The organism is Desulfomicrobium salsuginis (assembly GCF_054657795.1).
Window position 1 is genome coordinate 563314 of record NZ_BAAHYA010000002.1, and the last position, 55748, is coordinate 619061.

54 protein-coding genes and 1 riboswitch (2 of these 55 only partly in view) are annotated in these 55748 nt (G+C 65.2%); of the genes, 23 read left to right on the top strand and 31 right to left on the bottom strand.

Annotated features, from left to right (window positions below; translation table 11 throughout):
- The 3 genes from ACYQ3G_RS09740 to ACYQ3G_RS09750 all read left to right on the top strand — a co-directional run.
- On the top strand, positions 1-272 hold the 3' end of the coding sequence (locus tag ACYQ3G_RS09740; RefSeq protein ID WP_459825380.1) for a DctP family TRAP transporter solute-binding subunit. The gene continues 784 nt to the left of window position 1, outside the view; the window shows 272 of its 1056 coding nt (coding positions 785-1056); its start codon lies off the left edge, out of view; the stop codon is at positions 270-272.
- Positions 273-362: 90 nt separating this feature from the next.
- Entirely contained in the window at positions 363-860 is a 498-nt protein-coding gene (locus ACYQ3G_RS09745; protein ID WP_459825382.1) for a TRAP transporter small permease, read from the top strand.
- Positions 860-2134 carry a TRAP transporter large permease gene (locus ACYQ3G_RS09750; protein ID WP_459825384.1) on the top strand — a complete coding sequence of 425 codons (1275 nt, stop codon included), beginning with the start codon at positions 860-862 and terminating at the stop codon, positions 2132-2134. The genes ACYQ3G_RS09745 and ACYQ3G_RS09750 overlap by 1 nt, the downstream gene beginning before the upstream one ends.
- Positions 2135-2206: 72 nt before the next feature.
- On the opposite strand, the gene ACYQ3G_RS09755 is transcribed toward ACYQ3G_RS09750, so the two are convergent.
- Positions 2207-3658 carry a GGDEF domain-containing protein gene (locus ACYQ3G_RS09755; RefSeq protein WP_459825386.1) on the bottom strand — a complete coding sequence of 484 codons (1452 nt, stop codon included), beginning with the start codon at positions 3656-3658 and terminating at the stop codon, positions 2207-2209.
- A 213-nt stretch (positions 3659-3871) separates the two neighbouring features.
- Between ACYQ3G_RS09755 and ACYQ3G_RS09760 the strand changes: the two genes are divergently transcribed.
- Entirely contained in the window at positions 3872-5464 is a 1593-nt protein-coding gene (locus tag ACYQ3G_RS09760; protein ID WP_459825388.1) for a glycosyltransferase family 4 protein, read from the top strand.
- Between the two features lie 23 nt (positions 5465-5487).
- On the opposite strand, the gene cobJ is transcribed toward ACYQ3G_RS09760, so the two are convergent.
- The 10 genes from cobJ to ACYQ3G_RS09810 are packed head-to-tail and all read right to left on the bottom strand — an operon-like array spanning position 5488 to position 15990.
- Positions 5488-6240, bottom strand: coding sequence for a precorrin-3B C(17)-methyltransferase (cobJ, locus tag ACYQ3G_RS09765; RefSeq protein ID WP_459825390.1), 753 nt, complete (start codon positions 6238-6240; stop codon positions 5488-5490).
- A gap of 2 nt (positions 6241-6242) precedes the next feature.
- Positions 6243-8024: a precorrin-4 C(11)-methyltransferase gene (gene cobM / locus ACYQ3G_RS09770; RefSeq protein ID WP_459825392.1), complete on the bottom strand. Its 1782-nt coding sequence runs from the start codon at positions 8022-8024 to the stop codon at positions 6243-6245.
- Entirely contained in the window at positions 8021-9328 is a 1308-nt protein-coding gene (gene cbiE, locus ACYQ3G_RS09775; RefSeq protein ID WP_459825394.1) for a precorrin-6y C5,15-methyltransferase (decarboxylating) subunit CbiE, read from the bottom strand. Before cbiE ends, cobM begins: the two co-directional genes overlap by 4 nt.
- Positions 9325-10389, bottom strand: coding sequence for a cobalt-precorrin-5B (C(1))-methyltransferase CbiD (gene cbiD / locus ACYQ3G_RS09780; protein WP_459825396.1), 1065 nt, complete (start codon positions 10387-10389; stop codon positions 9325-9327). The genes cbiE and cbiD overlap by 4 nt, the downstream gene beginning before the upstream one ends.
- Positions 10386-11738 (bottom strand): cobyrinic acid a,c-diamide synthase CobB, encoded by a 1353-nt coding sequence (locus ACYQ3G_RS09785; protein WP_459825398.1) that lies wholly within the window; start codon positions 11736-11738, stop codon positions 10386-10388. Before ACYQ3G_RS09785 ends, cbiD begins: the two co-directional genes overlap by 4 nt.
- A 15-nt stretch (positions 11739-11753) precedes the next feature.
- Entirely contained in the window at positions 11754-12464 is a 711-nt protein-coding gene (gene cobI / locus ACYQ3G_RS09790; protein ID WP_459825400.1) for a precorrin-2 C(20)-methyltransferase, read from the bottom strand.
- On the bottom strand, positions 12461-13330 hold the full coding sequence (locus ACYQ3G_RS09795; protein WP_459825402.1) for an ABC transporter substrate-binding protein: 870 nt from the start codon (positions 13328-13330) through the stop codon (positions 12461-12463). Before ACYQ3G_RS09795 ends, cobI begins: the two co-directional genes overlap by 4 nt.
- Entirely contained in the window at positions 13314-14087 is a 774-nt protein-coding gene (locus ACYQ3G_RS09800) for an ABC transporter ATP-binding protein (protein ID WP_459825404.1), read from the bottom strand. Before ACYQ3G_RS09800 ends, ACYQ3G_RS09795 begins: the two co-directional genes overlap by 17 nt.
- 8 nt (positions 14088-14095) lie before the next feature.
- A complete protein-coding gene (locus tag ACYQ3G_RS09805) occupies positions 14096-15103 on the bottom strand; it encodes a FecCD family ABC transporter permease (RefSeq protein ID WP_459825406.1) in 1008 nt (335 codons plus the stop codon).
- Between the two features lie 2 nt (positions 15104-15105).
- Positions 15106-15990, bottom strand: a complete 885-nt coding sequence (locus tag ACYQ3G_RS09810; protein WP_459825408.1) for a sirohydrochlorin cobaltochelatase — start codon at positions 15988-15990, stop codon at positions 15106-15108.
- A gap of 88 nt (positions 15991-16078) precedes the next feature.
- Positions 16079-16257, bottom strand: a riboswitch (cobalamin riboswitch).
- Between the two features lie 168 nt (positions 16258-16425).
- Between ACYQ3G_RS09810 and ACYQ3G_RS09815 the strand changes: the two genes are divergently transcribed.
- The 4 genes from ACYQ3G_RS09815 (at position 16426) to ACYQ3G_RS09830 (ending at position 19973) form a co-directional block, all read left to right on the top strand.
- Positions 16426-17022 carry a TetR/AcrR family transcriptional regulator gene (locus tag ACYQ3G_RS09815; protein WP_459825410.1) on the top strand — a complete coding sequence of 199 codons (597 nt, stop codon included), beginning with the start codon at positions 16426-16428 and terminating at the stop codon, positions 17020-17022.
- Between the two features lie 53 nt (positions 17023-17075).
- Positions 17076-18086 carry a TRAP transporter substrate-binding protein gene (locus tag ACYQ3G_RS09820; protein WP_459825412.1) on the top strand — a complete coding sequence of 337 codons (1011 nt, stop codon included), beginning with the start codon at positions 17076-17078 and terminating at the stop codon, positions 18084-18086.
- 94 nt (positions 18087-18180) lie between these two features.
- A complete protein-coding gene (locus ACYQ3G_RS09825; protein ID WP_459825414.1) occupies positions 18181-18666 on the top strand; it encodes a TRAP transporter small permease in 486 nt (161 codons plus the stop codon).
- The gene (locus tag ACYQ3G_RS09830) at positions 18663-19973 is read left to right on the top strand and encodes a TRAP transporter large permease (protein ID WP_459825416.1); all 1311 of its coding nucleotides are present in this window, start codon (positions 18663-18665) and stop codon (positions 19971-19973) included. The genes ACYQ3G_RS09825 and ACYQ3G_RS09830 overlap by 4 nt, the downstream gene beginning before the upstream one ends.
- 238 nt (positions 19974-20211) lie before the next feature.
- On the opposite strand, the gene tnpC is transcribed toward ACYQ3G_RS09830, so the two are convergent.
- From tnpC to ACYQ3G_RS09905, 15 genes are all read right to left on the bottom strand, one after another.
- The gene (gene tnpC, locus ACYQ3G_RS09835; protein WP_459821398.1) at positions 20212-21765 is read right to left on the bottom strand and encodes an IS66 family transposase; all 1554 of its coding nucleotides are present in this window, start codon (positions 21763-21765) and stop codon (positions 20212-20214) included.
- 47 nt (positions 21766-21812) lie between these two features.
- Complete coding sequence (gene tnpB, locus ACYQ3G_RS09840) at positions 21813-22163, bottom strand: IS66 family insertion sequence element accessory protein TnpB (RefSeq protein WP_459821400.1); 351 nt, start codon at positions 22161-22163, stop codon at positions 21813-21815.
- Positions 22157-22483, bottom strand: a complete 327-nt coding sequence (gene tnpA, locus ACYQ3G_RS09845; RefSeq protein WP_459821402.1) for an IS66 family insertion sequence element accessory protein TnpA — start codon at positions 22481-22483, stop codon at positions 22157-22159. The genes tnpB and tnpA overlap by 7 nt, the downstream gene beginning before the upstream one ends.
- Positions 22484-22666: 183 nt before the next feature.
- On the bottom strand, positions 22667-22954 hold the full coding sequence (locus ACYQ3G_RS09850; RefSeq protein WP_459825418.1) for an amphi-Trp domain-containing protein: 288 nt from the start codon (positions 22952-22954) through the stop codon (positions 22667-22669).
- Between the two features lie 60 nt (positions 22955-23014).
- Positions 23015-23773 carry an MlaA family lipoprotein gene (locus ACYQ3G_RS09855; RefSeq protein WP_459825420.1) on the bottom strand — a complete coding sequence of 253 codons (759 nt, stop codon included), beginning with the start codon at positions 23771-23773 and terminating at the stop codon, positions 23015-23017.
- Positions 23766-24344 (bottom strand): MlaC/ttg2D family ABC transporter substrate-binding protein, encoded by a 579-nt coding sequence (locus tag ACYQ3G_RS09860; protein WP_459825422.1) that lies wholly within the window; start codon positions 24342-24344, stop codon positions 23766-23768. The genes ACYQ3G_RS09855 and ACYQ3G_RS09860 overlap by 8 nt, the downstream gene beginning before the upstream one ends.
- Positions 24341-24799 carry an outer membrane lipid asymmetry maintenance protein MlaD gene (mlaD, locus tag ACYQ3G_RS09865; RefSeq protein WP_028577262.1) on the bottom strand — a complete coding sequence of 153 codons (459 nt, stop codon included), beginning with the start codon at positions 24797-24799 and terminating at the stop codon, positions 24341-24343. The genes ACYQ3G_RS09860 and mlaD overlap by 4 nt, the downstream gene beginning before the upstream one ends.
- The gene (locus tag ACYQ3G_RS09870; protein ID WP_084435463.1) at positions 24796-25986 is read right to left on the bottom strand and encodes an ATP-binding cassette domain-containing protein; all 1191 of its coding nucleotides are present in this window, start codon (positions 25984-25986) and stop codon (positions 24796-24798) included. Before ACYQ3G_RS09870 ends, mlaD begins: the two co-directional genes overlap by 4 nt.
- A gap of 4 nt (positions 25987-25990) precedes the next feature.
- Positions 25991-26782, bottom strand: coding sequence for an MlaE family ABC transporter permease (locus ACYQ3G_RS09875; RefSeq protein ID WP_028577261.1), 792 nt, complete (start codon positions 26780-26782; stop codon positions 25991-25993).
- Complete coding sequence (locus tag ACYQ3G_RS09880) at positions 26779-27621, bottom strand: HAD hydrolase family protein (protein WP_459825426.1); 843 nt, start codon at positions 27619-27621, stop codon at positions 26779-26781. The genes ACYQ3G_RS09875 and ACYQ3G_RS09880 overlap by 4 nt, the downstream gene beginning before the upstream one ends.
- Positions 27618-28490 carry a pyridoxamine kinase gene (locus tag ACYQ3G_RS09885; protein ID WP_459825428.1) on the bottom strand — a complete coding sequence of 291 codons (873 nt, stop codon included), beginning with the start codon at positions 28488-28490 and terminating at the stop codon, positions 27618-27620. The genes ACYQ3G_RS09880 and ACYQ3G_RS09885 overlap by 4 nt, the downstream gene beginning before the upstream one ends.
- A 111-nt stretch (positions 28491-28601) precedes the next feature.
- Positions 28602-28877 carry an HU family DNA-binding protein gene (locus ACYQ3G_RS09890; protein WP_028577258.1) on the bottom strand — a complete coding sequence of 92 codons (276 nt, stop codon included), beginning with the start codon at positions 28875-28877 and terminating at the stop codon, positions 28602-28604.
- A gap of 385 nt (positions 28878-29262) precedes the next feature.
- Positions 29263-31119, bottom strand: a complete 1857-nt coding sequence (locus ACYQ3G_RS09895) for a YgiQ family radical SAM protein (protein ID WP_459825429.1) — start codon at positions 31117-31119, stop codon at positions 29263-29265.
- A gap of 111 nt (positions 31120-31230) precedes the next feature.
- Complete coding sequence (locus tag ACYQ3G_RS09900) at positions 31231-31794, bottom strand: periplasmic heavy metal sensor (RefSeq protein ID WP_459825431.1); 564 nt, start codon at positions 31792-31794, stop codon at positions 31231-31233.
- 185 nt (positions 31795-31979) lie between these two features.
- Positions 31980-32321 (bottom strand): nucleotide pyrophosphohydrolase, encoded by a 342-nt coding sequence (locus ACYQ3G_RS09905; protein ID WP_028577257.1) that lies wholly within the window; start codon positions 32319-32321, stop codon positions 31980-31982.
- A 172-nt stretch (positions 32322-32493) separates the two neighbouring features.
- On the opposite strand from ACYQ3G_RS09905, the gene zraS reads away from it, so the two are divergent.
- Both zraS and ACYQ3G_RS09915 read left to right on the top strand, forming a co-directional pair.
- The gene (zraS, locus tag ACYQ3G_RS09910) at positions 32494-33855 is read left to right on the top strand and encodes a two-component system sensor histidine kinase ZraS (protein ID WP_459825433.1); all 1362 of its coding nucleotides are present in this window, start codon (positions 32494-32496) and stop codon (positions 33853-33855) included.
- Positions 33852-35201 carry a sigma-54-dependent transcriptional regulator gene (locus tag ACYQ3G_RS09915; protein ID WP_459825435.1) on the top strand — a complete coding sequence of 450 codons (1350 nt, stop codon included), beginning with the start codon at positions 33852-33854 and terminating at the stop codon, positions 35199-35201. Before zraS ends, ACYQ3G_RS09915 begins: the two co-directional genes overlap by 4 nt.
- 6 nt (positions 35202-35207) lie before the next feature.
- Here ACYQ3G_RS09915 and ACYQ3G_RS09920 read toward each other — a convergent pair whose 3' ends face one another.
- A complete protein-coding gene (locus ACYQ3G_RS09920) occupies positions 35208-35993 on the bottom strand; it encodes a carbon-nitrogen hydrolase family protein (RefSeq protein ID WP_459825437.1) in 786 nt (261 codons plus the stop codon).
- An 82-nt stretch (positions 35994-36075) separates the two neighbouring features.
- Complete coding sequence (locus ACYQ3G_RS09925) at positions 36076-36456, bottom strand: response regulator (protein WP_459825440.1); 381 nt, start codon at positions 36454-36456, stop codon at positions 36076-36078.
- Between the two features lie 422 nt (positions 36457-36878).
- Here ACYQ3G_RS09925 and ACYQ3G_RS09930 point away from each other — a divergent pair, with 422 nt between their 5' ends.
- From ACYQ3G_RS09930 to ACYQ3G_RS09945, 4 genes are all read left to right on the top strand, one after another.
- Positions 36879-37190, top strand: coding sequence for a DUF485 domain-containing protein (locus ACYQ3G_RS09930; protein ID WP_459825442.1), 312 nt, complete (start codon positions 36879-36881; stop codon positions 37188-37190).
- Positions 37187-38734, top strand: a complete 1548-nt coding sequence (locus tag ACYQ3G_RS09935; protein WP_459825444.1) for a sodium:solute symporter family transporter — start codon at positions 37187-37189, stop codon at positions 38732-38734. The genes ACYQ3G_RS09930 and ACYQ3G_RS09935 overlap by 4 nt, the downstream gene beginning before the upstream one ends.
- 36 nt (positions 38735-38770) lie before the next feature.
- On the top strand, positions 38771-39820 hold the full coding sequence (locus ACYQ3G_RS09940) for a putative nucleotidyltransferase substrate binding domain-containing protein (protein WP_459825446.1): 1050 nt from the start codon (positions 38771-38773) through the stop codon (positions 39818-39820).
- Between the two features lie 141 nt (positions 39821-39961).
- Entirely contained in the window at positions 39962-41266 is a 1305-nt protein-coding gene (locus ACYQ3G_RS09945) for a (Fe-S)-binding protein (protein ID WP_459825448.1), read from the top strand.
- A 270-nt stretch (positions 41267-41536) separates the two neighbouring features.
- Here ACYQ3G_RS09945 and ACYQ3G_RS09950 read toward each other — a convergent pair whose 3' ends face one another.
- Both ACYQ3G_RS09950 and ACYQ3G_RS09955 read right to left on the bottom strand, forming a co-directional pair.
- On the bottom strand, positions 41537-42634 hold the full coding sequence (locus tag ACYQ3G_RS09950) for a HigA family addiction module antitoxin (RefSeq protein ID WP_459825450.1): 1098 nt from the start codon (positions 42632-42634) through the stop codon (positions 41537-41539).
- Positions 42627-42974 carry a type II toxin-antitoxin system RelE/ParE family toxin gene (locus ACYQ3G_RS09955; protein ID WP_459825452.1) on the bottom strand — a complete coding sequence of 116 codons (348 nt, stop codon included), beginning with the start codon at positions 42972-42974 and terminating at the stop codon, positions 42627-42629. Before ACYQ3G_RS09955 ends, ACYQ3G_RS09950 begins: the two co-directional genes overlap by 8 nt.
- Positions 42975-43304: 330 nt before the next feature.
- Between ACYQ3G_RS09955 and ACYQ3G_RS09960 the strand changes: the two genes are divergently transcribed.
- A complete protein-coding gene (locus ACYQ3G_RS09960) occupies positions 43305-45620 on the top strand; it encodes a cysteine synthase (protein ID WP_459825454.1) in 2316 nt (771 codons plus the stop codon).
- 101 nt (positions 45621-45721) lie between these two features.
- On the opposite strand, the gene ACYQ3G_RS09965 is transcribed toward ACYQ3G_RS09960, so the two are convergent.
- Positions 45722-47128 carry an aspartate kinase gene (locus ACYQ3G_RS09965; RefSeq protein WP_459825456.1) on the bottom strand — a complete coding sequence of 469 codons (1407 nt, stop codon included), beginning with the start codon at positions 47126-47128 and terminating at the stop codon, positions 45722-45724.
- Between the two features lie 219 nt (positions 47129-47347).
- Here ACYQ3G_RS09965 and ACYQ3G_RS09970 point away from each other — a divergent pair, with 219 nt between their 5' ends.
- The 8 genes from ACYQ3G_RS09970 to ACYQ3G_RS10005 all read left to right on the top strand — a co-directional run.
- Positions 47348-49159: an extracellular solute-binding protein gene (locus ACYQ3G_RS09970; RefSeq protein ID WP_459825458.1), complete on the top strand. Its 1812-nt coding sequence runs from the start codon at positions 47348-47350 to the stop codon at positions 49157-49159.
- A gap of 217 nt (positions 49160-49376) precedes the next feature.
- Positions 49377-50480, top strand: a complete 1104-nt coding sequence (locus ACYQ3G_RS09975) for a microcin C ABC transporter permease YejB (protein WP_459825460.1) — start codon at positions 49377-49379, stop codon at positions 50478-50480.
- Positions 50477-51493: an ABC transporter permease gene (locus tag ACYQ3G_RS09980; protein ID WP_459825462.1), complete on the top strand. Its 1017-nt coding sequence runs from the start codon at positions 50477-50479 to the stop codon at positions 51491-51493. The genes ACYQ3G_RS09975 and ACYQ3G_RS09980 overlap by 4 nt, the downstream gene beginning before the upstream one ends.
- Positions 51465-53102: an ABC transporter ATP-binding protein gene (locus ACYQ3G_RS09985; RefSeq protein WP_459825464.1), complete on the top strand. Its 1638-nt coding sequence runs from the start codon at positions 51465-51467 to the stop codon at positions 53100-53102. Before ACYQ3G_RS09980 ends, ACYQ3G_RS09985 begins: the two co-directional genes overlap by 29 nt.
- Positions 53103-53106: 4 nt before the next feature.
- The gene (locus tag ACYQ3G_RS09990) at positions 53107-54453 is read left to right on the top strand and encodes a TrkH family potassium uptake protein (RefSeq protein ID WP_459825466.1); all 1347 of its coding nucleotides are present in this window, start codon (positions 53107-53109) and stop codon (positions 54451-54453) included.
- 8 nt (positions 54454-54461) lie between these two features.
- Entirely contained in the window at positions 54462-55115 is a 654-nt protein-coding gene (locus ACYQ3G_RS09995) for a potassium channel family protein (protein WP_459825468.1), read from the top strand.
- Positions 55116-55183: 68 nt separating this feature from the next.
- The gene (locus ACYQ3G_RS10000) at positions 55184-55615 is read left to right on the top strand and encodes a thioesterase family protein (RefSeq protein WP_459825470.1); all 432 of its coding nucleotides are present in this window, start codon (positions 55184-55186) and stop codon (positions 55613-55615) included.
- Positions 55615-55748, top strand: partial view of a DEAD/DEAH box helicase gene (locus ACYQ3G_RS10005; RefSeq protein ID WP_459825472.1) — the start only. It continues 1237 nt past the right edge of the window; 134 of the gene's 1371 nt are visible here — the first part of the coding sequence; its start codon is at positions 55615-55617; its stop codon lies beyond the right edge, outside the window. Before ACYQ3G_RS10000 ends, ACYQ3G_RS10005 begins: the two co-directional genes overlap by 1 nt.

Consider the following 55748-nt stretch of genomic DNA (forward strand, 5'->3'; position numbering starts at 1 on the left):
TCGACGCGGCCAAGATCGCCGAGGACATCAACCGCTCCGAGAACACGAAGATGCGCGCGGAGCTCGAACAGCTGGCCAAGGACAAGTTCGGGGCGACCATCGCCGAACTGACGCCCGAAGAGCGCCAGGCCTTCCACGACGCGGTCCTGCCCGTGCACGAGAAGTTCGCCCAGCAGGCCGGCACCATCCCGAACGACCCCAAGTTCGGCAAGTGGGCGGGCAAGCGCTACTACGACATGATTGTGGCCAAGGTGAACGAGTACAGTAAATAGGCTTCTGCTGACGGCCCCGGACCCGGTGCCGGGGCCGCACGTGATGCCAACGATGCGGGGCCTGCGGGCCCTGCCTTTTTTGAGAGAGACATGAAGAAGTTTCTGAACATTCTCGGCAACCTGGAAGAGCTGGCCGTGGGCGGCCTGCTCCTGCTTCTGGCCGTGGGCACGACCATCCAGGTCCTGACCCGCTATTTCCTCGGCCTGACCTTCGACTGGTTCGACGAAGGAAGCCGCTACCTCGTAGTCTTCGCCACCTTCGCCGGGGCGGGCATGGCCGTGAAACACGGGGCGCATTTCTCCATGGAGGCCGTGACCCAGTATGCCCCCAAACGCGTTGGCGCGGGCCTGCGCGCCCTGGCCAACCTTCTGAGCGCCGCGGTCATGCTGGTCATCGCCTGGTTCGGCTGGGAGCAGACCGCGCTGCTGGCCCGTTACGGCATGACCATGGCAGCCCTCGGCCTGCCCATGTGGGTGGCCTATCTGCCCATTCCGCTCTTCGGCGTCGGCATCGCCGCTCGTTTCGGGTTCAAGGCCTGGGAGCAGCTGCGCATCGCCCTTGCCGGCGAAGCAGGGGAGGGCGTCTGATGGTCTGGTTCATCGTCTGCGTCTTCCTGGGCCTGCTCCTGCTGTCCACGCCCATCGCCATCGTTGTCCTGGCCACCACGGCCGGGGCCGTGACGCTGTTCATGAACGTGCCCCTGACGGCCCTGGTGCAGCAGCTCTTCCGCGGCCTGGACAACTTCCTGCTCCTGTCCATCCCGTTCTTCATCCTGGCCGGGAACATCATGGCCGAGGGGCGCATCGCGCACTACCTCGTCGAGTCCATGAACGCCTGCGTGGGGCGCTTCCGGGGCGGCCTGGCCCTGGCCGGCATCCTGACCTGCATGTTCTTCGCCGCCATCTCGGGGTCGAGCCCGGCCACGGTCATCGCCGTGGGCAGCATCATGATCCCGGCCCTGATCCGCGCGGGTTACGACGAGAAGTTCAGCATCGGCCTCATCACCAGCGCCGGCACCCTGGGCATCCTCATCCCGCCGTCCATCCCCATGGTCCTCTATTCCCTGGTGGGCAACACCTCGGTCAGCGACATGTTCATGGCCGGGGTCGTGCCCGGCGTGGTGCGTGTCGTCGTGCTGGGGGCCTTCGCCCTGTACATGGCCAGGAAGTACGGTTGGGGGGCGACGTCCTCGCACTCCTTCGGCGAGACCATGCGCATCCTCGGCCGCGCCTCGTGGGGGCTGGCCATGCCGGTCATCGTCCTGGGCGGGATCTACTCGGGCATGTTCACGCCCACCGAGGCGGCGGGGGTATCCGTGGTCTACGCCCTGCTGGTCGAGACCTTCGTCTACCGCTCCCTGACCTGGGCCAAGTTCCGGGCCATCCTGGTCAAGAGCGCGGTCCTGTCCTCGGCCCTGCTGTTCATCATCGCCTGCGCCATGCCTTTCATCTGGCTGCTGACGCGGGAGCAGCTGCCGGCCCAGGCCGCCCAGTTCATCAGCGCGCATATCGGCAACAAGTACGTCTTTCTTTTCCTGGTCAACGTGCTGCTGCTGCTCATCGGCTGCGTCATGGACATCGTGACCTCCATCCTGGTGCTCACGCCCATCTTCCTGCCCATGCTGGCCCATTTCGGCATCGACCCCGTGGCCTGGGGCATCATGATGATCGTCAACGTCGAGATCGGCTTCCTGACCTTCCCCTTCGGCCTGAACCTCTTCGTGGCCATGGGCATCACGGGCAAACCGCTGACGGAGATCGCCCGCTCGGTGCTGCCGTTTCTCGCCCTGCTCTTCCTCTGCCTGCTGATGGTGACCTACATTCCGGTCATCTCCACCTGGCTGCCGTCGATCCTCAAGTAGCACGGAAAAACGAATGGCCGCGGGCATGTCTCAGCCCGCGGCCATTCGCGTTCTTCGGGACAAATCCTCGTTTCAGTGCGCCACGGACGTCTCCTCGATGGCCGAGCAGCAGACCATGTTCCGTCCGCTGGCCTTGGCCAGGTAGAGGGCCTGGTCGGCCTTGAAGATAAGGGACTCGGGCTTGGCCAGGGCGCCGGGCTGCACGCCGGCGATGCCGATGGAGGCCGTGACCCTGAACCGCTTGCGCTGCACGCGGAACACGGTTTGCCCGATGACGGCGCGCAGTCGTTCGGCCAGGGTCCAGGCCTGGTCCTCCCTGGTCTGGGGCAGGATGACCACGAACTCCTCCCCGCCGTAACGGGCCGGGAAGTCGGATTCGCGCAGGGTCTTCTGCAGGATGCGGCCGACCTCTTTGAGCACCATGTCGCCGGCCTGATGGCCGTAGGTGTCGTTGACGGACTTGAAGTAGTCCAGGTCGATCATCATCAGGCTCAGTTCGTCCTGGTGGCGCTGGTGGCGCTTGAGTTCTTCGCGCAGCCGCATGTCAAAATGGTGACGATTGGAGATGCGCGTCAGGCCGTCATGGTCGGCCCGGGCCTTGGTCTTGCGGAACTCCAGGCTGTTGCGCATGGCCAGGGCAAGGTGGTTGGCGGCCGAGGTCAGGATGCGCAGACGGTCCTGGCCGAGGGCCGAAGCCTCCCGCGAGCAGATGACCAGGGTCCCGAAGGGCTCCGGCCCAACGCTCAAGGGGATGGTGACCAGCTGATCCAATTCCGGCGCATCGCCTTCGATGCCTTCCCGGGGTGTCAGGAAGGACACCTGGTAGCCGCGGATGGCATCCCTGCACAGCCGCCCGGCCACGCTCAGCAGGTGGTTGACCCAGTCTTCCTGCCTTGCCTGGGGGAGATTTTCAGGCAGAAACAGTTCGGCCTCGGTCTGGCCTTCGGCGGCATTCCAGAAGACTCCGAACACCGAGCGCACATCGAGCAGCAGGTCCAGATCCTCGGCGCTGTTGGAGAGGATCACCGCCGGGTCAAGGGTTTGACTGGCACGGGTCAGGACCTGGTTGAGGAAGGCCAGCTGCTCGTTCTTGCGGGCCAGGAGTTCGCGCTCGAGGCTTATTTCCCGCGCCATCATGAAGATATCCTGATACATGCTGGACACTTCTTCCGCCTGATGCAGGGCGCGGGCAATTTTTGCCCCATCCAGGGGGCAGGTCATCAGGGTCAGGAACGAACCCGTAGCCATGAATTCGAGGGCTTGCGGATCGGCCTGGTCGGCGATGAGCAGGAGCTGCCAGGATTCGTGGCCCGCGATTTTTTCTCTGCTTTCCGTGTCCAGCGTCTTCCAGGTGGAGACAGCCACAAAGGCGAGGCCGCCCTGCGCGGCCGCCGCCATGAAGGCCATCGCCTCGCCGACGGGAAGGTTGTCCAGCCGGTGCGAGTCGGGCAGGTGCGATGCCAATTCGGCAGCGAGTTTCGGGGCGAGGGCCACGCCCAGGGTCGGGCGTTTGCTGGTATTCATGCTTCCTCCAGACAACGGAAAAATGACATTTTTTTCGTAAGTAGCAAGTTTGTTGCCATTTCGTCGCTGTCTTCGGATTCGGGCGGGGGAGGTGCGTCCTTTCGTCAAATGACCGAGGGCACGTCGTTCGCCGTGCCTGGCGCTTCAGTGGGAACTGGCGCCTCTGTCTCGCTGCGTTGCGACGCGCAGGCCCGGATATTGCTTGATGCGGGCATGGCGCATGAACCAGGCCCCGTCTGGGGCACCCTCGACCCGTTCGTGGAGGACGGGCCCATTCTCGGCCGCAAGGTCGCGAACACTGGATTTCTGCGCGCTCTGCTGACCGCGGACCCGTTCGAGCAGTACCACTTCTTCCTGCCAGACCGGCACAGCGGGGCGGCGTTGGAGACCTTCGTGCGCTCCGCCTGCCCCGGCGCGGCGCCCAAGATCCGCATCCTGCCGCGCACGGCCCTGCCAAAGTATCTGGCGTCCACGGCGTACCACTGCTTCCACCTCTCGGACTGCCTGACCCACCAGGGCTTCCTGGCCGCCGTGCGTAACCGCCTGGCCCGCAACGTCTTTCCCATAACGGGAGTGACCCATTCCCTGTCCTACGCCCGCTACGGCCAGTCCTTCGCCCAGCACGTCTGGGCCGGGGCCACGGCCCGGGACTGCATCGTGGCCACGTCGCGGGCCGGGGCGGCGGTGGTGCGCGAGGAACTGGCCGCGCTTCGCGAGCACTGCAATGCTCCCGCGCCGCAGGTGGACGTGGTGCCCCTCGGCGTGTGGCGGGATGAGTTCGCGGATATTGGGGGGGAGAGCCTGCCGGACGTTGCGGCGGGAAAAACCGTGTTTCTGGTGCCGGGGCGCATCAGCCCCTATTCGAAGATGGACCTGCTTCCGCTGCTGCGCGCTTTTCAGCGCCTGCGTCAGGGCGGCGCGGACCTGAGCGGCGTCTGCCTGGTTCTGGCCGGGAGTCCCGACGAGGGCGCGTCCCTGCCCGGGACCCTGACCAACCTGGCGGCCAACATCGGCCTGCGCCTGGTGGTCGTGCGCTGCCCCGACGATGCGGCCAAGAAGGCGCTTCTGGGGCGGGCCGACGTGGTCGTGTCCCTGGCCGACAACCCCCAGGAGACTTTCGGCCTGACCCTCCTGGAGGCGGCCGCCGCGGGCAAGCCCGTCATCGCCTCGGACTACGACGGCTACCGCGACCTCGTGGCCCACGCGAAAACGGGGCTGCTGGTCCCCACGGCGGACAGCGGCGAGGTCGGCGAGGTCTCGCTCCTGGCCCCTCTCCTGTACGACACGGCCTACCACCTCTGGCTGGCCCAGGACGTGGCCGTGGACGTGGGGGAACTGGCCGCGAGCCTTGGTGTCATGCTGCGGCCGGAGGTCAGGGAGGAGATGGGCCGGGCGGCCCGGGAACATGCGGCGGCCTTCGACTGGCCGGCGGTCATCGGGCGCTACCTTGCGCTGTGGGAGCGGCTGTGGACGGAACCTGCGCCCGCGCCGGGAGAGGGAGAGAGCCTCCATCCCCTGGCGCTGGACCATGGCAGGATTTTCGGCGCTTACCCGACGCGGAGGCTGCAAGACAAAGATATGCTGGAAATAACGGACTTGGGGCGGGCCGTGTACCGCGGCAAGGATTTTCCGGTAGTCTATGCGGGCGTGGAGGGCCGGGTCGACCTGGAACTTATGCGCATGGTGCTGGTCTGGACCCGGCATCCCGTGGATTGGGCGTCCCTGAAGGCCCGCGCCGGGGGGCACCCGGCGGTCACGGCCACCGTCATGTGGATGCTCAAAGGCGATCTCCTGCGTTTCACCTGAGCGGTGAGCAACGCAGTCCGGAATCAATTTCCGGCGTTTTCCCGTCCGTATTTCTCGTAATATCCGCGGGGTGTCAGCATTTTTCCTTGTACGAGCCGCGTTGCGCTGTTGCCCACGATGACCGTGGTCAGCATGTCCGCCCATTCGGGGTCGCAGGAGGCCAGGGTGGCGGTGCGCACCTCCTGGTCCGGGCGGTAGGCGTTGCGCACGAAGCCCACGGGCGTATCCGGGCCGCGCTGCGCCGCGATCATCTCCAGGGCCTGGGCCAGGTAGGAGCCGCGCTTGCGGGATTTGGGGTTGTAGAGGGCGATGACGAAGTCGCCCTCGGCCGCGCAGCGCACGCGGCGCATGATGAGCGGCAGCGGGGTCAGCAGGTCCGAGAGAGAAATGGCGCAGAAATCGTGCATGAGTGGCGCGCCCAGGAGGGCGGCCGCCGCGCACAGGGCCGGGATGCCGGGCACGATGTCCAACTCCACAGCGTCCAGGAGCTCTTCCCGTTCCAGATACTCCAGCACCAATCCTGCCATGCCGTAGACGCCGCTGTCTCCGGAGCTGACCACCACCGTGTCCAGGCCCGACAGGGCGAAGTCCACGGCCTTGGCCGTGCGCTTCATCTCCTTCTTCATGGGGCTCGAATACAGGGCCTTGCCCGCCAGCAGTTCCGGGTCCACCAGATCCATGTACCGGTCGTAGCCGACCACGGCCCCGGCCCTCGCCAGGCTTTCCAGGGCCATGGGCGCCAGGAGGCTCGCGCTGCCGGGCCCCAGGCCCACCACGGTCAGCCGGCCAGGGCCACCGTCACGTTCCCGCGGACTGTCTTGGGCACGATCAGCCGCGCTTCCGGGTTTTTCATTCTCGCCGCCAGCACGCTCGCCGCTTCGCATACGCTTCCCGCTCCTATCCTGTCCCGAACCCGCTGTGAGGGGTTGGGGACCGGCGTTTCGTCCAGCACGGACGGTTCGAAGAAATAAGTGGGCAGGCCCAGATGCCCGGCCGCCTCCAGAAGTCCCGCCTCGTCGGCCTTGAGGTCTACGCTGGCCAGTCCGGCCAGTGCGGCCGGGGCCAGGCCGCCGGCGTCAAGGGCTTCGCGCAGGGCCTGCAGCACCTCGTCCCGCGAGACGCCGCGGCGGCAGCCCACGCCGGCGAAGAGGCGGCGGGGGTGCAGGACCAATCCCGCGGCGCACGACGCCTCCAGCGTGACCACGACCTGCGCCGTAGGCTGCTCTGAAAGTTCGAAGAAATCCCTCCATTCGGCATTCCCGCGCAGTCCCAGGTCGTTCTGCGGGTCGTGGACCGTGACCGTGCCTCCTTCGGCCAGAACGGCGTTGACCGCGGCGATGCGTGCCGGGTCGGCGATGGCGCAGCCGCGCTCCGCGGCCAGGGTGTCGATGGCCGGAGCCCCGGCCGTGTCCGTGGCCGTGGTGATGACGGCCCTGCCGCCGAGATGGGCGGCCAGACGGCGGGCCAGGTCGTTGGCCCCGCCGAGGTGCCCCGAGAGGAGGCTGATGACGTTGTCGCCGTTCTGGTCGCAGACGACCACGGCCGGGTCCGTGGCCTTGGATTGCAGCAGGGGTGCGATGGCGCGCACGACGATGCCTGTCGCGGCCACGAAGACGTGGGCGTGGTGGAGATGGAAATTGGCGTGGACCTGGTCGGCGATGCGCTCGAACCCGCACACCCCTTCCCCGGCCAGGCGCCTGGGGGCGAACAGGTCTGCCGGGGCCATGGCGGCGATGCGCCGCGCCAGATCGAGGCCCTGGCGCGTCAGGGCGTACACGGCCAGGCGCGTCCAGGACTCCGGCCGCGCGGCCGCGCGGAAGCCGTGCCCGAAGGCCGGGTCATAGAGCCGCGACGGGACGACGGGCGCCTCTTCGGCCGGCAGGACGAGAAAGACGGCCTGGCGCGTGACGCCCGCCATGTCGGCATCGAGCCCTGCCAGGGTGGTGCGGATGATCCGCTCCTGCGGGTGCCCGACCTTGTGCCCGACCACGATGACCGTGTTCTCGGGCAACCCTGCCAGACGCAGTTCCGCCGTCAGTTCCGAAACCTTGTCGGCCGAGAGGTACACGGCCACGGAGGAGCGGTGGCGGGCCAGCTCCCGCAGGCGTTCGGCCTGCGGCACCGGCGTGCGGCCGTGCAGGCGGGTGATGACCAGGCTCTGGGTGGCCTCGGGCACGGTGAAGGACACCCCGGCCCGGGCCGCGGCGGCGAAGGCCGCCGTCACGCCGGGGATGACGCTCCAGGGTACGCCGTCGCGGTCCAGCAGGGCAGTCTGCTCGCGCACGGACCCGAACAGGGACGGGTCGCCGGTGTGCACGCGGGCGACGGTGCCGCCGCGCCGCACGGTTTCGAGGATCAGGGCGTGGGTCTCGTCCAGGCTCAAACCGGCCGAGTCGGCCACCTGCGCTCCGGGCTTGGCGCAGGCCACGACCTCGGCCGGGACCAGGGACCCGGCGTAAAGCACCAGGTCCGCGCGGGACACCAGGTCGCGGCCGCGGACCGTGATCAGGTCCGGGTCGCCGGGGCCTGCGCCGATGAAGTACACGTGCGGAATATTCATGTGTCGCTTGAAGGTTTTTGCGTTTCCAGCAGGAAAACGGGGTTGGAGGGCACCAGGCGCAAGTCGGCCCCCAGGGGGGCGCTGGCGTGGTGCATGAGTTGGTGGACCGTGAGGGGCCAGCCCAGTTCATGGATGACGGCGCGGACGGTTTCGAGGGTGGACAGCAGCACGGCGGCCGCGACCATGCGTCCCCCGGGCCGCAGGAGGCGGGCGCAAGCGACCAAGATGTCGGGGGCGGCGCCGCCACCGAGGAAGATGTGGGTGGGAGGGGGGAAGTGGGGTGAATGGGTCTCATAGGACCCATGGGACCTATGGGAATTGTGCTCGGCGTGGGGATGGTCGTCAGCGGTGTTGTGCTTTTCTTCAAGGCGCGTTTCCAGGAATACGGCCAGTTGGTCCTGCACCACCTCCACCAGCCAAGCGCCGGTGCGTGTCACGTTGTCCCGGACCTGCTCCGCCCGTCCCGCCCGGCGCTCCACGGCCACCACGCTACCGCGGGTCAGCAGGCGTGCCGCCTCCAGGCTGACGGCGCCGCTGCCAGCGCCGAGGTCCCACAGGACCGATTCCGGGGCCAGACGCAGGAGCGACAGGGCCAGGGCGCGCACGGGCTGCTTGGTCATGAGGCCGTCCTCGCGGGCCAGGGCGACTTCGTCCAATCCCAGCACCAGGGCCAAGGGCGGCGTTTCGGTCCGCTCCAGCACGACGATGTTGAGCGGATGCCAGGGCCGCTCTGCGGCTTCGGCCAGGGTCGCGGTGGTCAGGCGCTCCTCGGGTGAGCAAAGGGCCTCGGCCACGTGCATGCGCCAGCCCGTGACGCCCCGCTCCAAAAGAAGGCGGGCCACGATGTCGGGGCTCATGCGCGCGTCCGTGTACAGGGCGGCCAAGCGGCCGTGGGTCAGGGCCGCGAAAAGGGGGGTGAGGTCCTCGCGGCCGTGCAGGGACAGGGCGGCGCAGTCGTGCCAGGGCAGGCCGAAGCGGGCGCAGGCGGCCTGCAGGGCGGAAACGTTGGGATGGAAGGTCAGTTCGCCGGGTTCGAAAAAGCGCAGCAGGCTCGCGCCGATGCCGTAGAGCAGGGGGTCGCCGTCGGCCAGGACGCAGATGTCGCCCGTGCTTTCCGTGGCGTGGCGGCGCAGGTCTGAGGCGAAGCGGGCCATGGTGGTCAGGACGAGCCTGCGCTCCTTCTCGATGCCCATCTCGTCGAGGGTCTTGCGGCCGCCAGCCACGAGGGCCGCCGAACGCACGAGCCGCATCAGCTCCGGGGAGCGGTGTTCCGGGCACAGGCCAAGGCCGACGATGTGGATCATGCCGCCTCCGAGGTGTCGTGCAGGACGCGTCCGTCGAAATCGAAGAGCAGGTAGTCCACGGCCATGCCGCAGCCGCTGAATTCCTTGGCGAATCGGGAAGCCCTGTCCGTCAGCAGGGCGTAGAGCGCAGGGGCCTGGGGCATGGGCGCAACGGTCTGCAGCGCCTGCATGGCCGTGTTGGCCCCGGCCACGTCGGCGCAGACATCGGCCGGAAACCCGCACTCGGCGCACCAACCGGCCAGGGCCGGGAGGTCCAGGTCCGCGCTGCGGGCGTGCGTGTAGCGGTGGCCTTGGGCCTGCTTGACCAGCTTGCCGAAGAACACGCCCCACTGCACGGCGGCGAAATCGCGCCGCCCGGCCTCGCGCATGGAATAGAAAAAGAAGTCGGCCACCTGCACGCAGGCCGTCTCGGGCGTGTCCGGCCTGGCCAGGCGCAGGAAGCGCTCGCTGCGGCCGCCCGTGGTCAGGCAGGGCCGCTCGACGCCGCAGGCCTGCATGACGTCCAGGCACTGGCGGATGGTGGCCTGGTAGGCGGCGTTGCTGAAAGGCTTGACCGTGCCCCTGGTTCCGAGGATGGAGATGCCGCCGACGATCCCCAGGCGCGGGTTGAAGGTTTTCTGCGCGATCTCCTCGCCCCGGTCCACGCGGATCTCCACGTCCGCGCCGTCGAGCCCCGCCTCGGCCACGGCCTGCCGGATCTGCTCGCGCGGGACGGGGTTGATGGCCGCCTCGCCCACGGCCACGGGGAGCCCCGGCCTGGTCACCAGACCGACACCCCGTCCGCCGTGCAGGACGATGCCGATGCCGTCCTTGGGCCGCACGAAGGCCCGGATCACGGCCTTATGTGTCGCGTCGGGGTCGTCGCCGCCGTCCTTGATCACGGCCGCCAGCACGCCGCCGTTCTCGGCCCGGCTCTCCAGGACAGTCACGGTCATGCGCCCGCCCATGGGCAGGGGCACGTCCACGGTGTCCGGCATCCTTCCTTCGAGCAGGTGCAGGGCCGCGGCCTTGGCTGCCGCGGCAGCGGCCGTGCCCGTGGTGAAGCCGTGGCGCAGGGTCATGCCCCGCAGGCCCCGACGAAGCGCTCGGCCATGGCCGGGTTGGAGCCGAAGTGCAGATGCACGTAGGAGCCCAGGCAGTTGCCTTTCAGGAAGCCGCCGGCCCCGTCGCTGCGGCCGCAGCGGTCGAAGACGCGGTAGACCTCGGCGGCCGCCGGATCCTCGCCGCGCAGCTGCGAATAGTGGAATTCGTGCCCGCGAACGCGTTCGCCCGCTCCGCCCAGCGCAGTCGCCGACTTGAGCTCCACCTCGCGGTAGCCCAGGGCCTGGTGCCGGCCCTGCATGGCGCAGGAGAAGTCGAAGACGCCGGCCATGGCGTGTTCCCGGCCGTCGCGGGTGCGCAGGCTCTTCATCAGGTACATGAAGCCGCCGCACTCGGCGTAGACGGGCTTGCCGCTCGCGCAGAAGTCGCGGATCTTGCCGAGCATGACCGTGTTGGCAGCCAGCTGCTCGGCGTGGAGCTCGGGGTACCCGCCGCCCAGGTACAGGCCCTTCAGGGCCGGCGGCAGGTTGTAGTCCTCCAGCGGAGAGAAGGGCACCAGTTCGGCCCCGGCCTGGCGCAGCATGCGCAGGTTTTCCTCGTAGTAGAAGCAGAAGGCCCGGTCGCGGGCGTAGCCGATGCGGACCTCGGGCATCTTCACGCCGCCGTCGTTCAGGGACGGCAGGGAGAACTCGGGCAGGGCCGCCAACAGGGCGTCCAGGTCCAGGGCGCTCTCAACCCAGTCGGCCAGGGCGTTCAGCCGCTCTTCGCGTCGGTCCAGGTCCTCGGCCGTGACCAGCCCCAGGTGCCGCGACGGCAGTTCCAGGCCGGGCATCCTCGGCAGGCTGCCCAGGACGCGCACGCCCTGGCCTTCCATGGCCTGGGACAGGATCTGCCCGTGGGTTTGGCTGCCGGTCATGTTGAAGAGCACGGCGTCGAGGGCCAGGGCCGGGTCGAATTCGGCGTAGCCCTTGACCAGGGCGGCGGCCGAGCGGGCCATGCCGCGGGCGTTGACCACCAGCAGCACGGGCACGCCCAGAATCTTGGCCAGCTGCGCGGCCGAGCCCTCCTCGCTGACGGCGCCGATGCCGTCGAAGAGCCCCATGGCCCCCTCGATGATGGAAATGTCGCAGCCCTCGTGGTTGCGGCGGAAGATGCGCCGGATTTCCTCGGTGGGGAGCATCCAGCCGTCGAGGTTGTGGCTCGGCAGGGCCGTGGCCATGCGGTGCAGGCCCGGGTCGATGAAATCCGGCCCGGACTTGAAGCCCTGGACCACGAGGCCCTTGCGGGCGAAGGCCTTCATCAGGCCCAGGGCGACCGATGTTTTTCCGCACCCGCTGGAGGTGCCGGCGATGAGGATGGCTTTGGGCATATGCGTATCCTTGGTTCAGCGTGGTTCGTTTGCGGTCAGGAGCATGAGCGACAGGTACGTCGGGTTGTCCGGAGCCTCGTCGAGGCTGCGCGTGATGAACTGCTCCTTCATGCCCATTTTCGAGGCGAAAACGCAATGGGGGCGCGACGGCAAAGTGCGGAGTTCCTCGCGGATGGCGGCGAAATTGGTGTAGGCCTTGAGGATGACGGCGTTGTCCGCGCCGTCGAGGTTGCGGCGCAATTCCCCGGCGTCGCGGATGCCCGGGAGCACCATGAGGTTTTGGGACCCTTCGGCCAGCACCGTCTCCGTGGCCGCGGCCACGGCCTGGAAGGACGTGATGCCGGGGACCACGGTCACGCCCCGTTCGGGGTCCAGGCGGCGCAGGGTGCGCAGCAGGTAGGCGAAGGTGGAGTAGAGCAGGGGGTCGCCCAGGGTCAGGAATGCGGCGTCATGCCCGGCGTCGAGCTCCGCCAGGACCAACCGGGCGTTCTCCTCCCAGGCGGCCTGGAGGGTGCTTTCGTCGCGGCTCATGGGGAAGCCCAGGCGCACGACGCGGGCGTCGGGCCGCAGGTGCGGGCGGGCGATGTCCAGGGCCATGGAGTCGTCGTTCTTGGTCGAGGACGCGGCCAGGATGACGTCGACGCTGCCGAGGATTTTCGCCGCCTTGATGGTCAAAAGTTCCGGGTCGCCCGGGCCGACGCCGATGCCGTATAAATGGCCGCTCATGGGCGGACCTCCGTTTTCCAGTTTGCGATGATGGTTGAAAGCTGCCGCACGGCCTCGATGCTGCGCGGTCCGGGCCGGGAAAAGAGGGCCTGGTCCACGGTGAAGACCTGGCCAGTGCCCAGGCAGGGCAGCGTGCGAAACAGGGGACGCTCGGCCAGGGGCACGGGGGAAGGGTTCATGGGGCCCTGTTGCACGAGGTAGATGTCCGGCGCCAGGCGCAAAACCTCTTCTTCGCCAAGCCGCACGAGCTTGTCCGGGGCCTCGACGCAGTTGCGCCCGCCGGCCGCGGCCATGATCTCCGCGACCATGGAGCCCTGGCCCGCGGCCAGGAGGTTGGGGTAGCGGGCCTCGAAGAAGATGCGTGGCTGCGGGCCCTTTCGGGAGGCCTCGAGGGCGGCCAGTTCGGCGCGCATGGTGCTCACGCGCTCTGCGGCCCGTTCGCCGCTGCCGGTCAGCACGCCCAGGCGCTCCATGACCGAGAAGAGCTGCTCGAAATTTTCCAGGTTGAAAACCGCCACCACAAGTCCCCGTTCCTCCAGGAAGCGCACGGGCTCCAGCGCCTCGGGGCGGCCGCCGAGCTGCACGACCAGGTCGGGCGAAAGGCCCAGGATCAGCTCCGCATTGGGCCGCAGGTGCGTGCCGATGGACGGCCTCGAAGCGATGGACGGCGGAAACTCGTCAGCGGCCGTGCGCGCGGCGACGGCCTCCTCCCGGCCCAGGTCGGCCAGGATCTCGCCGAAGGCGCCGTACAGGGGCACAATCCGGGCAGCCGGGGCGTCCAGGCGGATCTCCACTCCCCGGTCGTCCGTGACGCGCACTTCGGCCGCGGCCGCACTCGTCAGGCAGAAGCTAAGGGCGAGGCACAAGATGAGCCTGGGGAGCGCCCGTGAGAGGGTGCGGGGCCACGGCAAGGGGTGTTTCATAGATATCGCTCAGTGTTTGGGCCGTGAACACGTCACGGGTCGGTCCGTCAGCCACGACGGACCCGTTTTTCAGAAAGACGAGCCGACGGCAATAGAGGGCGGCCAGGTTCAGGTCATGGGCTACGGTCAGGATGGTCGTCCCGGCGGCGTTGCGGACTTTCAAGAGCTCGTAGAGGTCCACGGTCCGGGCCACGTCCAGGCTGGATGCCGCCTCGTCCAGAAGCAGCAGCTCCGTGTCCTGGGCCAGGGCCTTGGCCATAACCACGCGCTGCAGCTCGCCGCCCGAGAGGGTGTCCGCGGCCCGGTCCCGCAAGTGCAGGCTGCGCGTCTCGTCCATGGCCGCCCGGGCGCGCTCCACGTCGGCGGCGTCGTAGCCGCCCAAAAGGGACACGTAGGGGTAGCGGCCCATGAGCACCAGGGACAGGGCGCGCACGCCGGGCAGGGCCGGGGTTTTCTGGGCCACGGTTGCGCAGCGGCCGGCCCGGGCCTTGGGCGGAAGCGCCGCGATGTCGTCGCCGCCGATGCGGATGCTCCCCGACAGGGGCTGCAGGACCCCGGACACGGCGCGGACGAGGGTCGTCTTGCCGCTGCCGTTGGGTCCCAGAATGCCAGTGAACTCCCCGGACCCCACGCTCAGGGTGACGCCGCGCAGCACGGCCCGGCCGTCGTAGCCGGCCGCAAGGCCTGCGATCTCAATCATGGGCGCGCTCATGCCGTGCGCCTGCGGGCCATGATCAGGCAGAAGAAGGGCCCGCCGAAGAGGGCCGTGAGCACGCCCACGGGCAGTTCGGCACCGTGGGCCAGGATGGTTCGGGCCAGGACGTCGGACCACAGCAGCAGAATCCCTCCGCCCAGGGCCGAGAAGAGGAGCAGCCGGCGGGAGTCCGGCCCGACGAGCATGCGCACCAGATGCGGCACCACGAGGCCCACGAAGCCGATGATCCCGGAGACGCTGACGGCCGCGGCGGTCAGCATGCCGGCGCCGACCAGCAGGGCGACGCGTACCCGCTTCACGGACACCCCGACCTGGGCGGCCTGCTCGGTCCCCAGGGCCAGGATGTCCAGTTCGCGGGCCAGCAGAAAAACCGTTGCGCCGCCGACGGCCAGGTAGGGCAGCATGACACCCACGTGGTCGAACCCCCTGCCCTGAAAGCTGCCCATGATCCAGAAGACGATGGCCGAGAGCGACTCCTCGTTCAGGGACTTGATCAGGGCGATGAGCGCGCCCAGAAACGTCGAGACGACGATGCCGCCCAGGACCAGGCTTTCGCGCGAGAAATTTCCGGCCAGGCGGCTCAGGCCCAGGACCATCCCCATGGCCGCGAAGGCCCCGGCCAGGGCGGCCAGGGGCAGGGCGGTCGGTCCCGGCAGGGCCCAGCCAAAACCCAGGGCCAAGGCCGCCCCGCAGGCCGCGCCGCTGGAGATGCCCAGGGTGAAGGGGTCGGCCAGGGGGTTGCGCAGCAGGCCCTGGAAGACCCCGCCCGAGACGGCCAGGGCCGATCCGGTCAGAAACGAGAGGATGATGCGGCCCAGGCGGATGTCGCGTACGATGACCAGATCCTGGGTTTCGGGCCCGCCCCGCAGCCAGGCCGTCAGGGCCTCGTGGATAGCTGCAGCCGAAAGGGGGTAGGACCCGAAGAACAGGGCCGCGTAGACCGAGAGGGGCACGGCGGCCGCCAGAAGCAGCCAGGCCCGGGTGTGACGCGGCCCGGTCATGGTCAGTTCAACCGCTCCACGGCGGCCTGTAGGTGGTCAAGCCAAATGTCCACGAAGGCCGGGATCTCGGCCGTGCCGCGCAGCACCGCTTCGCAGGCCACGCCGTCGGCCGTGAGCACGGACTTCCAAGAGTCGTCCCCGCCGCCGGCCATGTCGTTGACGGCGTGGTCGCCGGACACGGCCATGAGAGGCTGGAGCCAGGCTTTCCTGACTTTTCGTTCTTTCAGAGTCGCGCGCACATCGTCCAGGGATGGCGTGCCCTCGACGGTGCCGACCAGGACCAGGGGGTCCAGGCGGCTCAGGGAGTACTGCAGGCCGGGATAGTAGATGTTGGCCGGGTGATGGGTGCCATGGCCCATCAGGATGACGGCTTCGTTCTTTTTCCGGTCAGGCGGCAGGCTGGCCATGACGGCCTTGGCGCAGGCCTCGACGTCGGCCGGTTCGGCCAGGAGCGGCAGGCCCAGGGTCACCTGTTCCATGCCCTTGGGCAGGCCCGAGAACGCCTCGACCGTGCGCTGCAAGGCGTGGAACTCCTCGCCGGGGATGGTCTGCAGGGACTGCACGGCCACATGGGTGAAGCCGTCGTCCATCATGCGCGCCAGGGCCATGGCCGGGGAATCGAAGTGCAGTCCCTCGTCGGCCAGTTTCTGGCGCACGATGCGCGAAGAATAGGCCCAGCGCACCTCCAGGTCGGGAAAGCGGGCCTTGGCCCTGGCGTCGATGGTGTCCAGGGCGGCGCGGGCCTCGGGAACCGTGGTACCGAAGGCGACCAGCAGGATGCCCTTTTTGGTCGGCCGATCCCCACCGTGGCCGGCGAAAGCCTGGGCGCCGAGGAACATAAGGGAAATGACGAGAACGAGTCCGCAACCATGCGAGGCTTTGAACATGAGACCTCCAGGTTTGGCGGGGGAAATGGATGAAGACGGACGCGGGTCCGGGGCGCGGCCCGCAAAACCCCCGTTGCGGACGGCACAGACTGTGGTTGGTCTTCGGACAGGTCTTCCGACTCGTTTCACCGTCCTCGTCCTTCCCAGGATGGTTCCCAGTGGACAGCGCGGAGGATGGCCTTGCTGAAACTCACGGCGGCGGGTCCGCTCCCGATTTGCACGGGATTCCCTTTTACACCCGAAGGTATCCGAAGTGGGTGGAAGGCTAGTCGGGGGCTCGGAGGCTGTCAAGGATAGTGGGGCGTTTCGGGTGTTCCGCAAGAGAGGTTGCGGAATCTTCTCGATGGCGCTTGACATTGCGGCCGGTGCGCGAATAAGTGGTCATAAAATGACTTCTGGTCATTTTGTGACCATTGTCCAATTTAAGGGGATGACGTGGCCAGGAAACAGCAGGAAAAATCGCTTCAGACCCAGCGCGAGCTGCTCGAATCCGCCGAAAGGCTCTTCGCGGCCAAGGGGTTCGTGGCCACGACCGTGGCCGAGATCACGGCCGACGCCGGCTATGCCAAGGGGAATTTCTACCGGCACTGGCAGAGCAAGGACGAGATCATGCTGGAGATCATCGCCATCAAGATGCAGTCCTACCGGGCCATGCGCGACGCGGCCCTGAAACATGCCCGCAGTCTTGAAGAAGTCATGGACCGCATCCTCGATTTTCTGGAGACCATGATCGACGATCGCAACTGGTCATCGGTCTTCCTGGAGTTCACCATTCACGCCTCCCGCAACGAGGAACTCCGCGCCCAGCTCAACCAGTCCCTCTACAGGCTGTCCAACGATATCTTCGAGGACATCGTCGCCCCGTACGTGAAGAGCGGCTACCCGGCGAGCAAGATCGGGGCCCTGAACACGGCCCTGTTCGAGGGTTTCCTGATCCATTCGCTGCTGGGCACGGGCACCATCGACCGCAAGGATTTCCGCCGGGCCGCCATGCGGCTGGCCCTGGCCAACGCCCTGGACACCCAGGCATGAAACGGGCCGGCGCATGGGGCGCGGCCGCACCTGTCACACGGAGGATTTTCGAGATGAGGCTGTCTTTTCGGGTCGCGGCGCTGGTCGCCGCCGTGCTTGTCCTGGGCTTCTCGGGTTCGGCCATGTCCGCCGGGCCGGTCAAACTCTCCTACAGCAACTTCTTCCCGCCGACCCACATCCAGTCGCAGCTGGCCGAACAGTGGTGCCGCGAGGTCGAGGCCCGCACGAACGGGCAGGTTGTCATCGACTACTACCCGGCCGGCACCCTGACCAAGCCCAAGGACTGCTATGACGGCGTGGTCCAGGGCATTTCCGACATCGGCCTCTCGGCCCTTGGCTACACCAAGGGGCGCTTTCCGGTCCTGTCCGGCGTTGACCTGCCCATGGGCTACACGTCCGGCATCCAGGCCACAAACCTGGCCAACGCCGTCTTCGAGAAGTTCAAGCCCAAGGAGTTCGACGACGTCCACGTCCTGTATTTCCACGCCCACGGACCGGGCAAGCTGCACACCGCCGGCAAGCCGGTCAAGACCATGGACGACCTCAAGGGCATGAAGATCCGCGCCACGGGCAACAGCGCGGCCGTCATTACGGCCCTGGGCGGCAATCCCGTGGCCATGTCCATGCCCGACTCCTACCAGTCCATCCAGAAAGGCGTCGTCAACGGCGGCATCTACCCCGTGGAAACCAACAAGGGCTGGAAGATGGCCGAGGTCGTCGACTACCTGACGGACACCACGGCCGTGGCCTACACCACGACTTTCTTCGTGGTCATCAACAAGGGCGTCTGGGCTGGCCTGTCCCCCGAGGTGCAGAAGGCCATGACCGACGTCAGCGTCGAGTGGGTCGGCAAGCACGGCCAGGCCTGGGACGACAGCGACAAGGAGGGGCTCGACTTCTTCCTGGCCCAGCCGGGCAATGCCGTGGTCACCCTGGACCCGGCCGAGGCCGAGCGCTGGACCAAGGCCATGGAGCCCATCTTCACCGAGTATGAGGCCGAGTGCGCCAAGGCCGGTGCCGACGGCAAGGCCGTGGTCAACTTCATGCGCGCCAATTTGAAGTAGACAGTTCGATTATCGATTGACAGGCGGCAACGGTCTGTGTTGTGGCCACCGCAACTCAGGGCGTCGCCGCCTTTTCGCGTAAGGGAGCGTATTTGTGGAAGGAATCGAAAAAATACTGGCCAGGGTCGAAAGCGTCATGCGCGTGGCCGCGTGTCTGAGCCTGATGGCCATGGTCCTGATCACGGTGGCGGACATCAGCGGGCGGCTGAAGCAGAGCCCGATCTTCGGATCCGAGGAGATGGTCAGCTTTTTGGCTGTTCTGGCCCTGGGGCTGACCCTGCCCTACGCCCACTCGCACCGCTCCCACATCGGGGTGGAGGTTTTCGTGCAGCTTCTGTCGATGCGGGTGCGCCGCCGGCTCAAGCTTTTTCGGGAGATCCTTTCGATCCTTTTCTTCGCCACGGCCACGGTCATGATAGGCTTCTACGCCCGTGACAAGCAGCTCTCGGGCGAGGTGTCGATGAACCTGGGACTGCCCGAGCATGTCCTGATCTACGTTCTCGCCGCCTGCTTCGCCGTGACCACCCTGGCCATGATCGTCGACTTCCTCCGTTTCCTCGACCAGTGGAGGCAGTCATGAACCCGGCCGTCATCGGTTTCATCGGCATCGCGGCCATGCTCGCCCTGTTCTGCACGCGCATGCCCGTGGCTTTCGTCATGGCCGTTGTCGGTTTCGTCGGGTTCTCTGTCCTGACTTCGGTTCAGGGCGGCCTGAACATGATCAGCCGCAGCATGTACGAAGTCTTCGTCTCCTATGACCTGACGACCATCCCGCTCTTCATCCTCATGGGGCAACTGGCTTTCAACGCCGGCATCAGCCGCCGCCTCTACTCCACGGCCTACCGCTTCTTCGGGCATATCCGCGGCGGCCTGGCCATGGCCACGGTTTCGGCCTGCACGGCCTTCGGCGCGGTCTGCGGATCGAGCCCGGCCACGGCCGCGACAATGGCCACCGTGGCCATCCCCGAGATGAAGCGGTTCGGCTACCGTGACCGCCTGAGCGCGGGCGCCGTGGCCGCAGGCGGGGGGCTCGGCATGGTCATGCCGCCGAGCGTGGTGCTCATCATCTACGGCGTGCTCACGGAGCAGTCCATCGGCAAGCTCTTCGTCTCGGGCATCCTGCCGGCCTTCATGCTGACGGGCCTCTTCCTGGCGGCCATCGCCATCACCTGCCGCCGCCATCCCGACTACGGACCGCCGGCCGAACACTTCTCCTGGCCCGAGCGCATCAGGTCCCTTTCGGGCCTGACGGATACCCTCATCGTCTTTGCCGTGGTCCTGACGGGTCTGTTCAAGGGCTGGTTCACGCCCACCGAGGCAGCCTCCGTCGGCGCCTTCAGCGTGCTCGTGCTCGGCCTGGTCCGGCGTCAGCTGAACCTGAAGCTGATCATGAAATCCCTGGAGGAGACTCTGCGGACCTCGGCCATGATCCTCTTTCTCGTGGCCGGGGCCGTGGTCTTCGGCAAGTTCCTGGCCGTGACCCGCATCCCCTTCACCACGGCAAGCTATATCGGCGGCCTGGACGTCCCGGCCCTGGCCGTCATGGGACTCATCGTCCTGATCTACTTCCTCGGCGGCTGCTTCATGGACTCCCTGGCCATGGTCATGCTGACCGTGCCCGTCTTCTATCCCGTGGTCATGGACCTCGGCTACGACCCCATCTGGTTCGGGGTCATCATCGTCCTGGTCACGGAGATGGGCGTCATCACGCCGCCCGTGGGCATCAACGTCTACGTGGTCTACGGTGTGACCACCGGCATGAAGCAGAACATCAGCCTGGAGTCCATCTTCCGCGGCATCTACCCGTTCCTGATGGCGACCATGCTCGGCATCGTCCTGCTTTTCCTCTTTCCCCAGATCGTGACTTTTCTGCCGTCGCTCATGTAGCCGAAACCACCGGCGGGCCCAGCCCCGCGCCTGTTCCTTCGAGCTCGCCTGTACCGGGGCCGGAAGAAATTCCGGCCCCATCGCGTTTCAAGCGTGCCAGTAAGGTTTCAACGACGTTTGGTGGGCGCTCCGACCGTCGGGTTCTGAGCCGTTCCGCAACAGTGAAGCGTAACCGCTCAATCGCCCCCATCTTCCATGGTGGCAAATGATCTGCGATAAGGCATGAAGGAAAAATACCCTATTTTTTGCGCGGTTTGGGCTTGGGGAGGCTTGGGAGAAGGGATCGGTCCACGTGCTGCGGCATGAGCGCCCGCATGTCTTCCGTGGTCTGCGTTGCGGGGAAGCGTTCGAAGAGGAATTTCAGGTAGGCCTGGGGCTCGATCTCGTTGGCCTTGGCGGTTTCCACCAGGGAAAAGAGCATGGCGCTGGCGTCAGCGCCCTTGGGGGCGCCGGCAAAGAGCCAGTTTTTCCGACCCAGGGCCACGGGGCGGATGGCGTTCTCGGCCGCGTTGTTGTCGGGCGTGAGCAGGCCGCAGTCCACGTAGCGCACGACCCGGCGCCACTGGTTTCGGGCGTAGGTCATGGCCTGCCCGAGCAGGCTTTTGGGCGGGACGTGATCGATGCGCTCATCGAGGATGGTCCGTATCGCGTCGAGGATGGGTACAGCCAGTTCCCTGCGTTTGGCGACCTTTTCCTCCGGCTCCAGTTCTTTGATGTTGTGCTCGACCTTGTAGAGCAGGCCGATGAGATCCAGGATCTCCTTGGCCGTCCCGTGCATGATCTTTTTCGAGGTCGCCTTCTGGACGTCCATGAACTTACGACGGATGTGGGCCATGCAGCCGACATGGATGATGCCATCCGATTCACCGAGAGTCTGGTACCCGGAGTAGCCGTCGGTCTGGATGTAGCCCTTGTACTCGCCCAGATACTCTCTGGGGACGGAACCCGATCTGGACGGATCGTAACGATAGACCACGGTCGGCCGCTCGGGGTTGCCGCCACGGAAGAGCCACAGGTACGACGTCGAGGTATCGGATCGTCCAGGCTCCTTGAGGACTTGCAGGGTGGTTTCGTCCATGTTGATGACCGGGCCGGATCGGATCTCCGCCTGGAACAGTTCATGGAGCGGTTCCAGCGCCTTGGCCACGGCCATGGCCCATCCGGACATGGAATGGCGCGGAATGTCCACGCCCAGGCGGGCGAACTGCTTGGTCTGGCGGTAGAACGGCATGGCATCGACGAACTTTGCGGTGATGACCTGCGCCAGCAGGCTCGGCGTGGCGATGCCCTTGGGGATGATCTGCGGCGGCATGGGCGCAATGCGCACCACCGGCATGCCCTCCTCGCCGTCACAGGCCGGGCAGGCGTACTTGGGCCGGATATGGCGCTCGACCTGCATGATGGCCGGGACGTAGTCGAGCTTTTCGGAGACTTCTTCGCCGATGCGCTTCAGGCAGGTCCCGCAGGCGCAGACTTTCTGGTCCTCGGGCAAATCGTGAGTGATTTCGATGCGCGGCAGATTGTCCGGCAGGGGCTTACGTCCCCGCTTTGCTCTGGTGTGGGCCGGGACCTCGACGACGGGTACTTCTACCGGTTTCGCCTCTGCGATCCTGACGATGGGAAGCGGCAGAATGCCCTGGTAGAGGTCTTTGGATTTCTCGGACTTGGGAGCGTACAGGGCGGCCTGCAACAGGGCCACGCGGTCCTGGAGATGGTTAATCTGCTGGTAGCAGTCGCAGACCAGATGCTTGAGTTGCCCGACGTCGTCGGGAAGGTTTTCAATGTCTCCCATGCAAATGCATTTAGCAATAATGCATTGAAATAGCAAGGATTTTATTGCTAGAGAACCGATTTGTAGTATAGTCTTTGATGGGCTCCTTGCGGCGTCAGCGTGAGTCCATCAAGGAGCCAGCCGAGCTGCTGCGGGGTGACGTTCATGACCTCGGACACCCGCTCGGGCCAGCAGAAACGATGCTTCTCCAGGCGCTTGTACCAGAGACAGAATCCGTTGTGGTCCCAATACAGCACCTTGATGGCGTCGCGCCTGCGGTTGCAGAAGACGAAGAGGTGCCCGGAGAAAGGATCCAGATCAAGGATTCCCTGGACCATCATGCTCAGCCTGTCGATACCGGCCCGCATGTCCGTGGTGCCGGGAGCGAGATAGACCTTGGCCGCGGGCATCCTCAGCATCGGGGCTCCAGCACGGATAACAGCCGGGTCAGCGTGACCTCGTCGAAGTCGGCCGGGATATCGAGGGCGTAACGGGTGCCGACCATCAATCCGATGGACGGAGCCTTCGGTGCCAGGGTGAATGGGAGAGGGACGATTGCGGGCGGCAAGGCGGACACGTCCACTGATGCCGAGCGCGATTTACGCAGCCAGTACCGGAATGAGCTGAAATTCAGGCCGTGCGCCGTGCAATACGCGGCCTTGCTCATGCCGCTGTGCCGCCAATGCTCAACATGAGCGAGCCATCGGGCAGCGCGGTTCTGGCGGATGTGAGATTTCATAAGGACCTCCTTGGATTGAAGGTCCTTTATCTCATAGCTTGAAATTATTGGAAGATGGGCTTCGCTGAGCGCTTACAGTGAAGCAGCGGTAAAGATACAGCAAACGAAAACCCCCGCCGCATGGAGCGACGAGGGTTTTCGTGCAGTGAGTCTCAGCAGGGCTTCGGGTAACGGGCAGATGCCTCAGCAGGTCTTCCAGCTGATTTCGATCTCCAGCTTGGTCTTGGCTTCGCCGTCCTTTTCCTTGCGTTCCACGCTGTATTCGATCTCTACGTCCTTGGGTACGGCGACCGTCACGGGGCCGTCTTCGGTGGCGAATTCGATCTGGCGGCGGGAGAGACCTTCCGCGACTTCCTTGAGCAGCACTCCGGCCATGTAGGCCAGGCGGGTTTCTTCGATTTCCACGAGCTTCTTCTTGTCGGACATGTCTTCCTCCGTATCGTTGGGGTGATCCTGTTCGAGGTCAGCCATCAAAAGATCGCCCGCATGGGAAAAAGTCAAGCGTGGCCGCGTGGCGTCACGTTCCTGTCGCTATTCCTTTTCGAGGCCGCGCCTGTACTGGAAGAAGACGTCCTTCATGCTCGTGTAGTGATCGAAGGATTCCTTCTTGATCTCCTTGTAGGCCGGCAAGGCCGCCGACGCCGCGTTCGTCTTGTCATGCCCGACGAGGGCGTACCTGGCGCTGTCGGGCGTGACCAGGGACAGGGGGTTCAGGAAGGAGTCCGCCACTGTGCCGAATACGTCGCGTACCGAGGACGGGCCCATGATGGGGAGTACGACGTACGTGCCTTCACCGAGTCCGTAGAAAGCCAGGGTCTGGGAGAAGTCCTCGGGGGAGGCCTGCAGGGCTGGCATGTTGCGGGTCACGTTGAACAGGCCGCCCACGCCAAAGACCGTGTTCAGGGCGAAGGAGGCCGTCTCTTTGGCCATCTTGTCGAACTTGAACTGCAGCAGGGCGTTCACAAGCCTCACGGGGTAGGCCAGGTTGCGGTAGAAGTTGCCGAAGCCGTTGCGGATGTCCTGGGGAAAGAAGCCGGTGTAGAACGTATCGAAGGGCGAGAAGACGTAGGTGATGAACCCGTCGTTGAAGGAGAACACGCCTCGGTTGAAGCCTTCGATGGAGTCGGGGTAGGGCTCGCCGTTCCCGTTGTCCTCGTATTCGTCTCCGTTTTGAACGGCCTGCGCCGAGGCGTCTGCGGCCATGGAGGGGGCGGTTTTCTTTCCGGCGCAGCCCTGAAGCATGAACACGGCCAGGGCGACGCACACGAGGATGAGGATGCGTTTACTCATTGGTTTTTTCCTTCAGGATGGCGATGAGTTGATCGGGCGAATTCTTCTGCAAAATGCTCTGGAACTGCGACCGGTAGTTCTTGACCAGGCTGACGTTCTCCACGGACACGTCGTAGACCTTCCAGGAGGCGTCCTTGCGCAGCATGTAGTAGATGACGGGGATATTCAGCTGCGGCGAGGTGATGGTCGTATGCACCTCGGCCAGGGTGTCTGATTTGACGATCTCCTGGTTGAAGGCGACCACCTCGCCGTTGTAGGCCACGGATTTCTTCAGGTAGACGCTCTTGATGAGTTCCAGGAACAGGACCTGGAACTCGTCGCGCTGCTGTGGGGTGAAGGTCCGCCAGTACTGTCCAAGGGAGCGCTTGGACAGTTCCTCGGAGTCGAAGAACCCGTCGACGATGCCTTCGATTTTCTGCATCTGCGCGTCACGGGTGGCCTCGTCCTTGTATTCGGGCGAGGACAGGATGGCGACCACGGCATCGACGTTGGAGCGGATGTAACTTGTCGGCGTGTCCAGGGCCAGGGCCACGGTGGGCAAAAGGAGCAGGAGAAGGAACAGTTTTTTCATTTTTCGACGCTTCCGAATACATATTTGGAGATCATTTCCTCGATGTCGAGGGCAGCCTGGGTGTCCTGGATCACGCCTCCGGTCTCGAGCATGGCGTCATCGGCGCCGGGCGTGATGCTGACGTACTTGTCGCCGATGAGGCCGCTGGTCTTGATGGCCGCCACGGAGTCCACGGGGATGCCAACGGCGTTCTGGACCTGCATGGTCACCACGGCCTGATACAGGGTCTGGTCCAGGGTAATGTCGGCGACCTTGCCCACGGCCACGCCGGATATTTCGACGTTGCTTCCAGGGCGCAAGCCGTTCACGGCCGTGAATTTGGCCGAGATCATGTACGAGTCGCCGGAAAAGAATGTCGTGTTGGCCAGGGTCATGGCCAGATACGCCGTACAGCCGAGCCCGATCAGGATGAACAGGCCGATGGAGATGTGCATGGATGAGCTTGAGATTTTCATACGTACTTCTTGGAGGTTGCAAGTGCTTCCTGGACAGCCGTGCAGGCGTTGACGCCTTTGGTGGCTAGGGTCCCGCCGATTTCGACCTGCAGTCTGTGCCGATGGCAGAAGGTTTCGACGCTCAGGGCCCCGAAATAGTCCGCGAGACGCTTCAGGAAGGTTTCGAGAAGGGATGCGTCCCTGGTCTTGGCGGCCAGGACGAGGATTTCCTTGGAGAACATTCCGGCGCAGGCGCCCGCGGGCAGGAAGCCCTGCACGTATCTGGCCAGCTGCTTGATGATGGCGTGGGCCAGGAGGTTCCCCTTGTAGTCCATGATGGTCCGCATGCCGACCAGGCGGATGGTGGCCACGACCACGTGCTCGTCCCGGCCCGATTCAGCGCTGAAGTCGTCGATCTTGCGGGTCAGGGCCAGCCTGTTGTGCAGTCCCGTCAGCTCGTCGATGAGCAGTTCGTGGCCGTGGGTGTAAGGGTAGAGCTCCGGGTCGGCCGACTGTTCCAGGGCGATGGGGGAGCCCGAAAAGACGATGTGTCCCTCGTCCAGGATGTTTACGGTCTGGGCGATGTAGAAGATGTCCGGGATGTCGTGGGTGATGATGACCGCGGTGAAGTTCAGCTTCTCGTAATAATGGTGGATCATGGAGAAGACGGTCTTTTTGCGGATGGGGTCCAGGCCCGTGGTGGGCTCGTCGAAGAAGATGATCTCCGGCTCCGTGACCAGGGCCCGCGCCAGGGCCACGCGTTTCTGCATGCCCCCCGAGATCTGCTTGGGGTACATCTGGGCCACTTCCTGCAGTTCGAGCTGCTCGATGCGCGCCCTGACCTTGTCCTCGATCTGACGGCGCTTGAAGACGAACTTCTCCCGCAGGGGCAGGGCGATGTTCTCGAAGACCGTCATGGAGTCGAAGAGGGCGTTGTTCTGGAACATGTAGCTGCAGCGCTTCTTGACGGCCGAAAACTGACGGCGGTTCATGGTCGAGTAGGCCTGGCCGTCGAAGACGATGTCGCCGCTGTCGGGCTCGATGAGGCCGATGATGTGCTTGACCAGGACGCTCTTGCCCCCGCCGCTCTTGCCGATGATGGCCGTGATCTCGTTGCGCCGGATATCCAAGGAGGCGTTCTTCAGGATGGTCCTGCCGCTGAAGGCCTTCGTGATGTTGCGCAGTTGGATGAGTGGTGTCTCGCTCATGGGCTCACATCAGGAAGGAGGTTATGACGTAGTCGGCGATGAGGACGTACACGCAGGACTGGACCACGGCCGATGTCGTGGAGTTGCTGACGCCTTCGGCGCCGGCGCTCGACTGGTTCTGGTGGGTGTAGTAGCCGCAGTAGCAGCAGATGGTGATGACGATGAAGGCGAAGACGAAGGATTTGATGAAGCCCCCGGTGACGTCCTCCAGGAGCAGGCTCGACTGGATCTTGCTGAAGTAGATGCCCGAGCGGGTGCTCAGGAGCAGGGACGAGAAGTAGCCGCCCATGATGCCCACGCAGTCGAAGATCGCCGTCAGCAGTGGGAAGCATATCAGGGAGGCGATGACCTTGGGCGTGACGAGGTAGCGCACGGGGTCCACGTCCATGGTGGACAGGGCGTCGATCTGCTCGGAGATGCGCATGATGCCGATCTCGGCGCTGATGCTCGACCCTGCCCGGCCGATCAGCATGATGGCCGTCAGCACCGGCCCCAGTTCGCGTACCAGGGATAGGGCCACGGCCACGCCGAGCATGCCTTCGGCGCTGAACTTGATGAGGGTGTAGTAGCCCTGCAGTCCCAGGACCATGCCCGTGAAGAAGGCCACGAGAATGATGATGTTCAGGGATTTGAAGCCGATGAAGTGGATGTTGTAGAGCACCTTGGGGAAAAGCTTGCGCACGTGGATCATGCCCAGGAGCGACATCAGGGAGAAGACTCCCCACTGTCCCACGTTGCGCACGATGGACAGCGAAGTTGCCCCGATCAGCGCGGGGAAGGCGAATATGCTTTTCATGAACGCTCTGCGTCTGCCTGCAGCAATTCCATATAGTGCGCGATAGCTCTGGCCACCGCATCGCTGGTGTTCGGGGCGGTGATGTAGGTTTCGTCGCCCAAAAATGAATTTCCGATCTTGAAGGGCACATGCGCCATGTCGAGCATGTCCCTGTCGTTGTGGTCGTTGCCGATGGCGGCGATCAGCGTTTCCTGCAGTCCGTGACGGTCGACGATGTCCCGCACGCCTTTGGCCTTGGAGACGCCCGCCGCGAAAATCTCGATCCATACGGAGCGGTCGTCCAGGGGCGAGGTGGCCCGGATGACGCTCAGGCCCGCGAACTCCCGAGCGAGGAGCGCATGCATCCCCTCGTCCTCGGCGTCGACAACGGCCAGAACCTGGGACGCGGCGTCCATGCCCGGGCAACCACTCATCTCGCGTCCATGCGCCGCATAGAGGGCCAGCCTGCGCTCGAAGTCCTCGACCCGCTTCCGGCCTCGGCTGAAGGCGAAACCCCGGTTCCCGGGGAAATCGTCATGGACCATGAAGCTCAGGTCGAGCCCGCGCAAAGCTGAACAGATAGCCTGAATTTCGTCCGCCAACAAGCGGGAAGAACGCAGTACCTCCCGGGTTCCCCAGTGCACGACCTGATTTCCCGTGGAAAGAACGAGATAGTCCGCCGGAAAGCCGTCCGGCAGGCAGGCTTCGGCCGAGTGCAGGGCGCGTCCCGTGGCGACGACCCGCAGGATGCCGTGATCGCCGAGGGTCGCGAAGGCGTCGAGATCCTCGGGGGAGATGCGTCCGTCGCGCAGCAGGGTGCCGTCCAGGTCGCTGACGAAGATGCCGCGGTACGGAGTCATATCAGTTCGAAGCTGCTCATGGACACGGGTGCGTTCAGGCTTGGCAGCACCCGTTCCAGGAAAACGCCTTCGCGCTCCGGAAAATTGTGGCCGAATGTCGTCCTGATGGCCATGGACACAAACTGCACGGCCCTGTCCAGGGACAGGGGGAGCGAGTCGCCCTGCAGGAGGGATCCGCTTATCACGCTGGCGAAGATATCTCCAGTCCCAGGGTAACATGCCGGAATGTAAGGGCATGCGACTTTCCAGTAGCGGCCGGCCGCGCGGTCGTAGGCCACGACGGACGTGCCCCGGACAGAGTCTTCGGGCACGCTGGTGATGATGACGCAGCGGGGTCCGAGGTCCGAAAGGGCGGCGGTCCAGGCTTTGATCTCGGCCGTGTCGGACGGGGTCGGCAGGGACGATTCGCCCAGCAGCAGGGCCGCTTCCGTGATGTTCGGGGTGATGACGTCGGCCGAGGCGACAAGGCTGCGCATGCCGGCCACCATCCCTTCGCCCATGGTGTCGTAGAGCCTGCCGTCATCGCCCAGGACCGGATCGACGACCACCAGCGTGTCGGGGTTGCGGAAGTCGCGGATGAAGTCGCGGACGATGTCGATCTGTTCGACGGAGCCCAGGAACCCGGAGTAGATGGCGGCAAAGGACAGGGACAGCCTGCGCCAGTGCGTGATGATGAGGCGCATGTCGTCGGACAGGTCGCGGAAATGGAAGTCCGTGAAGCCGCCCGTGTGGGTCGAGAGGATGGCCGTGGGCAGGCTGCAGACCTGTATGCCCATGGCCGAAAGAATGGGGATCACTGCTGAGAGTGACCCCCCGCCGAATCCGGAGAGATCGTGGATGGCTGCTACGCGCTGGATAACGGAATGCAATGCCGGAGCTCCATGACACGGCATTCAATCCTTCCTGGAGAGACCGATTGAAACCGTCGTTGAAAGTGTGCCGCGAGCAATTGCGCCGAAACGGCCTGCTGTCAACGGGTTTTAGCTGTTCAGGAAGTCCAGCAGTCCTTTGCCCGCCTTGAAGAAAGGCATCTTCTTGGGCTTGACCTGCACGGAGTCGCCGGTCTTGGGGTTGCGCCCTACGTAGCCTTCGTACTGTTTGATCTTGAAGCTGCCGAACCCGCGGATTTCGATCCGGTCCCCGCGCAGCAGCGCGTCGCGCATGGAATCGAAGAAGCTGTCGACGATGGTCGACGCTTCATCGTTGGAGATTTTGATTTTTTCTGCAAGGGACTGAATAAGTTCGCTTTTGTTCATCTTCTGCTCCGGATTGCGATTCGTGAATACTGCGGATCGCGGCGCGGGTTTCTCCCATGCCGGCATGTTCCATCCCTGTCATCACACCGCTGCGGCCTTGGCCATGTCCGGTCCGCGTGCGGCTTTCCCCCGAAAATTGAAACCTTGATAATAAAAACCAAGAACTTTGGGAAGTTATTCTGGACATGTTTGCCAAAAAAAATTCATTGGGCTGTCGTGGAACCGCATCTCGCGGCCGCAGGCCGTGCGGGAGGCAGACAGGAAATGTCACTTGTCCCTGATATTAAAGCGGAAATAATAAAAAGACAACTATCTTCTTGAAAAGACAGCCATAAAAATTTCACCCCGACTTCAGGTGCGGGCGGGGCAAAAAAAGAGGGTTGGGCTAGCGTTTCACTCGTCGCGCAGATTTTTCCGCGCGTTTTTGCGGTGATGCATTCCGTTCGCCCGGTTTCTGGCGCGGACAGGCGGCGCCGCAGGAGGCGGGGCGCGGCGAGTTGTGTGGCTTGACCGGGGATGCGCCCTTGCGCGCGGGCCTGTGCTCCTCGGGCGGCATGAGAATGCGGTGCTGGCGCAGCCGCTCCTCGTCGGTCCGGGCCACATGGACGGGTTTGCCGTCGGGAGTGATGCCGGCCACGAACATGGCCGTGGCCACGGCGCCGGGGATGGGGATGAAGCACTGCACCTGCCGGGGTTTCCAGCCGCGGGTGGCGAGCCAGCGCCCGAGGGTGCGCATGTCCTCGTCGGTGGTGCCGGGGAAGGCGCTCATGAGGTAGGGGATGACGTACTGTTCCTTGCCGGCCCGTTCGGATTCGCGGGCGAAAACCGTCAGAAATTCCTCGAAGACGCGGATGCCGGGCTTGCGCATCAGGCGCAGCACGTTGTCGCAGACGTGTTCGGGAGCGATCTTGAGTTGGCCGCCGACGAATTCGCGCAGGTACCCCTGCAGGGCGGGCATGTCCTGCAGGGCCAGGTCGAAGCGCACGCCGCTGGCCACGCGCACCCCCTTCACGCCGGGCATCTTGCGCAGCCGGCGCAGAAGGTCCAGGTGGGCCTTCTGGTCCATGCGGAAATGGGGGCAGACCGTGGGCGTCATGCAGCTGGCGCGCTTGCAGGACTTGTCGTCCTTGGCGCACTCGGCCCCCCACATGTTGGCGCTGGGGCCGCCCACGTCGGTGATCTGCCCCCGGAAACCGGGGCGTTGGGTCATGCTCCTGACCTCGTCCTCGATGGAGGCGCTGCTGCGCGAGGCGATGCGCCGGCCTTGGTGCAGGGCCAGCGTGCAGAAGGAGCATCCGCCGCCGCAGCCGCGGTGGCTTGTCACGGAGTCACGGATCATCTCCTCGGCCGGGATCGGCTTGTCGTAGGATGGGTGGGCGGTGCGGGCGAAGGGCAGAGCGTAGAGACGGTCCATCTCCGCCGTGGCCAGGCGCTGCGCCGGCGGCTCGACCACGACGACGCGGTCGCCCGCACGCTGGGCGGCCCGGTCCGTCCCGTCGTGGACCTGTTTTTCCATGAGCAGGGTGGCGCGCATGAGGAGCTTCGGGTCGGCCACGATTTCCTCGTGGCTGGGAAAGAGGATGGCCGCGTCGACGGCTTCGGCGGCCGCGCCCGTCGGCGCGGTCACGGTGCCGGGAATGCCCGTCAGATCCGAACCTCTCTCCAGCCGCAGGGCGATGTCGATGAGGGCCCGCTCGCCCATGCCGTAGACCACGGCATCGGCCTTTGCGTCGAGAATGATGGGCTTGCGCAGGGCGTCGGTCCAGAAATCGTAGTGCGTGATGCGCCGCAGGGAGGCCTCGATGCCGCCCAGGACCACCGTCAGCCCGGGGAAGGCCCGGCGCAGGAGGTTGGTGTAGACGATGCACGCCCTGTTGGGGCGCGCCCCGGCCATCCCGCCCGGGGTGTAGGCGTCTTCGGAGCGCTTCTTGCGGAAGGCCGTGTAGTGGGCCAGCATGGAGTCGATGGCACCCGCCGAGACCCCGGCGAAGAGGCGTGGCCGGCCCATGGCGGTCAGGTCCTCGGGTCCGTCCCAGCGCGGCTGGGTGACGATGCCGGTGCGCAGGCCGTGGGCCACGAGGGTCCGGCCCAGGAGCGCCATGGCGAATGACGGGTGGTCGACGTAGGCGTCGCCGCTGACCAGAAGCACGTCGAGCTCGTCCCAGCCCAGACGTTCCATTTCAGCACGGGTCATGGGCAGGAAGGGGGGCTGGGCCAGGGTGGGGCGTGTGAAAAGGCTCATGGTTCGGGGCTATAGGCTGCCCGGGAGCGTGGGGCAAGGACAAAAAAGGCGGCCCGAAGGCCGCCAGGGGGGAGAGGGGCGATGGCGCCGTGCCGGGCGGGATGCGCGGGGTTAGATGTTGTCGCCGTCCGGGCCGGAATTGTCCGGGTTCGCCGTGCAGGGGGCGAAGCCGCCCATGCCGCGGGGTCCGAGGTCGTTCTGGCCGTATCCGCCCATGCCGCGGGGTCCGAAGTCGCCCTGGCCGCGTCCGCCCATGCCGCGATGTCCGCCGCGGTGGCCGAAGCCCATGGGCAGGTCGATGCCCACGTCCTTCTGCACGCGGGCTTCCAGGGCGTCACGCTTGGCGTGGAGCTGGCCTCGCAGGTCGCCCATTTCGCGCACCAGGGCGGTGATCGCTTCGGGCTTGGTGTTGGGGTTGCCCGAAAGGGCCTTCAGCAGGGTGCGCTTCTCCCACATGGTGTCGCGCAGGGGCTGGGTTTCCTTGCGATGCTCGTCCAGGATGGCCTTCAGCAGATCCTGCTTTTCCTGGGTCAGCTGGGCCACGGCCGGGTTGCGGTCCAGGGCCTGGCAGTCGCCGCGTCCGCCCATGCCGCGCATGGGGCCGGCGAAGCCGAGGGAACTGACTGCGATGATGCCGACGATGGCCAGCGTTGCGATGATGCTCGTTCTTTTCATGATATCCTCCGGTGGTTGATGTGACATCGTTTGTGCACAGAGAATATCAAGGGCCGTGCCAAGTCGTTTTCCTGCGTTTAACTCGCTGAATTTAATCGGTTTATTTTTTCAGATCGGTATTCGGGCAGGATTCGGGACGTCCCGGCGGATAGAAACTGATCAGGCCCGCCATGCCGCCTGGTCAGTTATTGACCATCCGTGCCGCGGGTCAGCTTGGGGTTGTTCCAGTGCCGATCCTTGTCGCGTCTGGTTTTCTTCTCCAGATTGGAGCGCACGGCTTCGGTCAGGTCCACGCCGGTCTGGTTGGCGATGCAGGTCAGCACGAAGAGCACGTCGGCCAGTTCGTCGGCCAGATCGTTCTTCTCGGTCCCCTTGAAACTCTGATCCCCGTAGCGCCGGGTCATGATCCGGGCCACTTCGCCGACTTCCTCCATGAGGATGCCGAGGTTGGTCAATTCGGAAAAATAGCGGACCCCGTAGGTCCTGACCCATGCGTCGATGTCGTCCTGAAGTTCGCGAAGCTGCATTGCCCCTCCTTTTTCTCCCGCCTACGAAATACCGCCCGGCCTGGCAACGCGGTTTGGCCTGGGCGCTCGGGCAGGGAAATTGCTATGCATTCCCTTCACTGGTACCTTTCCTTTCACACCAACACCGCGGGAACCTACGGGAACATCCCTTCCACGTCCCGCGCGAGGCATCATGGACGCCACACATACGAAATCCACGGGCACGGCCGTGCCCTCCGGCTACCGACGGGCCCTGATAATCCTGGCCGTCGCCGCGGCCCTTTTTCTCATCTGGATCGCGGTTCAGGGCCGGGCGCGGGAGCAGCGGACCATCGCCCGCATCCTGACCACCCAGGGGGAGACCCTCATCCGCGCCGTCGAGGCAGGCCGGCGCATGGGCATGCGTGGCATGGAGGGGCGGCAGTTCCGCCTGCGCGGGCTGATGGACGAGATGGTCCGCGAGGGCGACCTGCGCTTCGTGGCCGTCATCGACGACAACGGCAGCGTCGAGAGCCTGAGCGAGGCCGAGGACGGCGCGGCCGCACCGGCCACGGTCCTGTCGGCGCTGCCCGTCTCGGAAGATCCCTCCTGGCGTGTCGTGCGCGAAGGCCGCGAGCCGGTCTTTGTGGTCTACCGCCTGTCGCGGCCGCCCCGTCGACCGATACGCAATTCCATGCACGGGGGCATGCACTCCCCGGAAGTGCAGCCGGAGGGACGCGTCGTCATCGCCGTGGGGCTGGACGCCGCCCTCTATCTGCAGGCCGCGCGTAAAGACATCCTGACCCTGGCCATGGCTGCAGGGCTGGGATTGACCCTTGTCTTCGCCGGCGGCGCCTCGCTTTCCTGGAGGCGCAAGGTGGCCGTCCTGCAGGCCGAGGTGACTCGCCAGGAACGCCTGGCCGCCATGGGCACCCTGGCCGCTGGCGTGGCGCATGAGATCCGCAACCCCTTGAGCTCCATCAAGGGCTTCGCCACGTATTTCCGGACCAAGTTCGAACCCGGCTCCAAGGACCATGAGCTGGCCGAGGTCATGATCGGCGAGGCGGACCGGCTGAACCGCGTCGTTTCGGAGCTGCTGGAACTGACGCGTCCGTCGGAGCTGCGGCTGGCCGACACGGTCCCTGCGGATCTGCTGACCCATGCCCTCAGGCTTGTGGAGCACGATTGCCGTTCCCGGGGCATCGCCGTGCAGACGCGTTTCGGAGACGTCGGCCCGGTTGTGCTGGATGCGGACCGCATGCTGCAAGCCGTCTTGAACGTGTTGCTGAACGCCATCCAGGCCATGCCGGACGGCGGGACTCTGAGCGTTTCGGCCCAGGCCGTGCGGGATCGTCTGGAACTGCGCGTGGCCGACACGGGCCCTGGCATCCCGCGCGAAGACCTGGACCGGGTCTTCGACCCCTATTTCACCACCAAGAACCAGGGTACGGGGCTTGGGCTGGCCACGGTGCGAACCGTCGTCGAGGCCCACGGCGGCCGCGTGCGCATCGCCTCGGAGCCCGGGCGCGGGACCGAGGTGACCCTGGATCTGCCGAAACGAGGAGAGAGACGATGAAGGCGCGCATTCTCGTGGTCGACGACGACCGGGCCCACCTGACCATGCTCACGGCCATGCTCGAAAGCTGGGGGTACGAGGTCGAGACGGCCCCCGACGGCTCGGACTCCGTCGAAATGGTCCGTCGGAAGGCTTACGACGTGATCCTGACCGACGTGCGCATGGCCGAGGTGGACGGCATCGAGGCCCTGCGGCGCATCAAGGCCTTCAACCCCTGCTTGCCCGTGCTGATCATGACAGCCTACTCCTCCGTGGACACGGCCGTGGGCGCCCTCAAGGCCGGGGCTTTCGACTATCTGCACAAACCCCTGGATTTCGACGAGCTGCGCAGCGGCCTGGAACGGGCGTTGGCGCACGGCGGTCTGCGGCAGGGCCAGGAAGGGGAGTCGCCGGCCGTCCCGGCCGGCATGATCGGGTCCGCCCCGGCCATGCGCGAGCTTTTCGCCATGATCCGGGCCGTGGCTCCGTCCGAGGCCTCGGTCCTGGTTCTGGGCGAGTCCGGCACGGGCAAGGAACTGGTGGCCCGGGCCCTGCACGAGGGCAGCCCGCGCGGCGCGCGACGGCTGGTTACGGTCAACTGCGCCGCCCTGGCCGAGAATCTGCTGGAGAGCGAGTTGTTCGGGCACGAGAAGGGCGCCTTCACCGGGGCCCAGCGCCAGCGTGACGGGCTTTTCGTGCAGGCCGACGGCGGCACGCTGTTCATGGACGAGATCGGCGAGATGCCCGTGGCCCTGCAGGCCAAGCTGCTGCGGGCCCTGCAGCAGGGCGAGGTGCAGCGCCTGGGCAGCGACAGGCCCGTGCGCGTGGACGTGCGGATCATCGCCGCCACCAACCGCGACCTGCAGGCCGAAGTGGCCGCGGGGCATTTCCGCGAGGACCTCTACTACCGACTGAACGTCATCGCCCTGCGCGTTCCGGCCCTGCGTGAAAGGCCGGAGGACATTCCGCTCTTGGCCAGATATTTCCTCGACCGCTTCGCCCAGCGCAACCGCAAGAGTTTCCGCGGCTTCACACCCCGCGCCATGGACCTCATGCTGCGCCATGACTGGCCGGGCAACGTGCGCGAGCTGGAGAACGCCGTGGAGCGGGCCGTCATCCTTGCACCGGGCGAGATGATCACGGAAAGGGACCTGCCCGCGGGCCTGCGCACAGGAGATCCGGGGCCGGGACACGACCACGATGTTTCCGTGCGAGCCGCCGGTGCGTCACTGGAGGACGCCGAGCGCGAAGCCATCGCGCGTACTCTGGAGCAGGTCGGCCACAACAAGAGCGAGGCCGCGCGAGTGCTCGGGGTGACCAGAGTCACCCTGCGCAGCAAGATGAGGAAGTTCGGGCTTGAGCCCTGAGACGCTTCAGTAGCGTTCGGGGGCGTAGCGGTCGGCCGTGCGGTTGTCGGCCAGGTCCGTCTCCACCAACTGGATGAGCAGGCCTGGCTGTCCGTAAGGCTGGTGGGCCAGGCAGGTGCCGTCGGGGGCGATGACGCTCGTGGCCGACTCCTGGCGGGCCAGGGCGTAGTTCACGCTGGCGAAGTAGACGCCGTTCTCCGCGCTGCGGCAGATCATGGCCTTTTCGTAGTAGGGGGCGTCGGGGTCGCACCAGTGCCGGGGCGTGTGCCCGGCCACGTTGCTGCCCGTGCACTGCGGGTGGAAAACGATGCTGGCCCCGCGACGGGCGGCCCAGCGCACGGTCTCCGGGTATTTCCAGCCTTCGTCGCAGATGACCACGCCGAACCTGACCCCCGCCATTTCGAACATCCGCCTGCCCTTGCCGGGCACATAGATGTCTTCCTCGCCGGGATCGAGCTGGATCTTGCACTGCGTCCCCAAAATGCTGCCGGTGGGCGAAATGACCTGGACCATGTTGAAGAGGCCCTTGTCCGAGGGCCATTCCATGGGCAGAATGACGCCGATGGAATGTTCGGCCGCCTTCCGCCGGATGAGGTCGCGGGCCTCACGGATCTGGTGCTGTTCGCTGAGCGGGATGCGGAATTTCCGGCCACGCAGCCCGGGCAGATACGCCGCGGGAAAGCAGAGGAGTTCGACGTCGAAGGACGCCGCATGGGAGATGTAGCCGAGTATCGTCTCGACGGCGTCTTCGATGGACGCGGGAACGGGTGCGGTGGCGAGTCCGATGCGCATGTGCAGTCCTTGGTGGGCGGTGGTCGGAAATCGCTTTGCACCTAAAGGAAATTTCCAGGAAATTCAAGGCTAAGGCGATAGGTCAGGAGGCGGGCGCGAACTCGGCGATCTTGGTGAGCAGGACGTTCATGTCCGTCAGGGGTTTGAACAGGATATCCGACGTGGTCAGGCCGATGGCTGAGAGGCTCTCGGGCAGGTTGTATTCCACCGAGCCCGTGAAGATGATGAACCTGAGCTTGGGATCGAGGCGGCAGGCGCGCAGGATGAACTCGTTGCCGTTCATGTCGGGCAGGCGCATGTCCACGATGCAGATCTGCGGACTGCCCGTTTCCACCTGACGCAGACCGTCTTCGGCGTTGGGGGACGTCATGACCGTATGGCCATGGTCCTCCAGGTAGTCGGCCAGGGATGAGCGGAGAAAATCCTCATCCTCGATGATCAGGATGACGGGGGGCTGGGACATACGGGCTCCGGTTTCGGTCTGCTTGTCATACACATGTCTGACGAATCGGTAGAAAGTATTGCACATTCGAGGTTATCAGACAAGACGCAGATTACGTACGTGTGTGCATCCGTCCGACAAAACGCGCCGTTCGCCGAGGATGGCGGTCGGAATCGATGTCTCGCGACCGCCCCGTGGCCTCTTCTTGGCCGGATCGAATCCCGCAAACCGGGCGGCTGACAAGGGCCGCCGGGGGATGTCCGCGGTCAGCGGCGGCGGGGCGCAGGCCAATGGCCTCTTGCGGGACGCCGATGGCGCCATGCCGTATAGTGGGCTCAACGTCCCTCTGACCGAGAAAGGCGTGCCTCCCTTGTGAACTATGGTACGAAGGGGGCTGCCGGAATGAACCGGCGCCCCGTTTCACCGCAGCAAGGGAGGACTTCATGCCAATCGTGTCCATCGGCAGCCTGGATCAGACGCGATTCCAGGAACTCGTCACCAGGAAGAGGGCCGTTTCGGCTGTTCTCAGCACCCTCATCCTGGCAATTTACTTCGGCTTCATTCTGATTCTGGCCTTTCGCCGCGATCTCCTGGCCCTCAAGGTCGGCGAGCACCTGACCCTCGGGGTGCCCGTGGGCCTGGCCGTCATTCTCTCGGCCTGCGTGCTGACCGGCATCTACGTGGCCTGGGCCAACAGCGTCTACGACGAGTCCGTGCGCGACCTCGTGGACGGCATGAGGGGGGAGGGGAAATGAACGAGTTCGCGTCCTCCATCGGCCAGCCCAACGTCGTGTCCATCGGCTTCTTCCTGGCCTTCGTGGCCTTCACCCTGGTCATCACCTACTACGCGGCCAAGCGCAGCAGGACGGCTTCCGAGTTCTACGCCGCCGGCCGATCGGTCACGGGCCTGCAGAACGGCATAGCCCTGGCCGGCGACTACATGAGCGCGGCGTCCTTCCTGGGAATCGCCGGCCTTGTGTCCCTCAAGGGCTACGACGGCCTCATCTACTCAATCGGCTTCCTCGTGGGCTGGCCCGTCATCATGTTCCTCATCGCCGAACCCCTGCGCAACTTGGGCAAGTACACCTTCGCCGACGTGGTGGCCTACCGCCTGCGCCAGAAACCCATCCGCGTGGCCGCTTCGTGCGGTTCCCTCATGACCGTGGCCTTCTACCTCATCGCGCAGATGGTCGGGTCCGGGTCCCTGGTCAAGCTCATGTTCGGCCTGCCCTACGAGGCGGCCGTCGTCGTGGTCGGCGCCATCATGATCGCCTACGTGCTCTTCGGCGGGATGCTGGCCACGACCTGGGTGCAGATCATCAAGGCCGTGCTGCTCCTGGGCGGGGCGACCATCGTCGTCGTCATGGTCCTGGCGCGCTTCGACTACGACCCCGTCAACCTGTTCGACGCCGCCGTGCTCCGGTACGGCCCCAAGGTCCTGGAACCGGGCGGACTGGTCTCCAACCCCTGGGACGCCGTGTCCCTGGGCATCGCCCTCATGTTCGGCACGGCCGGCCTGCCGCACATTCTCATGCGCTTCTACACCGTGCCCGACGCCAAGGCCGCGCGCAAATCCGTGTTCTACGCCACTGGCCTGATCTCCTATTTCTACATCCTGACCTTCATCATCGGCTTCGGGGCCATGGTCCTCGTGGGCCAGGACGTCATCACCGGCTTCGACAAGGGCGGCAACATGGCGGCCCCGCTCCTGGCCGAGGTCACCGGCGGCATCATGTTCCTGGGTTTCATCGCGGCCGTGGCCTTCGCCACCATCCTGGCCGTGGTGGCAGGCCTGACCCTGGCCGGTGCCACGACCTTCTCCCACGATCTCTACGCCAACGTCTTCCGCTCGGGCCGCTCCACCGAGGAGGCCGAGGTCAAGATGGCCAAGCGCGCCACCGTGGCCCTGGGCATCCTGGCCATCGGACTGGGCATCGCCTTCAAGGGGCAGAACGTGGCCTTCATGGTCGGTCTGGCCTTCGCCATCGCGGCCAGCGCCAACTTCCCGGCCCTGCTCATGTCCATCGTCTGGAGTCGCTTCAGCACCGTCGGCGCCACGGCGAGCATTGCCGTGGGTGCCGTTCTCGCGGTAGGGCTGATCATCCTCAGCCCCACGGTCTGGGTCGACGTGCTCGGCAACGCGCAGGCGATCTTCCCGTGGAAGAATCCGGCCCTCATTTCGCTGCCCGCTGCCTTCGCCGCCGGGTGGCTGGGGTCGGTCCTGGTTCCTGACACCGACGCGGTGGCCCGGTACGAGAGCCAGCGCGTGCGCAACTACCTCGGGGTGGGCGCGGAATAAACCGGGGCGGCACGCGCCGCCCCAAAACGGAGTCACATGGGGTTCGACGAGTCGTTTTCCCCCGACCTGGCCGGTGATGTCGTTGGGTGCAGCCCGGACCTGGCCAGCTACGTGCGCAGGCTGCAGGACCTGGTACTGAGCTGCGCCGACCGGGGAATGGACGGCGTCGGCGTCGGGCGTCTCGTGGCTGACGCCAACGACCGGATCATCGCCCGCGCCGCCGTCATGGCCGAAGCGGAGCTGGGGCCGCCTCCCTGCGGGTATTCCCTGATGGTGTTGGGCAGCGAGGGACGCCGGGAGCAGCTCCTGGCCACGGACCAGGACAACGCCCTGGTCTTCGCCCTGTCCGAAGAGCCTGCCGTGTCCTATTTCGAAGCCTTGGGCCGGCTGTTCCTCTCGATGCTCATCGAGGCGGGCGTCCCGCCATGCCCCCATGGCGTCACGGTGGACAACCCCGTCTGGCGGCGCAGCGCCGCGGCCTGGCGCGACGGCGTGAGCGCCATGACGCGCATGGTCGACGCCGACGCCGTCCTTCATCTGACCCAACTGGCCGATGCCCGCCACGTCCACGGCGAGGCTCCCCTGTTCGAGAACCTGCGCGGGCACGTGTCGCGTCAGGTCAGGGACACCCCCGTCCTGCTCATGTACATGGCCCGCGAGGCCCTGCGCTTTCCTCCCCCCTTGGGTTTCTTCAACGTCTTGGCCGTCGAGCGCAGCGGGCCTGCCAAGGGCGCTCTGGACATCAAGAAGGGCGGAGTCTTCCCCCTGACCCAGGGCATCAAGACCCTGGCCTTGGAACACGGTCTGCGCGAAACGGACACCCTGGACCGACTTCACGCCCTGCGCGGCGAGGGCGTCTTTTCCGAGGGCATGGCCACGGGTATGGAGGACGCACTGCGCCTCTTTCAGGATCTGCGTCTGCATGCCCAGGCCGCGGCCGTGCGCGCGGGGATGCCGCCTGACAACTTCGTCCGCCCGGACAGGCTGAGCGTTGCCGAACGTGAAAAGCTCGTAAACTGCTTTAAGTTTGTGGCGGAATTCCAATCTTTTCTCCACGCCAAGTACGGGTTGCACCTCATTTCTTGAGAGGACTTGTCGGCCTGCGGGAAAATTGTGCGTTTTTGTTCGTTATCGAACATAAAATGTTGACTTGCGAATATTGATGCTCAATAGTTATCCTTTCCGCTCGGCTAACGGATATTTTATCGCCATTGAGCAAGGGTTTCCGTGAGCACCTCTCCAAACTGCATGAGTCATGAACTGCGGACCTTTCTGGACCGCTTCGATTTCGCCTCCTGTCTGGTCTGCGGCTCCTGCGCCAATGGCTGCCCGATCACGGGAACACCCGGCATGGACGGATGGGACACGCGCAAGGTCATGCGCCTGCTGGCCAACGGCCTGGTCGGCGAGGTCGTGGCCTCGGACTTCCCCTGGCTGTGCACGGGCTGCGGCCGCTGCGCCGGCGTCTGCCCGGCCGGCATCGACATCCCCTCGGTCATGGCCCACATGAAGAGCCTGCGTCCCCGCGAGGCCGTGCCCGGATCCCTGCACAAGGGCATGGCCAACAATCTGGCCACGGGCAACAACCTGGCCATCAGCCGGGAGGAATACCTCGAAGGCATGCGCGACCTCGGCCGTGAACTGGCCGAAGAGTGCCCCGGCTTCTACGTGCCCGTGGACAGCAAGGGCGCGGACATCCTCTTTTTTCCCAACTCCAAGGAAGTGTACGGCGACTTCGAGGACCAGTTCTGGTGGTGGAAGATCTTCTACGCCGCCCGCGAGAACTGGACCGTCCCGTCCGAGGGCTGGGAGGCCGTGGACTGGGCGCTCTTCACCGGCAACTACGAAGCCAACCGCGAGCTGGCGCGGCGCAAGATCGAGTACATGCGCGAGAACGCCATCGGGACCATGATCATGCCCGACTGCGGCGGCGGGTCCTACGGCTGCCGCAAGGGCATGAGCGCCCTCACGGCCGAGAACCCCGACAACGCCGTGGGCTTCGTCTACCTCTACGACTATCTCCTGAACCTCATCCGCACGGGCCGCATCCGCCTCGACAGGTCCGTGCACCGCGGCAAGCGCTTCACCTACCACGATTCCTGCAAGCACGGCCGCGAACTGGCCGCCCACTACGGCCACGGCTACTTCGACGAGCCCCGCGAGATCGTCGCCGCCTGCGTCGAGGATTTCGTCGAACTGACCCCGACCCGCGACAAAAACTTCTGCTGCGGCGCCGGCGGCGGCATGTGGCCCATGCCCTTTGAACAGGAATCGGCTTGGCACGCGCGCTACAAGTACCGCCAGATCAAGGACTCCGGCGCCGACGTCGTGGTCGTGGGCTGCTCCAACTGCCGCGACCAGATCATGCGCCGCATCCCGAAATTCTACCCCGACTGCGACTACGAGGTGAAATACCTCTGGCAACTCGTGGCCGAGGCCCTGGTCATCGAACCGTGGGATGACGCGCGCATCGCCGCCGCACGCGTTGAGGAGAGGGCGCAGTGGGAGCGGCTGGGGGTGGCGGAGGAATAGGGATGCCTCCGGCGGGCAGGGGGCGCGGCCCCCTGCACCCCGTTCAGGGGGATGGCCGGGATTCGGCAGGTGTCATGCACGGTCCGTCAGAATGACAGTTGAGAGAGGCCCGACTTGTCCGGGTTTTTTTGCGCCCGCGGCATTCAACTGAATTTTTAGCGTCAGTTGACGATAAGCTCTATTTTGTCTGGAATGTTCAGTGCTGAATAGTTCAAGAAGCAATGTCCGACCTCAGAATATAGTTTCCCTTGAAGTCGTGCGTCTGAACCGTCATTCATCGTCTGCTCTTTTCCAACGATAGAACATTTTCAGGCTATTAAGACCCGTCTTATAGGGAATGATCCCGTCGTGTTGCAGGCGTCCAAGGACAATGCCGGGAGCGATGCCGATTTCTGCGGCAAAGGTTTTGATATCCGCTGCCGACATACTGTCAGCCTTGACGAGCCGTCGCATCTCTGCTGGCGGGATGAGTCTGTCCCTGGCAAAGGCGTCTGCTTCCCTTTCTTTCTCGTCATCGAGTCCATTGCCTTCAATGATCACCGTCTTGCGGCCATGCTTGAGGATGTGGCCGGCTTCGTGGAAAAAGGTGAACCAGAGATGGTCATCGCTTTTATAGCGTAAGCTGAGTTGGATTACCGCGCGATCTCCGAGCCATCTGGTGGCTCCCCAAGTGCCTGTCTTTGGCAGTTCCGGCACAAAAACCACGGCCGCCCCTGCGGAAGCGCAAAGAGAAACTAGCTTGGGCCTAAAAACATGGGGAGGGGCAGTGGTCAGGGTGCGAACGTGTTCAAGAACTTCCAGAAAACGCTTGCGATCAAAAGGGGCGCACTCGATGCGTTGAGCTTGGAGTTCCCCTTGCCGCAGCCACGCGGATACAGCCTCCGCGCACCCTTCGAATCTGGCAGTCTGCCGATAGGCGACCTGGTATTCACTCCAGACTGTTTGCCATTGCGCTGGAGACGCCACGCCGTAATAGCACAGCACCGCGTCGAGCTGCTCAAACGTATCCTTGAGCTTTGGAATCCAGCCCAGCTTTGCCATGGCGGATACAGGAACCCGCTTGAGCCACTCCAGGTACGACGCCATGCGCCGCTGCTCGGCAAGTCGCGTCAGGTCGTCTTGATAGTGGCGTTCCAGGTTGCTCCAAAAGTGGGCCGGGCGCCCCAGAGTGCGTTCGAGTTTCAAAGCCGTTTCAGGAGTGATAGGCGCCTTGGCCTTGATGATTTCGTTGATGGTTTTTTTGGTCAAGCCTGTTCGATCCGCAAGTTCGGCCTGGGTCATGCCCAAATCATCAAGGTATTCTGCCAGCACCTCTCCAGGCGCAACCAGATAGTCCGGAATAAATTTGATATTTTGTTCGTTATTCATGGGTATCCTCCACTCCCAAAATTACGATGGCGGTTACCTTCGACCAGTCCAGGCCGCCATCCTCATGCGTGGGTATCGGATCATGGGCGGGAGAAAAAATCAGACGATAGGGATGATCCAAATCCACGGAAAGCTGACCGTTACGCTTGCCCTGCGCCAGTTCGTGGCATCGACCGGGCCCACTTTTGGGCGGCCAAAAATCCATGAGACAAGCCGCAGCTCGAAACTCGCTCATTCGCAGACGAATTTTTCGAGCACGTTGAACTCCGTGAAGTCTTTCAAGCCGCGCCCCTTCGCAAAATTCCTTTGCAAGTTTTTTGTTTTTGAAAAATATCTCCAAAATAGGCCTCCGTCAATTATGATTAACCTACTTGGTTAACCATTTTTCAATCGATCAGGGCGGGAAAAAGATATGAGGCAGCACGATGCAACGATTCGAGGATAAGCAAATTTTCGAGGCCATAGCGCACGGAGCTTCTGCGATTCAAGACATAATTTCAGGCAGTTGTAGACTACTTAGGTAATTGCTCTGTCTTATTACTGGGTGAGTCGGTAATCTTCAGACGATGGCTGGGTATTGATGTCCAGGAGGAACCCCGCCCCTTGCCCGGAACCGGGTTTTGACCTAGGTTTGCGCCCTCCCGTCCAATTCATCAGCAAGGTTGCGTCAATGATCCACCCGAACATCCTCTCCCTCATCGGCGCCACTCCCGTGGTGTTTCTGAACCGCGTCTTCCCGCACCCCCGCATCCGCCTTGCCACCAAGCTCGAAGCCCAGAACGTCGGCGGGTCTATCAAGGACCGCGTGGCCCTGGCCATGATCGAGGCGGCCGAGGCTTCGGGGGAGCTGACACCGGACAAGACAGTCATCGAGGCCACCAGCGGCAACACTGGCGTTGGGCTGGCCATGGTCTGCGCCGTCAAGGGCTACAAGCTGACCCTCCTCATGCCCGACTCGGCCTCCGAGGAGAGGAAGCGCATCATGCGCGCCTTCGGGGCGGAACTGCGGCTGACTCCGGGGCGCCTGGGCACGGACGGCGCCATCGAGGAGGCCTACCGGCTGGCGCGCGAGGAGCCGCAGACCTACGTGCTCATGGACCAGTTCAACAACCCGGCCAGCATCGCCGCGCACTTCATCGGCACGGGGCAGGAGATCATTGCCCAGACCGAGGGACGGGCCACGCACGTGGTCGTCAGCCTCGGCACCTCCGGCACGGCCATGGGCATCGCCAAGCGCATGAAGGCCTCGGCCCCGCACATCAAGGTCGTGGCGGTGGAGCCCTACGCCGGGCACAAGATCCAGGGTCTCAAGAACATGCAGGAATCCTATCCCCCCGGCATCTACGACAAACGCGCCCTGGACCGCATCGTCCACGTCGAGGACGAGGAGGCCTACGAGTGCGCACGGCGGCTGGCGCGGGAGGAGGGGATTCTTTCGGGCATGAGCGCGGGCGCGGCCCTGGCCGGGGCCCTGCGCATCGCGGGCGAGTTGGACGCGGCCGGTGAGGAGGGCCTTATTGTCTTCATCTGTCCCGACACGGGCGAGCGCTATCTTTCGACCACGCTCTTCGCGCCGCCGGCCAGGCACGGCCTGGGGGTACGCAGCGTGGCCTCCGAGTGCCTGGAGATTCTGGTCAGCCCGGCGGGCGGGCACGCCCTGTTCACGCCGGGGCCCAGCCTCGACGAACTGGGGGATCTGGAGGTCTGGCGGCGGATCGTGTGGCTCGACGTCCTGACCCGGGCCCTGGCGGAGCGGGGACAGCCCGCGCGCATGGCCGTGGGCCTGGCCGACATGGACGACCGCGCCCTGGCCGCGGCCCGCGAGGCCAAAGTCGCCGCGGCGGAGTTCGGGGCCAGGGCCCAGACTGTCATGCTCGAGCAGGCCCGCGCCCTGGGCGTCTCGGACAGCGTCGTCTTCCCCCTGGCCGGGGCCAGCCGGGAACGCGCCCTGGGCCTGGCACGCAAGCTCCTGGCCAAGGGGCAGGCCTACGAGAAACTGCGCTCCGTCTATTTCGACGTGACCCGCGACAAGACCTACGGCCGCACCTCCTGCGTGGACACGGCCGGCATGAACGTCGGCCACACCGTGGACCTGGCCGACTACGTCAAGGAGAACCCGGCCGACTTCACGCTCCTCAAACGCGCCACCCTGCAGGACTTGAAGCTCGGCGACGTCCTTGAAACGGAATGGGGCAAGGTCCGCCCCAGCTGGTTTCTGCAGCTCGCGGCCGCGGCCCTGGATACCTTGGGAACCGTCTCGGTCATGCTCGTGGCCGAGGCGCACCGCTTCCCGCATCTCGACAATTTCAGCGCCATCTGGAACGCGGGCGCCGGCGTGCGGCCCCTGGCCTGGATGGTGGCCCAGTCCGTCACTCCGCGGGAGCCGGACCTCGCCTTGCCGCAGCTGCCCGAGGCCCTCGGCCTGGTGGAAAGCGGGGCGGCCCTGCGTCTGTGGTTCCTGTCGGCCTCGTACCTCAAGTCCCTGGCCTTTTCGCCCGAAAGTCTGGCCATGTGGTCCAAGAACCAGCGCCGGTTGCAGGACGCCTACGCGGCCGCCGTTCTGGGCGGGAAGGGCGAGGGCGTCTCGCCGGACATGGAGCAGGCCATCTACGACCTGAAGACGGCCTTCACGACGGCCCTGGAGGACAATCTGGACCTGGCCCACTTCTGGCCGGCCCTCTTCGCCTTCGCCAAGACCGTCAACGCCCGCGCCGCCAAGCTGAGCGCCCAGGAGGCCAAGCTCGTGGCCGAGCAGCTCCTGGCCTGCGACCGCGTCCTGGGCTTTTTGGATCACGCGCGCCTTCCCCTGGCGCCCCGGAACTGGCCGGCCGCCGCCATCGACCTGGTCGCCCGCCGCGAAGAGGCCCGCAAGGCCCGGGACTTCGCCCTGGCCGATGCCCTGCGCGCCGAGCTGTCCGCCATGAACCTGCGCCTGGAAGACCACCCCCAGGGCCCGCGCCTGTACGTCCAGGAGGGCCGTTCATAAGTCTCTGTTTGTCTGCCGCGCTGACGGGCGTAACACGAGAAATCCCCCGCAAAAGCCAGGCTCTTGCGGGGGATTTCCTTTTTTCGATCCGGGCTGCGCTTTCAGCCCGCGCACGTCTGGGGCTGGCGCGCGCACAGGGCCTTGTGCAGGGCGATCTGGGCCTTGGCGAAGTGGTCGCGCTCGACCACGAACTGCATGTTGGTCTGGCGCGCGGTCTGGGACACGGCCAGGATGTTGATGCCGTCTGTGGCCAGGGCCCCGGCGGCCTTGGCCAGGATGCCGGGCTGGCCGATGTTGGAGCCGATGGCGCAGACGATGGCCACCTTGCGCAGGGTGATCTGCTCGAACCTGTCCTGCAGTTCGGCGATCATTTCCGGCTTGCAGTCGCGGTCGCCGATGATCATGCCAATGGTGTTGGCGTTGGTGGCCTTGCTGATGTAGGAGATGTCGTATTTGGCCAGGACCTGCAGGATGCGCAGGTCGAAACCGACCTCGCCGACCATGCGCGTGTCATGGACCTCCATGCAGGTGACCTTGTCCGATCCGGTCACGATCTCGACCATGGACTTGGGCGCGATGAAGTCCTTGGTGATAAGAGTGCCGGCGTGACCCGGGTCGAAGGCGTTCTTGATGCGGATGGGGATGTTGTTGATTTCCAAGGGTTTCGACGCCTTGGGGTGGATGGCTTCCATGCCCACGTCGGCCAGTTGGTCGGCCACGTCGAAGTTGGTGCTGCAGACCGGGTGGATGTTCTCCACGCCCATGAGCACCGGGTCCCCGGAGCAGAGATGGTATTCCTTGTGGATGATGGCCTCGGACGCGCCCAGGAGAACGGCGACCTTGGAGAAGGTGACCTCGGAGTAGCCGCGGTCGAACTCGCGCATGATGCCTTCGGTGCCCTTGGTGTAGCCCGTGGCGAAGCAGATGGTCTTGAAGGGGTCGATGCCTTCGAAGCTGGCCTTGATGCGCTCGTCGATGGTCAGCTGCCGGCTGTCTTCCCAGCCGCTCAGGTCGATGAAGGTGGCGTCGAAGCCTCGGTTCTGCAGGATGTTGGCCGAGTTGAAGGCGCTGTGCATCTCTCCCAGGGAGGCCAGGAGTTCGCGCGCCGCCAGGAGCAGGGCCTTGCGGGACACGTAGCCCGAGGCCAGGACGTTGTCCATGCTGCGCAGGATGTTGATGGCCAGGTCGATGTGGTCGTCGACGAATTCGTTGGCCGCGGCCAGGTCGAGGCCCGCGTGGACGAAGGTCTCGTTCAGCTTGAAAAGGTGGTCGCGCAGGGCCAGCATCTTCCTGGCGTAATTCTCCTGGTTGCGGAAGAGTTGGTAGATGCCCGGCTCGCCGCTTTTCTTGTGCTCCAGAAGTTCGTTGGTCACGCCGCCGTAGGCCGAGACCACGTAGATGCGGCCGTAGACGTCGGCTGGATCGCGCAGGATGATGTTGTCGACGATCTCCGGAAAGCGGGACATGGACGTTCCGCCGATCTTTTCGACGCGAAGTTTGGCTTTCATGGGCTGTCCTGGAAGGCTGAGGGGTGAAGGGGCGCCGCGGACAGGGCCGGCCGCGCCCGAAAGCCATTGAGGGATATTTCCTAAGGCGGCCAAGCGTCAATACGGGTGAAAAAGAAAATCGATTTTCGACGACCTGCGCCGTGCGGACCAGGGCCAGGTTTGACGCCCAGGACCGCCGGGGCTACAAGGGCGCAAATCCGCAACCCGAGCAGGTACATCATGAAGCGCCTCCTTGCCCTCGTCCTCCTTCTCGTTTCCGTCCTGCCCGCCTCGGCCGAGGGGCCCGTGCACGGTTTGGCCATGAACGGCCAGCCTAAGTACGGCCCGAACTTCACCCACTTCGACTACGCAAACCCCGACGCACCCAAGGGCGGAACCGTGCGCCTGGCGGCCACGGGCACCTTCGACAGCTTCAACCCCTTCATCGTCAAGGGCAACTCCGCCGACGGCCTGGGCCTGCTCTTCGACACCCTGACCGAGCAGTCCCTGGACGAACCATTCACCGAGTACGGGCTTGTGGCCGAGCGCATCGAACTGGCCCCGGACCGCTCTTCCCTGACCTTTCATCTGCGCAAGGAGGCCCGCTTCCACGACGGAAGCCCCGTGACGGCCGCCGACGTGGCCTTCACCTTCAGGACCCTGGTGGAGAAGGGCAACCCGCACTACGCCCAGTACTATGCCGACGTGGAGCGGGTCGAGACCGCCGGCCCCCTGACCGTGACCTTCTTTTTCAAGCCCGGCGCCAGCCAGGAGCTGCCCCTCATCCTCGGCCAGTTGCCCGTGCTCCCGGAGAAGTTCTGGCAGGGCAAGGATTTTTCCGCCTCCTCCCTGGAGGTGCCCGTGGGCAGCGGGCCGTATCGCATCGGCGAGTTCAAGGCCGGCCAGCGCCTGACCTTCGTGCGCGACCCCGGCTACTGGGGCCGCGACCTGCCCGTGAACAGGGGGCGGCACAACTTCGACACCATCATCTACGACTATTACCGCGACCTGACAGTCACCCTGGAGGCCTTCAAGGCCGGGGAGTACGATTTCCGGCAGGAATACAACTCCAAGCAGTGGGCCACGGGCTACACCGGCCCGGCCGTGGAACGCGGCCTGATCCGCACCGAGAACATCCCGCACAAGCTGTCCCAGGGCATGCAGTGCTTCGCCTTCAACACGCGTCGCGAGATCTTCGCCGACCCCCTGGTGCGCAAGGCCCTGAACCACGCCTTCGATTTCGAGTGGAGCAACAGGAACCTCTTCTACGGCCAGTACGCGCGCTCCACGAGTTTCTTCTCCAATTCCGACATGGCCTCGTCGGGTGCGCCGACTCCCGAGGAGACGGCCATCCTTGATCCTCTGGGCCTGCCCGCCGAGGTATCCACCAAGGCCTTCAGCCTGCCCGCCACCGACGGCAGCGGCAACATCCGCGAGAACCTGCGCACGGCCGCAGACCTGCTCAAGGAGGCAGGCTGGGTCGTGCAGGACGGCAAGCTGACCAAGGATGGCAGGCCCTTCGTCTTCGAGATGCTCCTCGTGCAGCCCGACTTCGAGCGCGTGGTCCTGCCGTTCCAGCGCAACCTGGCTCGACTCGGCATCACCATGAGCGTGCGCATGGTCGATACCTCCCAGTATCTGGAGCGCCTGCGCGGCTTCGACTTTGATATGATCGTGACCAGCTTTCCTCAGTCCCTGTCGCCGGGCAACGAGCAGCGCTCCTTCTGGCACTCGGCTTCGGCCGACATGCCCGGGTCGCGCAACTACTGCGGCATCAAGGACCCGGCCATCGACAAGCTGGTGGACCTGGTCATCGCCGCCCCGGACCGCGAGAGCCTCATCCTGCGCTGCAAGGCCCTGGACCGGGCCCTGCTGTGGGGTTGGTACGTCATCCCGCACTGGCATTCCACGTCCTGGCGCGTGGCCTATTGGGACAAGTTCGGGCGGCCGGAGAAGCTGGCCGACTACGGCCTCGATTTCCAGGCGTGGTGGATAGACCCGCAGAAGGAGAAGGACCTGGCGGGGAAGCGCAAGGGCGCGGGGTTGAAGTAGGGTGCGGCTCCATCAAAAAAAACTGTGTTTGCATGAAGTTAAGAGAAAAGACATGGATTCCCGCCTGCGCGGGAATGACTCTGCAATTATTGCGACAGTTCGGCGTTCTCTTCCGACGGAAGCCGCCCGCATCGTCAGAGTGTCATCCCCGCGCAGGCGGGGATCCATGCCTTTTTTTTGACGCACAACAAACGTGAACCGATAACATCCGGAAACAATGCTCGCCTACATCCTGCGCCGTCTGGCCCTCATCATCCCGACACTGCTGGGCATCCTGACGCTCAATTTCTTCATCATCCAGGCCGCGCCCGGCGGGCCCGTGGAGCAGATGGTCGCGCGCCTGCAAGGCCTCGACGTGGCGGCAGCGGCCCGCGTCAGCGGTCCCGGGGCCGATGCGGCCGGCGGTTCCCAGACGGCCCAGGCGTCCTCGAAATCGGCCTACCGCGGGGCCCAGGGCCTGGATCCCGACGTGGTGGCCCGCATCGAGCGCATGTACGGCTTCGACAAGCCCATCTGGGAACGCTACGTGCACATGCTCGTCAGTTACGCCACCTTCGACCTGGGCGAGAGCTTCTTCCGCAGCAAGGGGGTGCTCGAACTCATCGGCGAGAAGATCCCCGTGTCCCTGTCCCTGGGGCTGTGGAGCACCCTCATCATCTATGCCCTGTCCATTCCGCTGGGGATCATGAAGGCCGTGCGCCACGGTTCGCGCTTCGACGTCTGGACCAGCACCGTCATGATCGTGGGCAACGCCATCCCGGTCTTTCTCTTCGCCATCCTCCTCGTGGTCCTGTTCGCGGGCGGCAGCTACCTCGACTGGTTCCCCCTGCGCGGGCTGACCTCGCCGGGCTGGTCCGAGTTTTCCCTGTGGCATAAGGTCACGGACTATTTCTGGCACCTGGCCCTGCCCGTGACGGCCATGGTCATCGGCGGCTTCGCCACCCTGACCATGCTGACCAAGAACTCCTTCCTGGACGAGATCGGCAAGCAGTACGTGGTCACGGCGCGGGCCAAGGGTGTGAGCGAGCGCGGCATCCTCTACGGTCACGTCTTCCGCAACGCCATGCTGCTGGTCATCGCCGGCTTCCCGGCGGCCTTCATCTCCATGTTCTTCACCGGTTCGCTCTTGATCGAGGTCATCTTCTCCCTGGACGGCCTGGGTCTCTTGGGCTTCGAGGCGACCATCAGCCGCGACTACCCCGTCATGTTCGGCTCTCTCTACATCTTCACCCTCATCGGGCTGGTCACCAAGATCATCTCGGACCTGACCTACGTGCTGGTGGACCCGCGCATCGACTTCGAAGGCAGGGAGGGCCGATGAACCCCATCACCCGACGCCGGCTGCGCGCCTTCCGGGCCAACAGGCGCGCCTTCTGGTCCCTTTGGATCTTCCTGTTCGTCTTCCTGGCCAGCCTCGGGGCCGAACTCGTCGCCAACGACAGGCCGCTGCTGGTCTGGTACGATGGGGGCCTGTACGCGCCGGTCCTGAAGAAATACCCCGAGACCGCTTTCGGCGGCGATTTCGAGACCGAGGCCGTGTACCGCGACGCCTACGTCCAGGAACTCATCGACGCCAAGGGCTGGATGCTCTGGCCGCCCATCCGCTACAGCTACAAGACCATCAACTACGGCCTGCCCGTGCCGGCCCCGGCCCCGCCATCGGCCGAGAACTGGCTGGGCACAGACGATCAGGGACGCGACGTCCTGGCCCGCATCATCTACGGCGTGCGCCTGTCCGTGCTCTTCGGCCTGACCCTGACCCTGGGCAGTTCCGTCGTCGGCGTGGCCGTGGGCGCCTTCCAGGGCTACTACGGCGGGCTGACGGACCTGGCCGGGCAGCGCTTCATGGAGATCTGGTCGGGCATGCCCGGGCTCTTCATCCTCATCATCCTGGCCTCCATGGTCGAGCCGGGGTTCTGGTGGCTCTTGGCCGTGACCATGCTCTTCTCGTGGATGAGCCTCGTGGACGTGGTGCGGGCCGAGTTCCTGCGCGGCCGCAACCTGGAGTACGTGCGCGCGGCCAGGGCGCTGGGGCTGCCGGACCGGACCATCATGTTCCGGCACATCCTGCCCAACGCCATGATCGCCACCGTGACCTTTCTGCCTTTCATCGTCAGCGGGTCCATCACCACGCTCACCTCCCTGGACTTCCTCGGCTTCGGCCTGCCGCCGGGCTCGCCGTCCCTGGGGGAACTGCTGGCCCAGGGCAAGAACAACCTGCAGGCCCCCTGGCTCGGGCTCTCGGCCTTCGCGGTCCTGGGCGTCATCCTGAGCCTTTTGGTTTTCATCGGAGAAGGAGTGCGTGATGCCTTTGATCCCCGCCACAACGCCTAGCCGGTCGCCCGTGACGCCGCAGGCGGGTCGCGCGGAGCCGCTCCTGAGCGTCCGCGACCTGCGCGTGGATTTCGCGGTGGAAGGGCGGAGCGTCGCGGCCGTGCAGGGCGTGTCCCTGTCCGTGCTGCCGGGCCGGACCACGGCCCTGGTGGGGGAGAGCGGTTCGGGCAAGTCCGTGACGGCCCTTTCCGTCCTGCGCCTTCTGCCGCCCTCGGCGCGCGTCGGCGGGGAGATCCGGTTCGAGGGGCGCGACTTGGCCGGGCTGGACGAGGCGTCCCTGCGCGAGGTGCGCGGCGGGCGCGTCGGCATGATCTTTCAGGAGCCCATGACTTCCCTGAACCCCCTGCACGCCATCGGCCGCCAGATCGGCGAGGCCGTCGGCCTGCACCGGCCCGGCGCCGATGCCCGGGCGCGCACCCTGGAGCTGCTGGAGCTGGTCGGCATCCCGGACCCGGCCTCGCGCCTGGGGGCCTTCCCGCACCAGCTCTCGGGCGGGCAGCGGCAGCGCGTCATGATCGCCATGGCCCTGGCCAACGATCCGGCCCTGCTGATCGCCGACGAGCCGACCACGGCCCTGGACGTGACCATCCAGTCCCAGGTCCTGGGCCTGCTGCGGGACCTGCAGGGGCGGCTGGGCATGGCCATCCTGCTCATCTCCCACGATCTGGGCGTGGTGCGTCACATGGCCGACGAGGTGCACGTCATGCGCGAGGGCCGCATCGTCGAGCACGGCTCGCGGGATGAGATTTTCTCCGCGCCGTCGCACCCCTACACCAGGGCCTTGTTGACCAGCGCGCCCGCTGGACGGCCGGACCCTCTGGACGAGGCGGCCGGGAACCTGGTGGAGGCCAGGGGCGTGCGGGTCTGGTTCCCGCAGGGGAAGACCTTCCTCGGGCGTCCCACGAGTTTCATCAAGGCCGTGACCGACGCGGACCTGACCATCCGCCGGGGCGAGTCCCTGGGCGTGGTCGGGGAGAGCGGATCGGGCAAGACCACTTTGGGCCTGGCCCTGCTGCGCCTGCTGCCGAGCGGTGGCGAGGTCGTCTTCGACGGGCGGACCCTGTCGGCCATGCGCGAGAGACAGGTCCGGGACCTGCGCCGGAATTTTCAGATCGTCTTTCAGGACCCGTACGGCAGCCTCAGCCCTCGCATGACCGTTGGCCAGATCGTGGCCGAGGGCCTTGACGCGCACAGACTGGCCTCCGGATCCGAACGGGAGCGGCGCATCGCCGAGATTCTGGAGGCCGTGGACCTGGACCCCTCCGCCATGCACCGCTACCCCCACGAATTCTCGGGTGGCCAGCGCCAGCGCATCTCCATCGCCCGGGCCCTGATCCTGCGGCCCGAATTCCTGGTCCTGGACGAGCCCACCTCGGCCCTGGACCGCACGGTGCAGTTCCAGATCGTCGAGCTGCTGCGCGACCTGCGGGCCCGCTTCGGCCTGACCTACATGTTCATCACCCACGATCTCTCCCTGGTGCGGGCCCTGTGCCACCGCGTCGTCATCATGAAGGACGGGCGCATCGTGGAGCAGGGGGATACAGGGGCCATTTTCGAGCGGCCCGGCCAGGAGTACACCCGCGCCCTGCTGGCCGCCGCCCTGGAGTGACCGCGTGACCACCATCCGCAAATTCGTCTCTCCGGCGTTTCTGCCGGTTTATTTCTTCGCCGGGACCATTCTTTTCGGCGGCATCCTGCTGCACCTCTCGGCCGCCCAGAACGGTACGGCCATCTCTTGGCTCGACGCCATGTTCACTTCGGTCTCCGCGACCTGCGTGACGGGCCTGACCGTGGTGGACACGGGCACGACCTTCTCGACGTTCGGGCTGACCGTCCTGGCCGCGCTGATCCACGTCGGCGGCCTAGGCGTCATGACCTACACGAGCCTGGTCTTCTACCTCTGGCGCCGGCGCGTGACCCTCACGGACCGCCTGGCCGTGGGCGAGTCCCTGCTGGGCGACCCATCTTTCAGGCTGGGACGTTTCCTGGTCCGGGTCTTCGTGGTCTGCCTGAGCATCGAGGCCGCGGGGGCCATGGCGCTGCAGGCCTTCACCGGCGGCGAGATGGGCTGGTTCGGGGCGTTCTTCCACGCCGTGTCGGCCTTCTGCAACGCCGGCTTCGCCCTCTACCCGGACAACCTCATGCGCTTCGGCGGGAATCTGCCCGTCAGCCTCGTCTTCATGCTTCTCATCTTTCTGGGGGGCATCGGCTTCTACGTCCTCGTGGAATTGCCCGGGTTTTTCGGGTCGCTCCTGGGTTTCAAGCGCCTTTCGGGGCGGCTCAGCTGGCAGAGTTCCCTGGTCATCCGCACCAGCCTGTGGCTCGTGCTCTTGGGCTGGGCCGTCTTCCTCTGCATCGAAATGCCTCAGGACGGACTCTTCACGGCCGTGCTGCAAAGCCTCTTCCAGTCCGTGACGGCCCGCACGGCCGGGTTCAACACCATGGACATCGGCGTCATGACGGATACGTCCCTTTTCGTGCTCGTCCTGCTCATGGTCATCGGCGGCTCGCCAGGGTCCTGCGCCGGCGGCATCAAGACCACGACCCTGCGCGTACTGCTCGGCTTCGGCGCATCCCAGGTCAAGGGACGTGAACAGGTCGTGGTCGAGGGCTACGCCGTGGACGGCTCGACGGTGAACAAGGCCATGACCCTGACCATTTTGGCCGTGGTCCTCGTCCTGGTCTCGGTCTTCATCCTGACCGTGACCGAGGGGGCCAACGTGCCGCACCAGATGGTGCGCGGCAAGTTCATCGAGCTCTTTTTCGAGGCCGCGTCGGCCTTCGGCACCGTGGGACTCAGCACCGGCTTGACCCCGCACCTGTCGGTCCCGGGCAAGCTCGTCGTCATGATGCTCATGTTCGTCGGGCGTCTGGGGCCCATCGTCTTTCTGACCATGCTGCAGGCCTGGCAGACCCGCGAGCACTTTCGCCGCGCGGAACGCAACATGCTCATCGGCTAGGAGATCATATGGCACGCAAGGAATTCGGGGTGGTGGGCCTTGGCAAGTTCGGCCTGAGCCTGGCCCGGTCCCTCATGAGGCACGGCCAGCAGGTTGTCGGCCTGGACATCGACCCGGACAAGGTCAAGGCCGCGGCCGAGACCCTGACGCACGCCTACCAGGCCGAGGCCGTGGACAAGACGGCCCTGCAACAGCTGGGTTTCGGGGAACTGCCGGAGGTCATCGTCAGCACGGGGCATTCCATGGAGGCGAGCATCCTCGTCACCCTGTTCCTGAAGGAGCTGGGTTGCCGCAGCGTCACGGTCAAGGCCATCAGCCACGACCACGAGAAGGTGCTGCGCAAGGTCGGGGCCGACTCGGTCATCTTCCCCGAACGATACGCCGCCGAGCAGCTGGCCGCCAAGCTGGCCGTGCCGGGCCTCATCGACTACCTGCCGCTGGGCACCAATGTCATTCTGAAGGAACTGGTGGTCGACAAGTGGGCCGGCAAGAACCTGCGCGAGCTGAACCTGACCAATGCCTACGGCATCCAGGTCGTGGCCGTGCGGGCGGCTGACGAACAGCATTTCGTGTTCGTGCCCAAGGCTGATGCGGCCCTGCAGCAGGGGGACACGCTGGCGGTCATCGGGCGGGGGGAGAGTTTGGAGGGGCTTGTATCCTGAAGGACAGACGGTGGATGATGGACTATATGGACGCAATGGACGAGATGGACGGGATGGACTGGTAAAATATGGCGCGAGTGCAGATTGAGACGCCGCAGGCGTGGCTCTTCCGGGCGCGGCTGTCGGTGCGGGTTTCGGACGTGAATTACGGAGGGCACTTGGGCAATGACCGGGTGCTGGGGCTGGCGCACGAGGCGCGGGTGATATGGCTGTCGTCCCTGGGGCTGTCCGAGAAGGACGTGGGCGGGGCGGGGCTTATCATGGCCGACGCGGCCCTGCTTTTCCGGGCCGAGGCTTTCCTGGGCGACGAACTGGATGTTGACCTGGGTGTCACGGAAGTGCGGCGCTCGGGTTTTGAGCTGGTCTATCGGTTGACCCGTGTGTCCGACGCGGCCGAGATCGCCGTGGTCAAGACGGGCATGGTCTGCTTCGACTACGCGGCGCGAAAGGTCGCGCGGGTTCCCGAGAGTTTCGCCCACCTGCTGGGGTCGCAAGCGTGATGCGTTGCCGGATCAGCCACAAGCTTTTCCTGTCCGACATGCCTGAGTCCGTGAAGGACGCGGTCATGGCCGAGCTGACCATGGAGAACCCCAAGTGGCTCGAAAACCTGAAGATGGGCCGCACCAATTTCCG

Excerpts from the sequence above, each read along its gene's own strand:
- ACYQ3G_RS09905 (WP_028577257.1), bottom strand. The coding sequence starts at position 32,321 with ATGCAGCTTCGCGAACTTCAGGACGACATCGACGCATGGGTCAGGACC.
- ACYQ3G_RS09860 (WP_459825422.1), bottom strand. The coding sequence starts at position 24,344 with ATGAAAAAACTGTTCCTTCTCCTGCTCCTTTTGCCCACCGTGGCCCTG.
- ACYQ3G_RS09870 (WP_084435463.1), bottom strand. The coding sequence starts at position 25,986 with ATGAGCGAGACACCACTCATCCAACTGCGCAACATCACGAAGGCCTTC.
- ACYQ3G_RS10000 (WP_459825470.1), top strand. The coding sequence starts at position 55,184 with ATGGCGCGAGTGCAGATTGAGACGCCGCAGGCGTGGCTCTTCCGGGCG.
- cbiD (WP_459825396.1), bottom strand. The coding sequence starts at position 10,389 with ATGACCCTGCGCCACGGCTTCACCACGGGCACGGCCGCTGCCGCGGCA.
- ACYQ3G_RS09755 (WP_459825386.1), bottom strand. The coding sequence starts at position 3,658 with ATGAATACCAGCAAACGCCCGACCCTGGGCGTGGCCCTCGCCCCGAAA.
- ACYQ3G_RS09975 (WP_459825460.1), top strand. The coding sequence starts at position 49,377 with ATGCTCGCCTACATCCTGCGCCGTCTGGCCCTCATCATCCCGACACTG.
- tnpC (WP_459821398.1), bottom strand. The coding sequence starts at position 21,765 with ATGGGAGACATTGAAAACCTTCCCGACGACGTCGGGCAACTCAAGCAT.
- tnpB (WP_459821400.1), bottom strand. The coding sequence starts at position 22,163 with ATGCTGAGGATGCCCGCGGCCAAGGTCTATCTCGCTCCCGGCACCACG.
- ACYQ3G_RS09900 (WP_459825431.1), bottom strand. The coding sequence starts at position 31,794 with ATGAAAAGAACGAGCATCATCGCAACGCTGGCCATCGTCGGCATCATC.
- zraS (WP_459825433.1), top strand. The coding sequence starts at position 32,494 with ATGGACGCCACACATACGAAATCCACGGGCACGGCCGTGCCCTCCGGC.
- ACYQ3G_RS09810 (WP_459825408.1), bottom strand. The coding sequence starts at position 15,990 with ATGTTCAAAGCCTCGCATGGTTGCGGACTCGTTCTCGTCATTTCCCTT.
- ACYQ3G_RS09950 (WP_459825450.1), bottom strand. The coding sequence starts at position 42,634 with ATGAATAACGAACAAAATATCAAATTTATTCCGGACTATCTGGTTGCG.
- ACYQ3G_RS09785 (WP_459825398.1), bottom strand. The coding sequence starts at position 11,738 with ATGCCCAAAGCCATCCTCATCGCCGGCACCTCCAGCGGGTGCGGAAAA.
- ACYQ3G_RS09935 (WP_459825444.1), top strand. The coding sequence starts at position 37,187 with ATGAACGAGTTCGCGTCCTCCATCGGCCAGCCCAACGTCGTGTCCATC.
- ACYQ3G_RS09760 (WP_459825388.1), top strand. The coding sequence starts at position 3,872 with ATGGCGCATGAACCAGGCCCCGTCTGGGGCACCCTCGACCCGTTCGTG.
- ACYQ3G_RS09875 (WP_028577261.1), bottom strand. The coding sequence starts at position 26,782 with ATGAAAAGCATATTCGCCTTCCCCGCGCTGATCGGGGCAACTTCGCTG.
- ACYQ3G_RS09965 (WP_459825456.1), bottom strand. The coding sequence starts at position 47,128 with ATGAAAGCCAAACTTCGCGTCGAAAAGATCGGCGGAACGTCCATGTCC.
- ACYQ3G_RS09940 (WP_459825446.1), top strand. The coding sequence starts at position 38,771 with ATGGGGTTCGACGAGTCGTTTTCCCCCGACCTGGCCGGTGATGTCGTT.
- cobI (WP_459825400.1), bottom strand. The coding sequence starts at position 12,464 with ATGAGCGGCCATTTATACGGCATCGGCGTCGGCCCGGGCGACCCGGAA.
- ACYQ3G_RS09745 (WP_459825382.1), top strand. The coding sequence starts at position 363 with ATGAAGAAGTTTCTGAACATTCTCGGCAACCTGGAAGAGCTGGCCGTG.
- ACYQ3G_RS09985 (WP_459825464.1), top strand. The coding sequence starts at position 51,465 with ATGCCTTTGATCCCCGCCACAACGCCTAGCCGGTCGCCCGTGACGCCG.
- ACYQ3G_RS09970 (WP_459825458.1), top strand. The coding sequence starts at position 47,348 with ATGAAGCGCCTCCTTGCCCTCGTCCTCCTTCTCGTTTCCGTCCTGCCC.
- ACYQ3G_RS09960 (WP_459825454.1), top strand. The coding sequence starts at position 43,305 with ATGATCCACCCGAACATCCTCTCCCTCATCGGCGCCACTCCCGTGGTG.
- tnpA (WP_459821402.1), bottom strand. The coding sequence starts at position 22,483 with ATGAAATCTCACATCCGCCAGAACCGCGCTGCCCGATGGCTCGCTCAT.
- ACYQ3G_RS09890 (WP_028577258.1), bottom strand. The coding sequence starts at position 28,877 with ATGAACAAAAGCGAACTTATTCAGTCCCTTGCAGAAAAAATCAAAATC.
- ACYQ3G_RS09915 (WP_459825435.1), top strand. The coding sequence starts at position 33,852 with ATGAAGGCGCGCATTCTCGTGGTCGACGACGACCGGGCCCACCTGACC.
- ACYQ3G_RS09980 (WP_459825462.1), top strand. The coding sequence starts at position 50,477 with ATGAACCCCATCACCCGACGCCGGCTGCGCGCCTTCCGGGCCAACAGG.
- ACYQ3G_RS09930 (WP_459825442.1), top strand. The coding sequence starts at position 36,879 with ATGCCAATCGTGTCCATCGGCAGCCTGGATCAGACGCGATTCCAGGAA.
- cbiE (WP_459825394.1), bottom strand. The coding sequence starts at position 9,328 with ATGATCCACATCGTCGGCCTTGGCCTGTGCCCGGAACACCGCTCCCCG.
- ACYQ3G_RS09820 (WP_459825412.1), top strand. The coding sequence starts at position 17,076 with ATGAGGCTGTCTTTTCGGGTCGCGGCGCTGGTCGCCGCCGTGCTTGTC.
- ACYQ3G_RS09800 (WP_459825404.1), bottom strand. The coding sequence starts at position 14,087 with ATGATTGAGATCGCAGGCCTTGCGGCCGGCTACGACGGCCGGGCCGTG.
- ACYQ3G_RS09830 (WP_459825416.1), top strand. The coding sequence starts at position 18,663 with ATGAACCCGGCCGTCATCGGTTTCATCGGCATCGCGGCCATGCTCGCC.
- ACYQ3G_RS09850 (WP_459825418.1), bottom strand. The coding sequence starts at position 22,954 with ATGGCTGACCTCGAACAGGATCACCCCAACGATACGGAGGAAGACATG.
- ACYQ3G_RS09895 (WP_459825429.1), bottom strand. The coding sequence starts at position 31,119 with ATGAGCCTTTTCACACGCCCCACCCTGGCCCAGCCCCCCTTCCTGCCC.
- mlaD (WP_028577262.1), bottom strand. The coding sequence starts at position 24,799 with ATGAAAATCTCAAGCTCATCCATGCACATCTCCATCGGCCTGTTCATC.
- ACYQ3G_RS09880 (WP_459825426.1), bottom strand. The coding sequence starts at position 27,621 with ATGACTCCGTACCGCGGCATCTTCGTCAGCGACCTGGACGGCACCCTG.
- ACYQ3G_RS09750 (WP_459825384.1), top strand. The coding sequence starts at position 860 with ATGGTCTGGTTCATCGTCTGCGTCTTCCTGGGCCTGCTCCTGCTGTCC.
- ACYQ3G_RS09925 (WP_459825440.1), bottom strand. The coding sequence starts at position 36,456 with ATGTCCCAGCCCCCCGTCATCCTGATCATCGAGGATGAGGATTTTCTC.
- ACYQ3G_RS09995 (WP_459825468.1), top strand. The coding sequence starts at position 54,462 with ATGGCACGCAAGGAATTCGGGGTGGTGGGCCTTGGCAAGTTCGGCCTG.
- cobM (WP_459825392.1), bottom strand. The coding sequence starts at position 8,024 with ATGAATATTCCGCACGTGTACTTCATCGGCGCAGGCCCCGGCGACCCG.
- ACYQ3G_RS09805 (WP_459825406.1), bottom strand. The coding sequence starts at position 15,103 with ATGACCGGGCCGCGTCACACCCGGGCCTGGCTGCTTCTGGCGGCCGCC.
- ACYQ3G_RS09855 (WP_459825420.1), bottom strand. The coding sequence starts at position 23,773 with ATGAGTAAACGCATCCTCATCCTCGTGTGCGTCGCCCTGGCCGTGTTC.
- ACYQ3G_RS09920 (WP_459825437.1), bottom strand. The coding sequence starts at position 35,993 with ATGCGCATCGGACTCGCCACCGCACCCGTTCCCGCGTCCATCGAAGAC.